The following is a 57,671-nucleotide window of genomic DNA, read 5'->3' on the forward strand; positions in this document are numbered from 1 at the left end:
CGGTGCCGTAGAGTTACCCTTTCTCAATACCGTTGGGGCAGGCGCCTAGGGATGGCGATTCCCTTACCCGGGCCGAGCTGATGTTTCCCTAGGGCAGTGAACGCTCAGGAGCATCTTTGGCGGGCTCCTGAGCCTCAAGCTCGGCCCGTGCCTCGCTTACCAGATCCGCGATCGTCTCGCCTGTTTCTCGATAGAGCACGATCCCGGATTCGAGCACCAGTCTTGCCACCGGCCGAATGACCCGACCCATCGCTGGCAGCAGAACAGGCGCGAGGAGCAGCGCCCCCACTCCGGTGACGAGACCCGCTCCGGATCCATTCATCCCTTTGAGCATGTCGTCGTATAAAGCCATCAGCCGTTCTCCTCAATGTGAGACTCGTTCAGCCTGAGATTTGTCGTCAAGTCTCGTGGCGATCCTCTCCCAAGCCTTTCGCGGCTCGCCCGAGGCCGCTACGTGTCGGCGCGATACTGCGCGGCGAAGGCAGGAAAGGTGGCGCTCATACCGCGCCTGACAGTCACGCTCGCCCCAGCCCAAGCGGTTTGAGCGTGCGCGCGCCTTCCCTTCATAGGCGGTGATGATCCCGGCGACTGCGTCGTCACGCTCCTTCGGTGTGCCATGAGCGACGGCATCGGCCAGCTGATCGATTGCCTTCTCGGCAATGTGACTGATGATGTCACCCTCAGCCCCACCCTCAGCGTCGAAAAAAAGTTTGGCGCCTGCTTTAACGGCGGTGGCCCATTGCGGCCGCAGTGATGGGAGCACGACGGGCACGGCGAGTGCGACCAAGCCGAGCCCAAGGATAGGGCCGGGATGCGTTTTCAGGATATTCTCAACGAATGCCATGGCGACCTCCCTGGGCTTCGCAACCCAAGACACACAAACCGCCCTTTGCGCGCTCTTCCGAGGCATTCCGGCATCGGGGCGCTGTGGGCATAAGTCCGAGATGAGGACTCATGACAGCCCCAATGCGGTGACACCGAACGATCACGCAGCTTGCCTTGCTCATCAAAAGAGCTCCTGCTGGCGGATCACGTTCCCGGCTCGATCTAACGACTATGCCTTTTCCATGATGCATTAACACCAGATTACAACGCACGGGGCATGCTCTTGGTCCCGGTCAGCCGGTTTATGAGTGCACGCGTTCGGCAGGGGCTGTGTGGGAGTGGGCCAGGCGTTAGACTGTCGCGAGCTTGTCACCGGTTAAGTCCCGTAAGCAGACCGATGCCATGGGCCGCTTCCCGCCACCAGGTTAGCAAGTCGTGATTGGAACCCTCAACCTGCCGGATCCACCACCTCGACCATTCACAAACCGGATTGGAGCATCGCGAAGCTAGAGCATCTTGCGAAGAAGTGGGAATCGGTTCTTCGCGAAGAGCGATGCGTCATCTAAAAAGAGAGAGCAAGCATTCTGATCCCGTCAGAATGCTTGCTCTAGCCTCGGGATGCAATTGACAGCTTAGCCATCAACCACTATCTGCGCGCCTTCTTCGTGTTCCGGCGTGGCGCAGCGGTAGCGCAGCGGACTGTTAATCCGTTGGTCGTAGGTTCGAATCCTACCGCCGGAGCCACGAAGACAAGTTGTGCTGCCGTAGCTCAGTGGTAGAGCACTCCCTTGGTAAGGGAGAGGTCGAGAGTTCGATCCTCTCTGGCAGCACCATCCGTTATGCACGCGGGCGTAGCTCAGTCGGTTAGAGTGCCGGCCTGTCACGCCGGAGGTCGCGGGTTCGAGCCCCGTCGCCCGCGCCAAGACACGAGCGATGGCGCCGATGGCGCCGCACATCTTTGACCGATCGGATTGGATCCGTCGCAAACCTTTTGTTCCAAAGTTCCGGCTACTGTTCCCTGGGCTCAATGGCGGAGCGTGGCGCGTTCAAGGGCAGACAATTTGATCGATCGGTGATCCTTCTGTGCATGCGGTGGTGCCTGGCCTACAACCTGAGCCTGAGAAACGTGGAGGAGATGATGGTCGAGCGACGCATCTTCGTCGATCACGCCACTATCGGGTGCTGGATGCATCTCTAACGGGCCATCGACAACAACGGCGGCGCCGTCGAATTCCGGTTCAGCGAGCGACGCAATCTGACTGCTGCTAAGCGCTTCCTGAGCAAGGCGCTCAGGCGGCATGGCCGACCCGAGCGGATCGTCATCGAGGGCGGCCAAACCAACCGCGAGGCAATCATGTTCTGTGACGCGACGAACCGGCGTCAGGACCGGTCATGACGGGAGGCGAAGCCGTTCCGCATCCGGCAAAGCCGCTACTTGAACGATCGCGTTGAGCACGGTCATCGCGCCGTCAAAAGACGGATTCGCCCAATGTTCGGGTTCAAGTCAGTGCATAGCGCTCGTGTGATCATTGGCGGCATCGAGATATTCCACATGATGCGGAACGGATAGGCGAAGTAAGCCTGCAATCCGAGTCTTTCGCTTGTCGAGCAATTCGAGAGGCTCACCGCATAAGCGCCTACCGTTCACTCCAGCATCTCTTGCGTCTTTGACAGGAGTTGCCACAGAGGCGTCCTAACGCGGAGCCATCCACCCCATCGTTCGGGAACGGTTCTTGCTTCCCACCCCTGATGCTTGTGATCCTCAGCACGATTTCAGAAAGCCGCGTCGCCGCAAAGATCCCGGTCAGGGAGCGCGGCAATGAGTCTGAACAAGCCAATGGGTCCTCAATGCTTGTTTCCACCCGCTAAAGCAGTCTGGGCCAAGTTTGCGACTACCTGCACATGGTCCATGCTCGCATCGTAAGCTGCGTCACCGTCCCCAGCCTCAATGGCTGCCAGAATGCGGCGCATCTCGGCGATTGCGGCTGCTCCACGTCCTGGTGTGGAGATGGTAATGGACCGAAGATGATTGATGCGGGCATTCAACGACTTGACCACGTCCCAGGCAACGTCCTTACCGGCGCAGGAGAAGAGAGCCTCGTAAAAGTCCGTCGTGCCTTTCAGAACGTCCCGGGCATTGCCAGAGGCGAACGCCTGCTCGTTGCGGTCAATTGCCTTACGGAGGCGTTCAATATCAGCAGGCATTGCCTTGTCTGCACAAGCTCGGGCAGCCTCTGCCTCAAGCAAAGCGCGGATTTCATAAATCTGCGACGCTTTGGTCGGATCCGGGCGGGCGACAGCCGGGCCCTGTTGCGAGGCGCTTTCGACAAGCCCTTCCGCCTCGAGATGCCGCAAGACCTCACGGACGACCGTCCGGCTGACCCCCAGCCGCTCGCAGAGGGTGCGCTCCACCAACCGCTCGCCTGGCCGGAAGTGAAAGTTCAGGATGCCATCCCGCATCTTTTCCAGCGCGAGTTCCCGGAGGGTCTTGGCGCTCCGGTCAATCCGCAAGCCGTGATCATCATTCATACTCTGTCCCTCACTGAAAGCAGCCGGTTGCTCCCCTACACGAAAATTCCATACGGCTGAATTTCTGTGTTGCTCTCCGTGGTATACCATATTATGGTCTTCCATATCCAGCGACAACAGACGCCGAGGCACGCAATGACAGCGGGAATCCGTAAGGTTGTTACCTATGTCGAAGAGACGTTCGTCGAGGGTGGCCGCACGGCTCCCCAGCCGCTCAAGCTCTTCGCCGCCGCTGCCGTGGTCACGAATCCCTGGACCGGGCGCGGCTTCGTTGAAGATCTCAAGCCGGAAATTCACGCAGTGGCTCCTGAACTTGGCGCGTTGCTGACCAAGACGATCCTGGACATTGCCGGCTCGGGCGAGGCGGTCGAGGGCTACGGAAAAGCAGCCGTCGTCGGAACTTCAGGGGAGATCGAGCATGCCTCGGCCCTGATCCATACCCTTCGGTTCGGCAACCACTTCAGAAAGGCCGTCGGAGCAAAGAGCTATCTCAGCTTCACGAACACCCGTGGAGGGCCGAACTGCCCTGTGGTGATCCCGCTCATGCACAAGAATGACGAGGGCATGCGATCGCACTATCTGACCATTCAGTTCTCGATCCTGGATGCGCCCGCTCCGGACGAAATCGTCGTGGCGCTCGGGGCGTCGATTGGCGGTCGACCGCATCACCGCATCGGCGACCGATACGAGGATCTCAAGGAACTGGGTGGCACCGATGTCTGACGCTGACACCCTGGTTCATCATCTCCGCGGGAAGGCAGCGGGGTCGACCCGCTACCTTCGGAGCGGACAGGGTGATCCGGTGATCCTTATTCACGGGGTCGGAATGGCGTCGTCGATCTGGGCGCCGCAGCTGGCGGCGCTGTCCACCGACTTCGACGTTATAGCCTATGACATGCTTGGCCATGGCGGCTCGAGCCTCCCTCCTGAGAATGCGCGACTGTCAGATTACTCCGATCAATTGCTCAGCCTGATCGAGGTTCTGGGTTTGCAGCGCCCGCAAATCGTTGGCCATTCAATGGGAGCCCTGGTGGCGCTTGAGTTCGCGCTCACCCACCCGACACGCCCCGCAGGCGTAACAGCGCTCAATGCTGTATACTGCCGGACGGCCGAGCAACGGAACGCAGTCTTGGGCCGGGCCGAGGCTCTCGAACGCGCGGGCGAGTTGGGCTCGCATGAGGGCACCATTGCCCGCTGGTTCGGGAACCCGGTCCCGACAGAGCTGACTAGGGAGGCCGACCTCGTGCACAGCCTCCTGACATCCGTCGATCCCTTGGGTTATTCCCGCACCTATCGCCTCTTTGCACAATCCGATGAGGTACATAAGGGACGGCTTGAGGGCCTTGCCGTGCCGGCATTGTTCATGACTGGGGAGTTCGATCCCAACTCAAGCCCGGCTATGTCGCAGGCGATGGCCGAGGCAGCGCCCCAGGGGCGGTGCGAGATCATTCCCCGTGTCCGCCATATGATGGCTCTTACCGATCCCGATGAAGTCAACATCCGGCTCAAGACGTTCGTGGCGAGTGTCTCGCGAGGGCAGGGGCATAACGTCGTCAGCAGACCAAGCGGAGTACAGCCATGACCTCCACCGTCGGCATCGATTCAAAGAGTTTCCGTCAGGCGCTTGGCGCGTTCCCCACGGGCGTCACCATCGTGTCGACGCTCCAGGAGGATGGCCAGCCTCGCGGGTTTACGGCGAACTCTTTTACGTCAGTTTCGCTCGATCCGCCGCTCGTGCTGGTCTGCATCGGCAAGACGGCGTCGAGCTATCCGGTCTTCTCGGAGGCTCCCCACTTCTCTGTCACCGTATTGGCGGAAAGCCAGAAGGATGTCTCGAGCCTGTTCGCTTCCAAGTCGCCGGACAAGTTCTCCAGCGCGAGCTGGCAACGCGGCCCAGCGGGAAGTCCCGTGATTGAGGGGGCGGCAGCCTGGTTCGACTGTCGGCGCCATCAGGTAGTCGATGCTGGCGATCACATTATCCTGATCGGCGAGGTTGTTGGCTTTAGCCATTCCAATGCCAGCCCGCTGGGATACTGCCGGGGCGCTTATCTCACCTTCAGTCTCTCGCAGGACGCGGTCGCTGCCGCAGGTCACAGGACCCTGGTCGGCGCCATCCTTGAGAAGGGTCGCTCCATTCTGTTCCTCGAAAGCGCAGATGGGTCCCTCCAGCTTCCCACCGGAAACGCGCTTGGACCGGTGTCAAATGACAAGAGCCTCCATGGCGTTCTCAGGCGCCTCGGCATCGAAGCCGAGCTGAATTTCCTGTTCGCTGTCTTCGAGGATCCACGAGCCGAAGCGGGATCGACATCAATCTATTACCGCGGTTCCATCGACGGCGTTCCGGCTGATGAAACGAGGCTTCGTCTCGTTGGGCTTGATGAGATCCCGTGGGACCGCATCAAGGATGAGGCCGTGCGCTCAATGCTCGGCCGCTTCGTGCGCGAGCAGAACGAAGACACGTTCGGAATTTACGTCGGCGACGCCGACCATGGAACGGTGAAGGCTCTCGCCAGCTAGAGCCCAGCCACATGACCGGGAGGAAACGACCATGAAATTCTCGCTGTTCGTTCACATGGAGCGCAACGACCTTGAGAAGTCGCATGCAGAGCTGTTCAATGACTTGACGGATCTTGTGCAAACCGCCGAGGCCGGTGGCTTCGAAGCGGCCTGGATCGGAGAACACCATGGGATGGAGTTCACGATCTCGCCTAATCCATTCATTAATATTGCGTATCTCGGTGCGAAGACGAACAGGATCCGGCTCGGCACCGGAACTGTCATTGCGCCGTTCTGGCATCCGCTCCGACTTGCTGGCGAGGCGGCCATGACCGACATCGCGACCGGAGGGCGACTTGATCTTGGCATCGCACGCGGCGCGTACTCCTTCGAATACGAGCGCCTGATGCCCGGACTCGACGCATGGACCGCGGGACAGCGCATGCGGGAACTTGTTCCCACGCTCCGCAAGCTCTGGCAGGGCGACTACGCGCATGAGGGCGAGTTCTGGCGCTTTCCGACATCCACTTCGGTTCCAAAACCCGTACAGGAATCATTCCCGCCAATTTGGGTTGCGGCGCGTGACCCGAACTCGCACGACTTTGCGGTGTCCAACCGCTGCAACGTTCAGGTCACGCCGCTTGCCTCGGGAGATACCGAGGCCGCGAGCCTCATGGATCGCTTTCAGACTGCGTGCGCCGCGCATCCTGACATCCCGCGCCCGCAGATCATGCTGCTTCAGCACACCTTCGTGGCTGACTCCGCGGACGAGGCTGACCGACTGTCGAAAGATCTCAGCTCGTTCTACTGCGCGTTCGGGGCATGGTTCCAGAACAAGCGGCCGATCCGCGAGGGCTTTATCGAGCCTCTCACCGCAGAGGAGGAGGCGGCGATGGCGAACTACGCCCCCGACGTGATCCGCAAGAACCTGGTAATCGGCGAGCCGGACGAGGTCATCAGGCGCCTGAAAGGTTATGAGGCGCTCGGCTATGACCAGTATTCGGTGTGGATCGACGGCGGAATCAGCCACGAGAGGAAGAAGAAGTCACTTGAGCTCTTCATCCGGCACGTCCTGCCCGCTTTTGCCTGAACCCTGTACGGAGAAAGCCGATGTCGCTTCCCGTTTTCCAGAATTACATTGACGGCTCCTTCGTCGACGGAGCGGAGACCTTTGAGAGCTTAGATCCGTCCACCGGCGCCCCTTGGGCTGTGATGCCTGCGGCGGGGGCGGAAGAGGTGGATAGGGCCGTGCGTGCGGCGCATCGGGCCCTGAGCGACCCCGCCTGGGCCGGGCTCACCGCGACACAGCGTGGGAAGCTCCTTTACCGGTTGGGAGATCTCATCGCGCAGCAGGCCGGCAGGCTCGCGGAGCTCGAGACACGCGACACCGGAAAGATCATCCGCGAGACGCGGGCCCAGATCGGCTACGTGGCCGATTACTATCGCTACTATGGTGGCCTCGCGGACAAGATAGAGGGTGCCTATCTCCCGGTCGACAAGGTTGACATGGAGGTCTTCCTGCGCCGCGAGCCTATCGGCGTCGTTGCCGCCATCGTGCCTTGGAACTCTCAACTGTTCCTCTCGGCCGTAAAGCTCGGACCTGCGCTCGCAGCCGGATGCTCCGTCGTCCTGAAAGCTTCCGAGGACGGCCCAGCCCCGCTGCTCGAATTTGCCCGGCTTGTTCACGAAGCGGGTTTCCCGCGCGGCGTCGTGAACGTGCTCACCGGTTTTGGCGATACCTGCGGCAGAACGCTGACCAGTCATCCGCTCGTTGCCCGCGTAGCCTTTACCGGCGGGCCCTCGACCGCCCGCCACGTAGTGCGCAACACGGCCGAGAACCTCGCCTACACGACACTGGAACTCGGCGGAAAGTCCCCGGTCGTCGTGTTTGAGGATGCCGATCTCGAGAGCGCGTCGAACGCAATCGTTGCCGGCATTTTCGCAGCGACGGGACAGAGCTGCGTTGCGGGCTCACGCCTGTTCGTCGAGCGGAGCGTCCACGACCGATTGCTTGATATTCTCGCCTCGAAAGCCAAGGCGATCCGCATCGGCGACCCGCAGGATACGGCGACAGAGATGGGGCCGCTCGCGACCGAGCGCCAGTTGCAGCATATCGAAGCCGTGATCGAGCGCAGCGTCGCCTCCGGCGCACGGGTGGTCACGGGCGGGCAAAGGCCCCCGGGCTTTCGCAGCGGTTTCTACTACGAGCCGACCATCCTGGCAGGGGTCGAGAACGAAACCCCATGCGCTGCGGAGGAGCTCTTTGGCCCGGTTCTCAGCGTTATCCCGTTTGAGGGCGAAGACGATGCAGTCGCAAAGGCGAACGATACGCCCTTTGGACTCGCGTCCGGCCTCTTCACCCGCAATCTGACCAGAGCTCATCGCATGATCCGGCGGATCCGGGCCGGCGTCGTGTGGGTGAACACCTACCGGGCGGTCTCGCCGATCGTTCCGTTCGGCGGCTATGGCCTGTCTGGCCTTGGGCGTGAGGGCGGATCCGAGGCTGTTCTCGACTATACCCGGGTCAAGTCGGTCTGGCTTCGCACGTCCGACGACCCGATCCCTGATCCGTTCGTCATGCGCTAGGGTAGGTGAGCCGTGATCTACGAAATTCGCACCTATCGGCTCAGGACAGGAACGGTGCCAACCTACCTTCAACTGGTGGAGGAGGAAGGCATCGCAATTCAGAAAGAGCATCTCGGTCAGCTCGTCGGTTATTTCTTCGGCGAGATCGGGCCGCTCAACGAGATCGTTCATGTCTGGGCCTATGCCAGCCTGGACGAGCGGGACTGCCGGCGCAGTGCGTTGGCAGCAGACCCGCGATGGCAGACGTTCCTGCCCAAGATCCAGGCCCTGATCGAGGTCATGGACAACAAAATCATGAAGCCGACCGCCTTCTCGCCCCTCGCTTGAGCGGACGAAAGGGATTGTTACGCCAAACAACAGCCCAATGGAGGAAGCGCAATGTCCAGACTGAATGTTCTCGCCGCAAGTGCAGCCATAGCGTTGCTGGGGCTGAGCTCTGGTGCCGCTCAGGCGCAGAGCATGGTGTTCACGAGTTGGGGCGGCACGACACAGGACGCCCAGAAGAAGTATTGGGCGGAGCCGTTTACGAAGGAAACCAAGATCCGTGTCCAGCAGGACGGTCCTACCGACTACGGCAAGCTCAAGGCGATGGTCGAGAGCGGCAATGTCTCGTGGGACGTGGTCGACGTCGAGTATGACTTCGCCGTGAAAGCCGCCAAGGATGGCCTGCTGGAGCCGATCGACTTCAATACGGTCAAGCGCGCTGACATCGATCCGCGTTTTGCCACAGACCACGCAGTTGGAAGCTTCTACTACTCGTTCGTCATTGGCTACAGCAAGGACAAGTTCGGCAGCAAGGAGCCGAAATCATGGGCCGACGTGTTCGACACACAGGCGTTTCCGGGCAAGCGCACGTTCTACAAGTGGTCGGCCCCCGGGGTGCTTGAGATTGCGCTCCTGGCAGACGGCGTTCCGGCTGACAAGCTCTATCCCCTCGACCTCGACCGTGCCTTCAAGAAGCTCGATACCATCAAGAACGATATTGTTTGGTGGTCGGGTGGAGCTCAGTCACAGCAATTGCTTGCCTCAGGCGAAGCCCCGATCGGCCAGTTCTGGAACGGTCGCCTCTATGCCTTGCAGAAGGGCGGTACAAAGGTCGGCATCTCGTGGGACCAGAACCTGACTGCGGCGGACATGCTGGTTGTGCCAAAAGGCGCGAAAAACAAGGACGCCGCCATGAAGTTCCTAGCCTATGCGACGAGCGCCAAGCCCCAGGCAGATTTCTCGAAAGAGACGGCCTATGCGCCAATCAACGTGAAGTCCAAGGACCTGATGGACAAAGAAGTCGTGGCAACGCTCCCTGACGAGCATACGACCACCCAGATCAACCTGAACATGCAGTACTGGGCCGACAATCGCGACGCCATCGCCAAGCGCTGGTACGCCTGGCAGACCCAGTGACGATCCCAGGCGGCTGGCCCTGCGGCTAGCCGCTTCTTCAGATCCGATGAGTGCGAGCCATGTCAGTGACCCGATCGACAATCCTTCCTATGCCGCCACAAGCGGAGGCCGCTAAGCCTCGTCGTACCGGCCTCTCGGCCGTCATCCCAGCGCTGGGGTTTCTGTCTCTGTTCTTCATTGTACCGGTTGCCATGCTGCTGATCCGCAGCCTTGTGGAACCCGAACTCGGATTGCAGAACTACGCGGAGCTGTTCGGTTCGACGACATACCTGAAGGTGTTCATGAACACCTTCATCGTTGCCGGTCTGGTGACCATCGTGACGCTCTTGATCGCCTTCCCGGTCGCTTGGTTCCTTGCCATTGCGCCGCGCGCCTGGTCGAGCCTGCTGTTTGCCGTCCTGATCCTGTCGATGTGGACGAACCTTCTTGCCCGTACCTATGCCTGGATGGTGCTGCTCCAGGGAACAGGGGTCATTAACCGCGCGCTCATGAGCATTGGGCTCATTGCCGAGCCGCTCCCGCTCATCAACAATCTCGTTGGCGTGACCATCGGCATGACCTACATCATGCTGCCGTTCATGATCATGCCTCTCAATGCGACAATCAAGACCATCGACGCATCCGTGTTCCAGGCGGCATCGTTGTGCGGTGCGAGCCGGTGGCAGTGTCTGACCCGTGTCTTCCTGCCTCTTATCGCCTCAGGTGTGGCAGCCGGCGGCCTGATGGTCTTCGTCATGTCGCTTGGCTATTTCGTCACACCGGCCCTCCTGGGAGGCACGTCGAACATGATGCTGGCCGAGCTGATCGCGCAGCTCGTGCAATCCCTGCTCAACTGGGGTCTCGCGGGTGCGGCCGCCTTCGTCCTGCTTGCGGTCACACTGGCGATCTACGCACTTCAGATCCGCTTCTTCGGCTTCGGCCGAGCCGCGGGATAGGAGAAAGCCATGTTGCTCGACTTCGATCGGCTTGGGGCACTGCGTTACGTACTCGGCGGCATCAGCCTTCTCGCGGGCATCTTCCTCCTCTTTCCCGTGGTGATGATCGTCGCGTTGTCGTTCGGATCCTCGCAATGGCTGCAGTTTCCACCACCGGGTTGGACGCTGCAATGGTATGAGGAGCTGTTCGCTGACCCTGCATGGCTCGATGCATTCCTCACGAGCCTCGAGATTGCGGCGATCGTCACGGTCCTATCCGTTGTCATCGGATTGATGGCGTCGTTTGGCTTGACCCGGGGAACGTTCCGGGGACGCGAGGTCCTGCGGGCTCTGTTCCTGACCCCCATGATCCTGCCGGTCGTGGTTTTGGCTGTCGCACTCTATGCTTTCTTCCTGCGGCTCCATCTGAACGGCACCCTGATCGGTTTTGTCATTGCTCACCTCATCGTCGCGCTGCCGTTCTCGATTATCTCGATCACCAACTCTCTTGAACGGTTTGACAAGTCGATCGAGGACGCGGCCGTCCTGTGCGGAGCGAGCCCACTGGAAGCAAAGCTGCGGGTTACACTGCCCGGGATTCGCCTCGGGATCATGGGAGCGGCGATTTTCTCCTTCTTGGCGTCATGGGACGAGGTGGTGATCGCCATCTTCATGGCCAGCCCCGACCTTCAGACACTCCCCGTCATGATCTGGAGCACGCTCCGACAGGATCTGTCCCCCGTGATTGCCGCCGTCTCGACACTCCTCGTCGGGTTCACGGCCATTCTCATGATGTTTGCAGCCTTTATCCGCAAGGAGCCCCAGCAATGAGCGCGCCATTCCTCAGCATCAGAGGCATTCGCAAGAGCTTCGGCAGCTTCGTCGCCGTTGAGAACGTCTCTCTCAACGTGCCGAAAGGTGAATTCCTCACCTTTCTGGGCCCCTCAGGATCCGGCAAGAGCACGACCCTCTATGTCATCGCAGGCTTCCAGGAGCCGAGTGAGGGTGACGTCATGCTGGAAGGGAGGTCCATCCTCAACGTCCCATCCAACAAGCGCAACATCGGCATGGTATTCCAGCGCTATACGCTGTTCCCGCACCTGTCCGTAGCCGAGAACGTGGCCTTTCCGCTGAGAGTCCGCCGCCGCTCGCGAGCTGACATCGATGCGAAGGTTGCCGCGATGCTGAAGCTGGTCCGGTTGGATCGCTTTGCTGACCGGAAGCCTGCGCAACTCTCTGGAGGTCAGCAACAGCGTGTCGCGCTTGCTCGTGCTCTGGCCTACGATCCGCCGCTCCTTCTCATGGATGAGCCCCTCTCGGCCTTAGACAAGAAGCTGCGTGAGGAGATCCAGTACGAAATCAAACGCATCCACACGGAAACCGGTGTCACGATCCTTTACGTGACCCATGACCAGGAAGAAGCGCTTCGGCTTTCAGATCGGATTGCCCTCTTCAACCATGGCCGGATCGAGCAGATCGGCAGCGGCCGGGACCTGTACGATGCACCACAAACCCGGTTTGTCGCCGGCTTCATCGGGAACTCCAACTTCATTCGCGCCTCCGTTCTTAAGCGCAATGGAGCAAGCGGACAGGTTTGCTGCCCCGATGGCTCGACCGTCGACGGCGTATCCCTGACCGATCTTCCGTCGGCGGAGAGTGATGCGCTGATCATGGTGCGCCCTGACCGAATCCGCTTGGTGAAGTCGCCTGATGGAGGCACAGGCCTGGCCGGGCGCGTGGCAAGCGCAACGTTCTTGGGCGAGTCTCTCCACGTATCCGTGGAGACGCCCTGGGGGGAGGTGATTGATGTGCGCTCATCCCTGGACGTACCGGAGACCCGCGATCTCATACCAGGCGATCGGGTCGATGTGCGCTTCAATCCCAGCGACGTGAGGGTATTCAGCCCGACGGCCTGAACCCAGCCCGTGTGGGGAGCATGGGACTCTCTTTCGAGGCGCAGATAGAGCCGCGGCACGCCTGAGAGGTAAGCGGTTGGCCCGCTTCGGCGCTCGAGTGCCGACGTTCGTTAAGCCATCGAAACGTGAAACTTTGACCACAACGACATGACAGAGGCTGCGGCTCATCGAAGTTGCGTTAAGTCACTCAGAAACCTTTCGGATGCGCGCGACGCGCCGCGGGAACTTGCCACGCACGTGTCGCATCCCGAAGCGGTTGAGCCGTATCACGCCGTCTCGACGGCAAGTGGCGTAGAACATGGCTAGGTTGCCCAGGTCTTGAAGGAGCAGAGATCGCCTGGATCATCTCTATGTCGGCACGATTGCGTGCTTTGCGCGGAAGTCCGGTAGATGGGATGCCACCTGTACTAATCGAGCCGCCGGCAATCCTCGGCGGCTTCCGCCTTGCGTGTCGATGTGCTCCGCCATTGGGCTGGTGCCCATGATACGCTACCCGTGTCTTGCTCCTGCAAGCCTGATCACCGCCCGCGTAGGACGACCTTGCCCTTGCGACCGGGTTCATTGCTGGCGCGCACGGCCTCGGCAATCCGGTCGAGCGGAAAGGTTGCGTCGACCGGGAGAGTGAGCTTGCCACTGGCGGCCTCGGCGATGACTTCCTCGAGCAGACTGCCGATCACGTCAGGCCCGAGGCCCGGCTTGGCACCCCAGAAGCCCCGAATGGTGATTTGTTGGAAGATCGCGACAGATGGCTCGATGCGGATCGGCTGGCCGCTCAGGGCGCCGAAGATGACGATCTCGCCGCCGTCTTCCACCAGGCGCGCAAGTTGCGCGGGGCCGTCCCCGCCCACAGAGTCCAGCCCGGCGCGGATCGATCCATCGCCGACAAGATCGCGCGCGCGCGCTTCCCAGCCGGGTTGCTCGGTCGACACGACGTTGGTGATGCCGTCGGCGGCAAGCTCGGCGACCGCCGCGTCACGCCGTGCGAGGCTGAGCACGTTGATGCCCTTCTCCGCGCCGAAGCGCGACAAAAGCCGTCCGACCGCACCGGTGGCACTGTTCTGCACGAGCCAGTCGCCGCGCTGAAGGTCAAGGTCGGCCAGCACCATCTTGGCGCTGAGTGGCATGGCGATGAGCTGGCAAGCGGTCTCATCATCAACGCCGTCTGGCACAGGGCGTGCGTGCCGGGCATCGACCAGGTAATGGTCGGCCCAGGTCTGCCGGCCACCGCCGATCACGCGCTGCCCGACCTGGAGGTTCTCGACCCCGGCGCCGAGCTCCTCCACAACGCCGAGCGCCTCCGTGCCGCCGATCGCCGGCAGCGGCGGCTTGATGCCATACCTGCCAGCCACGGTCATCAGGTCATGATTGTGGATGGGGGACAGGATCATCCGGACGAGCGCCTGCCCTGGCCCGGGCGCCGGCCGCTCACTCTCAGCAAGGGTTAACACCTGGGCCGGATCACCGAACCGTTCGAATACAATGCTGTGCATGAGCAATCCTTTTGTCTGAAGAAGTTCTTCAATTAGGTTGGATGGTCCTGAGGGCAATACTCGGAACGAGCCTGATGAAAGCCGGACTTCCGCAGGCATAGAGGAAGCTGACCTTCATAACCGGAATGCACGATGCGACTGTATCCGCCCCTGGTGTCACGGCATTTTAACTCATCGATGTACAGTCTCACGGCTGCCTCCCGGAAGGGCTGTCGGCCTTGCTCGTGCCGCGGCCGAACTTGCAAAACTCAGCGCTTCCAAGCACCCTCGTTCTTCCGCTCGTAGTCGCTGAAGGCCCTCTTGAGCTGCGGTTCGTCGACCTTGTCGATGTCCTTGCGCAGGTGGTCAATGGTTTCCTGCAATCGGGTCTGCATCTTCTGGGTGTGGTGCCGCGGATCGCGGTCGGCTTCACCGACCATGCCGAATCTGGTTGAGGAATGCGGACATCAGCGCAACGTTCGAAACAGCGCACGTACCTCTTGAGCCAGGGCATCGGGCTGTTCCATCGCGGCGAAGTGCCCACCATGCTCCATCACACTCCAACGCTGAAGGTTCGTGAATGTCCGCTCGGCAATCGAGCGCGGCGGCCGGACGATCTCGCGCGGGAACTCGCAATAGCCGGTGGGGACCGTCACGGTCTCGCCTGCCGGAATCGGCCAGGGTCCATGCATGCGGGCATAGTAGGGCCAGAAGGACGAGCCAATCGCGGCCGTGAACCAGTAGAGGCTGATGTTCGCCAGAAGATGATCCCGTGAGAACACGGCCTCAATGTCCCCGCCACAATCGGACCAGGTCCGGAACTTCTCCACGATCCAGGCGGCCAGCCCGGTGGGGGAATCCGTCAGGGCAAAGGCCAAGGTCTGCGGGCGGGTGCCTTGGATCCACTGGTAGCCGGTCTCCTCCTTGAGCCAGAGCTGTAGCTCGTCCAGAAAGCGACGCTCCTCGGCTGTGGGATTGGACACCATCGCCGGGTCGCGGCGGATCGGCATCATGTTGAGGTGAATGCCGGACAGACGCTCCGGGTAGGCGTAGCCGAGACGAGCCGTGATGAACGAGCCCCAGTCGCCACCCTGGGCTCCGAAGCGGTGATAGCCCAGCACCTCGCTCATCAGCGCGGCAAAGCAATCCGCGATCGCCTCGACCCCCAACCGCGGCTGACCGGGCGTGAACGACAGTCTATAGCCTGGCAGAGAGGGAGCAATAATCGTGAATGCATCGGCTGGATCGCCTCCGAACCGGCCGGGGCCGGTGAGGCGAGGGATCAGCTCGAGGAACTCGAAGATCGAGCCGGGCCAGCCGTGGGAGAGCAGGAGAGGGTGGGGATCAGGCCCCTTGCCCGGCACGTGCAGGAAGTGCAGATCGATATTGTGGAGCCGCACCTTGTACTGTGGGAAGGCATTGAGCCTCGCCTCCTGGGCACGCCAGTCGAAGCGATCGCGCCAGTGGTCGACGAGGGTGCTCATGTAGGCCACATCGGTGCCGTAAGCCCAAGGATCTCCGGGGGGCTGGTCGGGGAGGCGCGTACGGTACAGGCGCTCTCGCAGATCCGTGAGGGCCACCTCCGGGACATGCAGTCTGAATGGCTGTGGTTGGCTGCTCATGGGTGTCACACTCCAAGGTAGACATTCGCCCCTCTGCGGCTTCATTCATCCCTTGTCCGACCTTACTGGATCTCACCACAGGGGAGGATGGTTTCAACGTAACCTCCCTCGCTTACTGGGCAAATCGTGGATCAGCCGCAACGCGTCACCGTTTGAGTGCCGACCGCATACGACACGTGTCGACCTCTGGAAAAACACCGAGGCTTAGATGCCGGGGGTCGCTACCACCATGAACAGGCCGGTGAACGCGAACGTTGTCGTCGGCAAAGGCATTTACTTTATCGACAGTTTCGTTCGGGCGGTTTGGCTTGCGGCGTAGACTGACCTTGCTGCCTGGATAAAGTCCTGGTCGAAACATGACACGGTAAACAGACCGGCATGAGATCGAAGGGGCGGCAATGGCAAATCGGGTTCTCAAGCGCGCTCTTCGCATCGGCCTTGTGGCCGCCGGGTCGCTCCTGTGCGTGGGAATGCCCGCCCTGGCAGCCTCATCTGGCTTACCTGAATATCCGTGGGACCTGCGCAAGAAGATGCCCAGTCATTACCGGGCATATCTGAAGATCCTGCCGGCCGGGTTGAAGCGCACGCCCTGGTTCGGCCGGTTTGATGGAACCGGCATGCCGGTTGAGCGGGTGACGGTGGACAGCAAGGTGTACTTCTCGGGCGGAGTCTGCAAGCCGCATGCCTGTTCCGACAATTACCTTACCTTCCTGGTCGAAGCGGACGGATCACGTGCCGTCGCGATGGTAAAGGGAAGTGAGACAGGCGGCCGGATCGTGGAGCTCGGACATCCGACGATGGCGGAGCGGCTATTCATGGCGAAGGAGCTTCAGGATTAAGCGCCGAGCGAAGAACTGCCTGTCGGACACAACGGCATACTAGAGCATCGGGCGTGAAAAGTGGACTTGCACTTTCGGGATCGATCCGATGCTCCCTTCTTAGATCTGCGCATCGTTCATTGCGGACCCGAAGGGCCACGCTGGTGAAGACCGGGTCCACTTTTCGCTCGCGCGGCCCGCTGGGTCCGCACGATGCGATAGAAGCATACGGGAGTGTCAGATCCAGGATCATGGGCTAATGCCAAGCCATGTCAGATCACCAAAACGATCAGTCCAACACCTTGCCGACCTTAACCTGCGATGAGCCGTTGGGGGTGCGGGAGCCCCAGCGCCGGATCGTGCATGTGGATCTCGATGCATTCTATGCCTCTGTCGAGCAGCGGGACAATCCGGACCTGCGTGGTAAGCCGGTCGCCGTCGGCGGATCCCGTGAGCGGGGTGTCGTGGCAGCCGCCAGCTACGAGGCCCGGCGCTTTGGGGTGCATTCGGCCATGCCCTCGGTCACGGCTCGGCGGAAATGCCCAGAGCTTATCTTCGTCAAGCCGCGGTTCGACGTCTACCGCGAGGTCTCGGGCCAGGTCCGGGAGATTTTTTACGAGTACACTCCTCTGGTGGAGCCGCTGTCGTTGGACGAGGCCTATCTCGATGTGAGCGAGAACCTGATGGACATCCCATACGCCACCCAGGTGGCGCGGGAGATCCGGGCCAGGATCTGGCAGGAAACGCATCTAACAGCATCGGCCGGGATCAGCTTCAACAAGTTCCTGGCCAAAATGGCGTCGGATCAAAACAAGCCGAACGGTCAGTTCGTGATCACACAGGGAACGGCGCAGGCCTTCGTCGAGGGCCTCCCAATTGGCAAGTTCCACGGCATCGGCCCGGCCACAGCCAGGAAGATGAACGAGATCGGCATCTTCACCGGCCTGGACCTGAAGGCCCGGTCCCTGAGCTTCCTGCAGGAACGCTTCGGCAAGGCCGGAGCCCATTATTACTGGATTTCCCGCGCCGTCGATCATCGCCCGGTCCAGCCGGATCGCATCCGGAAGTCGGTGGGTGCCGAGAACACCTTCGAGAAGGATCGGGAGAGCTTCGAGGAAATGAAGGCTGCGCTCCAGCCGCTCATCGACAAGGTCTGGCGGCATTGCGAGCAGATGGGTGCGCGAGGCCGGACGGTGACGCTCAAGGTGAAATTCTCCGACTTCCAGCAGATCACCCGCAGCCATACGCTCCTCGGATATGTCGAGAGCCGGGCGGGACTCGAGCACACTGGTGTCGATCTCCTTCGACAACTGTTTCCTCTCGGCAAGAGCGTCCGCCTCTTAGGCGTGTCCCTGTCGGCTCTGAATACCGACGAAGAGCCTGAAAGTCCGCAGCTATCCCTGGAGTTGTAGGCGGCCTCCCGATAGCCCGCTTTCTCGGCCTGCGCGAAGACAAGGATCCGAGTGTGGTGATCATGGACCATCCGACACCGATGATCACCGGAACGCGTCAGCGCTCCTGATCGCTATCGCGCTTTGGGGAGGATCGAACGCAGAGATGCGCCGCAATCCCTCAGACAGGATGAACAATCTCTTCAGATCTCACGCTTAGAGCATCGGGCGTGAAAACTGGAATCCACTTTTGGGATCAATTCGATGCTCCCTTCTGAGATGAGCGCATCGTTCTCGCGAAAAACCGGGCCCACTTTTTCGCACGATGCGCTAGTCGATGAATTTCGCCCCGTAGAAATGACCGTCTGTCCAGACCAGGTGTACATTGGCTCTGGCACCCTGGCTCGGGATCGTCAGCTGGAACTGGACTGGTACATCGGTGAATTCGGGGAAGATCAGCCGGACACCTTTCTCCGATAGATCCCAGATCATACAGGGTATCGGCTGATGGGGAGGGTAACCGGTGACTATGCCCTCAAGATCTGTGCGAAACCGCTCACACGATCGGCGTTCTGGTAGTCCTCCATGGCGCATGCAGTATCCTTCATTGAGTTGCCACAGGCTAGGATACCTGGCTTGTGCGAGGGTTCCGTGCCTCGCCACTCCAAGCGACGCTCCCTTGAATGGTATCGCTCTCCGCCGAAGATCTCTGAGCCTCGAACAAGCTGGAAGACTCAGGGACCATCATGATCAACAAAGGCCTGATGCTGGGGAGTATATCATTCACCGCTATTCCCGGAATGCACGGGTATGGACTGCCTTGCCAAGGTGTCCTCTCCCTAATTTCTGCCTGTCGTCAGCCATGACTTCTGCAGGGTTTGTGGCCGTTGAAGACGCAAAATTATAGTAAACACAAGCGCAGCCTGAGACGGGGTGATGCAGCCTCCTGGTGAGGTGTTCCCGGCCATCGGCTGCATCGATCAGATCACGCCATCAGTTCCTCAAACCATCCAATCGAAGTTCTGGGCCAAGAAGAGTTCCGGCGAGGTATCCTCCAGCACGAGGATTGTCGAGAAACCCAATTCCGAGAGCCTGGCCTGGAGCAGCGTGTCCCCAGCGCTCCCCGCCAGGCGGAGGATGCCCGCCGCGAACGGGTCGCTGCCAACCTCATGGTCCGGCAGGAGGCGCATGATGGAGGTCAGGTCGATCACGTCGCCGTAGGCCCCGGTCTCGAAGTCGAGGATGTGGTCGGCCACCATGGTCCGTGACGTGCCGAAGAAGAGGGAGAACCGATCCTGCCCGGCTCCTCCCGTGATCAGGTCGACGCCGGGGCCTTCCGGATCATGGGAGCCATTGTAGGATACCATCGAGATCGTGTCGTTCCCGGCTCCGCCGTCGATCCGGTTGGAGCCGGAAGTGTCCGAAAGCCGGTCGTCGCCGGTCCCGCCATAGAGGACATCGTCGCCGGTGCCGCCGCTGATATAGTCGTTCCCGGCTCCCCCATAGATCGTGTCGTTGCCGGCATCCCCCATGAGCAAATCGTCGTTCGCGCCGACGGCATGGTGGCCCTCGACTTCCATGATGAGATCGTCGCCGGCCCCTCCCCAGAGCCAATCGTTGCCGTTGTCGCCTTGCAGGCGGTCGTTGCCCTCGCTGCCGTAGAGCGTGTCATCCCCGTCGCCGCCGCTGAGGCGGTCGTCACCATTGCCGCCGTCCAGCGTATCGGAACCGGTGCCGCCCACCAGGCGGTCGTCGCCGTCTCCGCCATGCATGAGATCGTCGCCGCCGAGGCCGCGGATGATGTCGTCGCCATCCAGTCCCTCGAGGAATTCGGGGTGCCTGGTCCCATCGAGGATGTCCGCTCCCGCTGTTCCCATGACGTGCCCGGACACTCCGCTCGGGTCATAGGGCGGAACGAAGTTATCCGGCCTCAGGTCTTCGGCGCGGGTGTTCTCCAATGTCAGGATAGTCCGCAGCCCGTCGGGGTCGAATTGCCCCGGAACCTTGAGGATGGCGCTCGTGCCGTCCTGTTCCAGGACGAGGTGTCCGGTCACGAACGGGTTGGTGCCCCGGACGTAGCCCGGAAGGCCGCCGAGCAGGCCTGAGACGTCGAGGAGGTCACCTCCCGGCCCCGTCTCGAAGTCGGTGATCACGTCGGCGGGCGCATGGTCCGCATAGCCGATCATGTAGGTGTCGCGGCCCTCGCCACCCGTCAGGCGGTCGACACCCTCTACCGGCCAAAACTCGAGGTAGTCCAGCTCCGGCCGGCTCGACACATAGTGGAAGACGTCGTCTCCGGCCCCGCCGATGATCGTGTTCGAGCCGCCTTGCCACTCGTAGAAGGTATCGTTGCCGTCACCGCCGTCGATATAGTCCGGACCGCCGTAGTCGCGGGGCGGCGACCAGCGATCGTTCCCATGGAAGGGAGGATCTCCGACGATCTCGTCGTCGCCTGCGCTGCCGTAGATCGTGTCGGCACCGTAGCCGCCGTCGAGGCGGTCATTGCCGTCGCCGCCGTCGATCCGGTCGTTTCCATCATTAGCCTGGAGGACGTCGTCCCCGCCAAGCCCTAAGATCTCGTCATCCCCGAGCGATCCGTCCAGGCTGTCGTTCCCGTCCGTGCCGACCGCGCTCGAGACCTGCCCGAGCGGATGGTAGGCGGGATTGAAGTTGAAGGCGGCCAGTGCCTCTGGCGCGACGTTCGCCAACCGCACGATCGTCCCGTATCCCACACCCTTTCCGATCCATTCCAGGTCGACCTGTATCAGAGTGTCGTTCCCGGAGGCTGCTACGCGGATGAGCCCGCTGGTGAAGGGATGAACCGGGTCCTGGAACCAGGGGTATGGCATCTCGTTGCGTGGGTCGACGGCCTCGACGGCCCAGGCGATGTCGAGGATGTCCCCACCGTAGCCGACCTCGAAGTCCATGATCGTGTCGGGGGCATCCACAGCCGCAGCGAAATCGGACAGGCGGTAGCGATCCGCGCCACTGCCGCCCAGAATGAGGTTCCATCCCTCCAGGTCGATCAGGTCGTCCCCGGCGCCGCCCCGGATCGTGTTGGATCCTGCGCCGGGCGAGATGATGTCGTTGCCGTCTCCTCCGACGAGCACGTCGTCCCCGTCTCCGCCTTCCAGCGTGTCGTTGCCTGCGCCGCCGTCGAGGCCGTCGTCACCCGCTCCGGCCGAGAGCCAGTCATGCCCGTCGCCGCCTATGAGCCAGTCGTCGCCGTCGCCGCTAGTCAGCCAGTCGTCGCCCGTGCCGCCCAGCAACGTGTCCGATCCGATGTCCCCGAGGAGGTGATCGTTGCCCGCCCCACCGACGAGCAAATCGTCTCCTGCGGTGCCCAGGATCGTATCGTCGCCGCCGAGGCCGTCGATGAAGTCGTCACCCGGCGTGCCGTTCAGGACATCGTCGCCCTCGGTCGGCACCGTCGCGATGGGGACCGGCGCGTAAGGCGGATCGAAATTGTCGGCCGTGAGGGATGCTAGATCGGTGCCCCGGAGGACCAGAATTGTCCGCAGGTCCTCCGGAGCGATGCCGCCGGTCACGCTCCCCTTGAGAACGGTGTCGCCCCCCTCGCGCTCCAGCCTGAGATGCCCTGTGGCGAACGGGTTGGGGGAGCCGATCGCGCCGCCGCCCAACACGGACTGAAGGAAGGTGAAATCGATCCTGTCGCCGCCCGCTCCGGCTTCGAAATCCGTGATGACGTCGGCCGAGGCGTCGGGGGCCAGCGCATCGGGAGACAGCTGGAAAGAGTCGCTCCCGGTCCCGCCGGACAGCGTGCTCTCGCCGGGCGAACCGGACACGTACCAGAACGCATCGTTGCCGGCGCCGCCGATGAGCCTGTTCACGCCCGACTGGTCCGCCAACCAGTCGTCGCCGTCGCCTCCGTCCAGGGTGTCGTTTCCTTCGCCTCCGTAGAGACCGTCATTCTCCGCGCCACCCGACAGGATGTCATTCCCCTGGTCGCCGTACAGGAGATCGGCTCCTGCTCCGCCCACGAGCGTGTCATTGCCGTCGTTCCCTTGCAGGGTGTCGGAATCCGCGCCTCCGTCCAAGAAATCGTCGCCGCTGCCGCCGTAGAGATAGTCGGAGCCTGTGCCCCCGCTCAGAGAATCGTTACCTTCGCCGCCATGGAGGTCATCATTGCCCGCGTCGCCCGACAGGCTGTCATTGCCGCCTTCACCGTACAGGCGATCCCTGTCCGTTCCTCCTGACAGGGTATCGTCGCCGCCTCGGCCGTAAAGAGTGTCGGATCCGCCCAGCCCCAGAATCACATCGGGACCTTCCCCTCCGACGAGGCGGTCGCTGAACGGGGTACCCGTGAGGGCCATGCCCGGCGGCTGGTCGATTGAGATAGCCTGAGCGGCGAGAGATAAAGTCAGCGGCTGCCCTGAAGTCATGGTATTCCCATTGCCAAGTCATCAAAGCAATAACACCGCCGTCAAAACGATGGAATCGAATTTTCATTGAAGAAGATACATCGATTTTGGAAATATTTTTTGACCACGACGGTGCTATGGAGGGCATCATTTGCAATTTGCTCGGTAGATATACTTGCAGATTAGGGTAGCCGCTCCGAGTCCGATTGCGGTCGATTGGTCCATACTAGTCAGGTCGAATGAGGCTTCGCAAGCTGACCGCGAAGTTCTCCTAATGGCACGCCTGAGACCTGAGCTCGAAGGCGCCAATCCTGCCTGAGCGGCGAGGAGGGCGGGTCCTTCAGACACTCGGCAGCAAAGACCGCCAAGCAGAATTAAGTACCTGGACAAGTGGGCAATTTTCCCGTTCACGATCAAAGAAACCTTTGAGGTGTCGGTTTGGGAGCGGTTTCAGTATGACATGAAAGCGGGCCTTCCATTGTTCGGTGCCGCTCCCCGGTTTGATCCGAAGCCGCCATAAGGGGGCTTGGAGGAAGGTCCTGGCAGGATGGATTGCAGCCCCTTCTCCTTCTATGCTTGCACTACACGAATCCCGACGCGTCCGTCACGCACCGAACGACCATTCGACGTGCCCGGAGGAAACCAGCGAATGGCGTTTGATGATCGGACCAAGATAATTCACAGGAGAACGCCGGAATCAGCGGCTATGGTAGCGAACACCAAACGAGCGATGGCAATCACCGCCACACTCAACCGCTTGACGTTCACCGATGCAGACGAAATTCGGACACTCTTCAGTGAACTCATCGGCAAAAAGGTGGATGAGAGCTTTCTACTGTTGCCGCCATTCTATACGGCAGGCGGGGACGAAATCCGCGTCGGGCGGAACGTCTTCGTCAATCAAAACTGCACTTTCTATGATCTTGGCGGGATCGACATCGCAGACGATGTCATGATCGGTCCGAACGTGAGCATCATCACGACGGGCCATCCTCTCGAACCTTCGCAACGACGGGCCATCACGATCGGGAAGCCCATTGTAATTGAGAAAAACGTCTGGATCGCAGCGGGCGCAACGGTCATTGGCGGGGTGACGGTAGGCGAAAACTCAGTCGTGGCTGCCGGTTCGGTCGTCACCAAGGACGTTCCCCCGAATACCCTTGTCGGAGGAAATCCCGCGCGCATCATTCGTTCTATCGGCGACTGAGGAAATGTTGTCACGAGGTAGGAGGCTCTATGGCCTCGATCCTGTGTGCCAGTCGATCTGCCTCACCGAGCAAGTCGGCGCGCCTGCGTTTCAGTTCCTCTTCAACTCTCGCGTTGCCGCACTCCGGGAATGAAGCGGAAACGACCCGATGGGCTGAAGCAGGTCTGGTGGCTTTTGCGACCGAGTGCCGGGTCCTTCCGACCTTCCGCACCGAGCAATAGACCGGGCGTCAGACTTGGCTTCGGTCGTGTTTGTGGCCCCATAACGGCAGGGTCACGTTGCCGGGGACAGACTCCAGAGCGGCAGCCATGGCATCCTGGTTTTCGATGCAGCCACTTGGGCCGGGAGATACTGAATGATCTGGGTGCGAATGATCATCGAGCCGACCGAATGGGACGCGGTTCAAGAACAGTTTGAAGGCCTGTTCATGAAGCTCGGATGCCCGGGCCAGATGATGCTGGTAGCCTCCGCCGGCTCGGGTCCACCCACACTCTTCGCCAGCCTCCCTAACCCAGGCCTTCTGAACGCCTTGACCGGTTGTGAGCGGATTGATGACAGCAAATTGCCGCCCGAAGCCTCCCTGCTCATCGGCCATCCCCACGTCTTCGAGAAGCGCTTCATATATCCGAAATGGAAGCCGGCGAGCTAGAACATCGTGCGGACCCAGCGGGCCGCGCTACAGCGTCAGACGTGAAATCGAACTCACGTCCGACGCAGTCAGTCTATGCTCTTGAGCATCTTCACGCAAAACCGGTTCCCACTTTTGGGTCCGATGCTTTAGCGCATCGGGCGGACCTGGCGGGCCGCGCGAGCGCATCGTGCGAAAAGTGGCCTCGGTTATTTCGCAAGAACGATGCGCTCTTTCCAAGAAGAGAGCGTCGGATCCGGTCCCAAAAGTGCAAGTCTGCTTTTCACATCCGATGCCCTAAGCATCCCGCCGCCCACACAAGAGCCTACCGCAGGCAAAGACCTTGTGGGCGGGACTACCGCCTGTCTTGCAGCTCCCAGAAGTGTTCCGCTTTGCAATTGGACGCGAGAGGTGCCGAACGAAGGCCGGTCGAGTCGGCCTCATGTCGAAGGCAACTGCCGCATTTGAAAATTGAATGTATATATATTTAGCATTCCAAATCTGGATAGAGCCCCTCCCACTGGAGGCTCTTCAACGCCGCTCATGGTAGGGGGAATGATGCTTGATCCGCGCCTTCTTCGTTCTTTTGTCACGATCGCCGACGCGGGAAGCTTCACTCGGGCTGCCCAGCATCTGAACATGACGCAATCCACGATCAGCCAGCAGCTTGGCCGGCTCGAGGACGCGGTCGGCCACCCGCTCGTGGATCGCATTGCGCGGCCGGTCCGGCCGACGGACGCAGGCGAGCGCCTGCTGGGCTATGCGCGCCGGATTCTCGCCCTCCAGCAAGAGGCGGAAACCGTCCTCAGCGATCCTGCCGGCACGACATCCATCCGCATCGGGCTTCCGGAAGATATCGTCAGCATGGCGATGGCGGAAGCCTTCGGGGAATTCGCCAAACGCCATCGCGAGATAAGGCTGGATGTCACCGCCGGGCTGAGCCGCGATCTGACGAGGCGCTACCGCGGCGGCGAGTTTGACATCGTCATCGTCAAGGAGCCTGCCGCCAGTCCCGACTACCGGGCGACCTTCCCGCAAGCAATGGCGTGGTTCGAGAGCGTCAAAGCCCCTGAATGGCCGGATCCTGTGCCGCTGGTCGCCTTCCCGCCGGGCGGTCTTTACCGTGAAGCCATGTTCGAGCGCGTCGAACGCGAGCGTCGCCGCTGGTACATCGCCTTCTCGGGCAGCAGCCTTCACAATGTTCTTGTCGGAGTGGAGGCCGGGCTCGGCCTGTCGCTTTTGCCGGTCGGCACGACGGCCGGACGCCAAGTCCGACCGTATGCCCCGTTCGGCACGGAGCCCTCGATGGTTGTCTCAATCTATGCCTGGGAGAAGACGGGGCCGACCTCGGAGCTGGTTCAGCACATGATCGCCACCCTTCATCCGTAACACCATTCATATTCGGATTAGTAATAGTAGCGATCCAGATATTTAATTTCCAAATACGATGTTTCGAACTTATTTCAACGACGTACCCGATGCTGGTGGGAGCCGTTCATGCCGCAGCCTGGAAATGCTCGGCAGGCCAAAGCCCATTAGGCTAATGCGCAACAGAGCAAGTCAATGCTTCGCTATACGATCATTTTTTGTGCCGCCGTATCGGCCCTGGCATCCATTCCTTTTACTGCGTCAGGAAAAACTATGAGTGAGATCCCAATGCATGCCGCGGCGGAAAAGGACGATGTCGCGGCGATTGAGAAGCTTCTGGCGGAAGGCGTAAAAATCGATGCGCGCGATCGCACGGGCGCCACTGCCTTGCTGGTGGCGACGCATGGAAACAGGCTGGCCGCCGCAAAAACGCTGATCGAGGCCGGCGCCGATGTCAACGCCAAGGACAAGATCGAGGACAGCCCTTATCTCTATGCCGGCGCGCGCGGCCATCTCGAAATCCTCAAGATGACGCTCTCGCATGGCGCCGACTTGAGGAGCACCAACCGCTACGGCGGCACCGCTCTCATTCCGGCATCGGAGCGCGGCCATGTTGAGACCGTGCGCACGCTGATCGCGGCAGGGGTCAACGTCGACCATGTCAACAAACTCGGGTGGACTGCCCTTCTGGAAGCAATCATCCTCAGCGACGGCGGCGAACGTCACCAGGAGATCGTCGAACTGCTCATCGGAGCGAAGGCAAACATCAATCTGCCGGATCGCGACGGCGTCACGCCGCTCCAGCATGCGCGCAGCCGCAGCTTCAGGGAAATCGAAAAGCTTCTCGTTGCCGCGGGCGCGCGATGAAGGATCCGGAGGTGATCATGAAGGAAGACAGCCATTTCCTGTGCGAGGCCATTGAACTCGCGCATGCCAACGTCAGAAACGGCGGTCGCCCCTTCGGGGCCGTTGTCGTCAAGGACCGCAAGGTCATTGCGACCGGGGTCAACGAAATCCACAGCACCAACGATCCCACCGCACATGCGGAACTAACGGCCCTCCGCGCCGCCAGCCGCAAGCTCGGCTCGCCTGATCTCGAAGGCTGCGCGGTCTATGCCAGCGGCCATCCCTGCCCGATGTGCATGGCCGCGATGCGACTGGCCGGCGTCCGCGAGGTCGCCTACGCCTATTCCAATGACGACGGCGCGCCTTACGGCCTTTCGACGGCGGAGATCTATGCGGAACTCGCCAAACCGTTTGCCGAGCAATCGATGAAGATCCGCTACGTGCCGGTGCGGCTGGAGCATTATCCAGGCCCTTATGCCGAGTGGGAGCAGATTCGGGACAAGCGGGCGTAGAATATGGAGCGCAAGAATTCTCTGCCGGCGGCCAACGCCCTGCTCCTCGCCGTCGTCGCTCTGGTCGGCCTCAATCTCAGGCCGTTCATTACCGGCGTCGGCCCGCTTGCCGCAAGCGTGAGCGCCGAAACCGGCCTTGGCCTGCAGGGCATGGCGCTGCTGACCCTCGTGCCGATGCTGCTGATGGGGGTGTTCGCCTTCGCCGGTCCTTCGCTGCAGGCCAGATTCGGCGCGCGGCGGTCAGTCGTCGCCGCGCTCGCCGTTCTGTCCCTCGGCTCGTTCCTGCGCCTGTTCGTCGCGACAGGCTGGCAGATGCTGGGAACGGCGGCGCTGCTCGGGCTTGGCGCTGCAATCGTGCAGGCTGTGTTTCCGGGAATCGTCAAGCTGCGGTTTCCCCGGCATGTCGGCCTCGTCACGGGGCTATATTCGGCGATGCTGATGGGCGGCGGAGCTCTCGGCGCATTGATGGCGCCGCTGATTGCCGCCCCAGCGCGGAACTGGCATGCCGGGCTTGCGTGGATGGCGATCCCGGCGCTGCTCGCCGCGGTTCTGGCCGCCCGATGCCTGCCGCGCGACGGCACGCCGCAAGCGGGCGGCCGTGCAGCGGCGGTTCTTCTCAAGCGGCCGCGGACATGGTTGCTCATGGCGTGCTTCGGTCTCGTCAACGGCGGCTACTCCACAGTGGTGGCATGGCTTGCGCCGTTCTATCGCGAGCATGGGTGGACCAGCGCGAGCAGCGGCGGCCTGCTGGCGATCATGGCGGTTGCTCAGGCGCTTGCCGCTCTGCTGCTTCCGGTCCTCGCCGGAAAGCGGGAGGATCGCCGTCCGTGGCTCTGGCTGACGCTCGCGATGCAAGCGGCGGGCTTTGCCGCGCTGGCAGCGAGGCCCGAGGCCGCGCCGGTCTTGTGGGCGGCCCTGCTGGGAGCAGGGCTAGGCGGCTGCTTTTCGCTTTCCATGATCGTGGCGCTCGATCATCTGCCTGACCCAGCCGAGGCTGGCGCGCTGTCGGCACTCATGCAGGGGGGTGGCTTCCTCATCGCGGCGATGCCGCCGTGGATCGCGGCCCTCCTTCACGATCTGACGGGCAGCTTCCTTGCGGGCTGGCTGCTGCAACTCGCCTGCATTGCCACCGTGACGTGGCTGTACTGGCATGTTGACCCACGAAGCTACGAGAGTGCAATCCGTCCACCAACTTTACGGAAGGAACTGCCAATCGAGACGGCACCGTCAGCTTAACCAGTGGGGACCGGGCGGAGGCATATGTGAGGGATGAAGAAGGCCCGTCACCCTCGCTGCACCGGCCACTGCTTTCCGGCTGAGGTGATCCGTCATGCTGTCTGGCTTTACTTTCGGTTCCCGATCAGCCTGCGCATGGTCAAGGAGATGGATCGCGGCTTGAGGTATCCTGGTCAGCTATGAGACGGTCCCGCAACGGGCGCTGACGTTCGGTCGTAGGAGACCTGCAGCGGTTCACCTCGGTCTTTTCAGCCGTCAGAAACCAGGTCGTCCCCTTCATTCCCGCCGCTCTGCCCTGGAGCATCCACTTTCATCGCCTTCAGGCTATCGCGGCTTGGATAGCCGCGGCGGGCGTGCTCGCGTGAAACCGGCAAAGCAGGGTTCGTTGCGCACGCCTCAGGTTACCGTGACATTATCGTTTCTCATGCTCTCCGACATTGCGGCCACTTCCTCGCCCCGGTGACAGCGGACCACATGTCCGGCAATCAGCCGGGCCGGCGGAGCGGCGCTCCGGCAGGTCTCGACCGCCATCGGGCAACGAGTGGAAAAGCTGCAGCCCGGCGGCGGCGACAACGGGTCGGGAAGGTCGCCCTCAATGCTCGCCGCCTCGCGCCGATGTTCAGGATTGGCCTCCGGAATCGCCGACAGGAGACCCCGCGTGTAGGGGTGACCGGGGGACTCGAATATGGAGTCGGCATCGGCGAGCTCGACGATTTGGCCAAGATACATCACTCCGATGCGCTGGCTGACATAGCGCACGACATCGAGGTCATGAGCGATGAAGATGTAAGCGAGGCCGAGGCGCTCGCGCAACTCGACAAAGAGGTTGATGATCTGCGCCTGCACCGAGGCGTCGAGAGCGGAGACCGGCTCATCCGCAACGAGGATACGTGGCTCGACCGCCAGAGCACGCGCAATGGAGAACCGCTGGCGCTGGCCGCCGCTAAGAGCGTGTGGCAGGCGGTGCTTCAAAGCAGGCGACAGGCCGACCGTATCCATGAGTTCGTCAACCCGGCTGCTGCGCTCGCCGGCGCCCTTGCGCAGGCCGTGGACAAGTAATACCTCGTCGAGCGCCTGTGCCAGCGTCATGCGCGGATTGAGCGAGGAATAGGGATCCTGGAAAATCATCTGAATGGCGCGGCTGCGCTCCAGCCGAGTTCCTGTTTCGAGGAACGGCCGACCGGCGTACAGAACCTCGCCTTCATCGGGCTTGTAGAAACCCGTGATGCAGCGCCCGAGCGTGGATTTGCCGCAGCCGCTCTCGCCGACGATGCCGAGCGTCTCACCGGCACGGAGCGTCAGCGAAACGTCGCGTACCGCGCGTAGCACCCGCGTACCGCGCCCGGTCAGAAGGCCGGCGATAGATGTCTTCGACTTGAAGGACTTGCTGATTCCCTTCAGCTCCAGGATAGGCGCGCCGGACCAGGTCATGGGACAGCTCCCCTGAGGTCGGCAACGCGCAGGCAGGCGCTGGTGTGATCGGCGCCGAGATCGACAGGCGGCGGCACCTGGCTGCGGCAGGCCTCAATCGCCATGGGACAGCGCGGATGGAAACGGCAGCCTGCCGGCGGATTCGCGAGGTCGGGCGGTGAGCCCCCGATCGGCAGCAGCGGCTTGCGGCTGGCGCCGGCGGGCAGCGCCCCCAGGAGGGCGCGGGTATAGGGATGGCTTGGCCGGGTGAAGATTTCGCGCACTGACCCGGACTCGACGATCCGTCCTGCATACATCACGCCGACCTTGTCGCAGGTTTGAGCCACCACGCCAAGGTCGTGGGTGACGAGCAGTACGCCGGTGCCGGTCTCGCGGCGCATCCTGAGGATCAGCTTGAGGATCTGATCCTGCACGGTGACGTCGAGTGCCGTCGTCGGCTCATCGGCGATGAGGAGCCGGGGATGGCAGGCGAGCGCCATGGCGATGAGGACGCGCTGGCGCATGCCGCCGCTGAACTGGTGCGGGTAGGAATCGACACGCGCGGCTGGGTTGGGCACGCCGACCTGGCCAAGCAGTTCCAGAACGCGGGCGCGCACGGCTGCGCCGCGCAGAGACTGGTGGCGGCGCAGCACCTCGCCGATCTGCGTCCCAATGGACATGGTCGGATTGAGCGCGGTCATCGGGTCTTGGAAGATCATCGAGATGGCCGCGCCGCGGATCTCAGAGAGCTTGGCTTCCGGCAGTCTCGCGAGGTCGACGCCCTCGAACAGGATCTCGCCATTGTCGATTCCCGCCGAGGCCCCGGCGAACAGGCGGATGATCGAGCGGCAAGTCACGCTCTTGCCGCTGCCGGATTCCCCTACGAGGCCAAAGACCTCCCCTTGGCCGACGTCGAAGGAGACGTTGTCGACGACGTTGACGCGCTTGCCGATTTTGCCGAAGCCGACGCGCAGGTGGCGGACGCTGAGCAGAGGCGTGGTGGTCATGACTTCGGCCTGAGGAAATCGTCAAGACCGTCGCTGATCAATGCGAAGGTGATGCCAACATAGATGATGGCCAGGCCCGGAAAGATCGTGATCCAGGGAGCGTCGAAGATAAAGTTGCGACCCTCGGCGACCATCACACCCCATTCGGCCTGAGGCGGCTGGATACCGAGACCGAGGAAACCGAGCGAGGTCACGGCCAGAATGGTGAGGATCACGTCGGACATGGCGAAGACGATCGCCGGCGTGATGACGTTGGGGATGAGGTGCCGGAACACGATACGGGCATGGCTGAAGCCCAGCATCCTGGCTGCCTGGACATATTCGAGCTCGCGCGCCAGCAGCACCTCGCCGCGCACGATCCGGGCGAACGAGATCCACACCACCAGAGTGAAGGCCAGGTACATGTTCCCGACGCTCGGGCCCAGCGATCCGACGATGGCGATCACCAGGACATAGAAGGGGAAGGCCCAGACGATGTCGATGATGCGCATCACCACCGCGTCGAAGATGCCGCCGATATAGGCGGACACCGCCCCGATAATCGAGCCGATCAGGAAGGGCAGGGCAACGCAAACCGCGGCGATTTCAAGGTCGGTGCGCGAGGCTTCCAGCACCCGGACGAGGATGTCGCGACCGAGATTGTCGGTGCCGAACCAGTGGGCCGCGCTCGGCGGCATCATCGCGTCGTCGAGGGACACCTCGTTGGGATCAAAGCCGCTCAGCATCGGGCCGATCACGGTAGCGATCAGCAGCAGGGTCAGCATGATCGACCCGGCCAGGAACGAAGGCGAGCGGCGCACGCGTTCCCAGACGCCGCTTCGCCAGGATCGCGGGCGAAACGGCACCGGCAGGGGACTGGAATGAGGCACCGTCGTCATAGCCGGACCCTCGGGTCTGCGAGCGCATAGGCGATGTCGGTCAAGGCGTTGATCACCACGACCAGGACGGCGAAGGTGACGGTGAGGCCCTGCACCATGGGGTAGTCGCGCGCCGCGATGGATGAGACCAGAAGGTAGCCGAGCCCTGGAATGCCAAAAATGGATTCGATCACGACCGTGCCGCCGATGATCCAGCTCGTGTGCACGCCGAGGACGGAGATTGTCGAAATCAGGGAGTTACGCAGGACATGTTTCAGCATCACCGCCTTGACGGTCAACCCCTTGGCCCGGGCCGTGTCGATATAATCGGCTCGCATGACGGCAATGATGCTGCTGCGCAGCGCCCGAATTGTCAGGGCCGCCGTCGAGAGGGCGATGACGAAGGCGGGCAGGGCGAGATGGTGCAGCCGGTCAAGGAAGCCGTTGCCGTATCCGGAGACTGGGAAGAGACGCCATTCGAGGCTCAGGAGCAGCACCAGGAGCGTGCCGAGCCAGAAAGAGGGCATCGACATCGCGACGACGAACAGGCCCTTGATGGTGACATCGAAGGGACCGTCCTTGTCGACCGCAGCCAGCATGGCGAGCGGGACCGTTAGGATGATGGCGATGATCGTGCTGAGGCCGACAAGAGCCAGCGTGGCCCAGATCCGCTCCAGGATCAGTCCGCCGACCGGCTGGCGATATGCGATGGACTGCCCAAAGCTGCCGCGGAGAAGATCGAACAGGAAGGAGAGGTATTGGTGCCACAGCGGCGCGTCGAGGCCGAGCTGTGCGTTGAGCTTGGCGATATCCTCGGCGGTGCCACGGCTGCCCAGGATCAATGTTGCAGGATCACCGGGAAGCACGCGCAGGAGCAGGAAGGCTGCCAGCGTGATGCCGAGCAGGACCGGTACGAGCTGCATCAGCCGCACGGCGGTGAAGCGCAGGATATCCATGAGGTAGCCGCGTCTTGAGTCACGGAGAAGCTCGGATCGGAGCTTACACGATGTTCAGGAGGTCTGAAACCGTCGCGCCGTCCACGAACCGGAAAGCCCGACGGCCATTTCAGGATGACCGGCATGCGTCGCAGTGCCCGCAATTCCGGGTGCCAAGGCACCCGCCTATTTCACCACCACGTCCTCGAGCCGGAAGTTCGACGTCGGCAGCACTCGGAAGTCTTCGACATTGGCGCGCGATGCATAGGTCGCCTGGGCATGGTAGAGGAAGATGAAGGGCGCCGCATCGTGCACGCGCTGCTCGATCTCCTTGAACTGCTTGCTGCGCTCGGGCCCATCAAGGGTCTGGCGCTCCAGCGCGTAAAGCTCGTTGACGCGATCGTCGTGCCATTGCGTGTGGAAGGCATTGGCGCGCTCAGGGTTGACCGAGGTGAAGCCGGTGAGCTGGTCGGGATCGATCGTATCCGATGTCGCGTAGCTCAGCGACATCTCGTAATTGCCCGCCTTCGTGGTCGAGAATTGCGAGGAGCCTTCGATGGTCTGGAGTTCTACCGTCACGCCGATCTTCTTCAGGGCCGCCTGCAGCACGGTTGCGACCTGGCGATAGGTCACGTTGCCGGCCGGAACCAGCAGCGTGGTGCTGAAGCCATTGGGATAGCCGGCCTCTGCCAAGAGGCTCTTGGCCTTGGCTTCGTCGACTGGATAGGGCTTCAGCTCCTCATTGTGGTAGGCCATGATCGGAATGGCAGCCACGGCCGGCTTGCCGTTGCCGAACAGCACGCTGCGAATGATCGCGTCTTTGTTCACCGCATAGTTCAGCGCCTGACGCACGCGCACGTCGCCGAACGGCTTCTTGGTGGTATTGAGTTGCACGAGATCGATACGGAAGACGTCCGCCGTGCCGACCTTGAGGCTGGAATCGGATGCGAGCTTCGACATTTGATTGTACGGTACGTCAATTGTGGCGTCGATCTCGCCTGCCTGCAGTTTGAGGACACGGGCATTGTCCTCGTTGATGATGTCGAGTTCAGCCGAGTCGACGGAAGGCTTGCCGGCCTGCCAATAGTTTGGGTTCTTGGCGAGTTCGATTTTCTCGCCCTTGCTCCAGCGAGTCAGGCTGAAGGGGCCGCTTCCGATCGGATGCAGAAAGAAGTCCTTGTCCGCCTCGACCAGCTTCTTGGGAACGATCGAGGCCGAGAACAGCGCCAGATTGTTCAGCATCGGCGTGAACGGTTTGTCGAGCTTCATACGGATCGTCTTGGCGTCAACCGCCTCGAAATGGGTGATGGGCTTGAAGAAGCGAGCCCAGTCGGACTTGTCGCCGGCGGCGCGCTGCAGCGAATAGATCACGTCATCGGTTGTGACCGGATCTCCATTGGAGAACTTCGCGTCCCGTAGCGTGAAGACGTATTCGAGACCGTCTGGCGAGATCGTCCACTTCTCCGCCAAGCCCGGCGACAGATTCTTGCCGTCGGGCGTCGGACGGATGAGCTGGTCGAAGATCAGCAGTTCCGTCCAGATCGAAGGATTGTCGCTGGAAGCGATCGGGTCGAGGGTCAGCGCGTCCTCGGGGATTGCGACGCGGAATTTTGTCGTCGCTTCTGCGGCGCCGCCGAAGACGACAGCCAGAATGAGCGGTGTGAGAACCGCACTGCGGCGGATCGTTTGCATGAATGAGCTCAGCATGATCGTCTTCCTCCCTCGGCCCGGCGCTCCGCGCACGGTTTAATCTTCAATGCGGTCGCCCGCTCGCGCTCAATTCATTGGCAGCCCTTGGACAAGGGCACAGGTTGCGGCGGCCAGCGTCGGCAGGACCTCGAGATTGACGCTGATCTCGCGACCGTAGGTGAATACAGCAAGCGTGAACTGCCGCCCTCCAGCCAGCTCGACATAGGCGGCATCGTGCCGCCGGTAGCTCGCTGTCGGATCGCCGGTCCAACCGGTCCAGCCCGCCTTCGACCAGAGCTTGGCACTAGGCGGCAATCCGGCGCCGAAGTATCCGACGATCTGACCATTTGGTTCGTCACGGACGAAATCGGCATCGTGAGGTCGCCAGAGATAGTCCCGTACGATCTTGGAGCGCGCCGATGTTACGGCCCTTCCAGTCATGACGGCATGAAAGAGGCGCACCGTCGCATCCGTGGTCAGGCGGTTGTGATTGGCGCCGTTTAGGCCGACAAAAACCTGCTCGCGGCCATAGCGCTGATCATCCATCAGTTTCTGGCAAAGATTGATGGGCTCGAGTTCGGGCCACCCGAAGTCGGCGAAGAATCGGTTTACCCAGTTGCGATGGTACACCCACTCCGCCATCGCTTCCGGCGCCAGCAGGGTGTCGCCTGTCGTCTCGGTCACCAAGTCGATGACATAATTGGTTGCAGTGTTGCTGGAAACGTGGATCATATCCCGCATCGCACGCGAGAGTTCCTCGTGCGGCTGGATCAATCCCTCCTCTAACCGTTGCTGGGCGGCAACGAGATAAAAGAGCTTGACGACGCTGCAGGGATAGAAGGTCTGCGAGCCGTGTATCGCGAAGCGGGCCGGTGGGTCGCCCTCCGGCTGCCCGTCGAGGGGCTTTTCGTGCACCAGCAGGGTGAGGGCGAACCCCTCGCGCGTCAGGCCGTACGAGCCGAAGCGCGCCAGCATCGCCTCGACTAGCGACCTTCCAGCATCGTCGAGAGCCCGATCTTTCCGAAACCACATCAACGCCTCTCCGAGCCGCGCCAGGACAGCATGACTGCCTTCGCCCAGTGCTGAAGGCGTCCGTTCGGCGCCAAGAGCCATGATCGTCAGGGCGGCAGCACTCATCACGCGGCTTGGGTGCTTTAGTGGGCGCCCGTCACCGCTCTCAACGTGAGGACCGTAGAAACGGCGTAACCAATCAGTCAATTGGATCTTTCGGGACCTATCACCATTCGCCGAATTTACGCCTTGGTAATCTATGCAGCGACGAAAGATACGGCGCTATTCAGATGGCAGACCTTCGCCCTTGCGTTACACCGCAATCCGGTATGGTCCGCCCGAACAGTAGCGCGCTCGGCTTGGGCGATCATGGCCTGGGCGACCATCACTTCCTCAACCTCGATACCCATGTCGTCTGGACTGCCGAGCAGCGCCTGACGCTCCCCAGGGACTCAGAAGCTCTCGACGTGCCATCACTCATCCCCTACACTTGGTGCCAGTCCCTTCGGCGGTCCGGACGAACTGCCTGATCTTGGTTCGTCGAACGGGAAGGGGGCGAGCAGCCCCGACAGACGAGAGTTTCTGTTTCGTTCCAGCTTGGAGAGGGTTCGGGAGCAGTTCTTGTGTCGGCACCGTCAATGTAACCAAGTAGAATCCGTCTCCCGGCGATTTCAACTATTCCCCGGTATGTCAAAGCCACTGAAAATGCATGACCGTATCGAGCTTGAATACAGGAAATAACAAGTAAAAGCGTTGGTCGAGCGGTGCCGCTGGGAGTTTGCCGCCTATCCTAGTCTCGTACCCCGCGAGGCCCAAACGTCATCAACAATCCCATCTTCCAACGGGCACCATCCAGACATGACAACACCTTCGGCGGTTATCTCACTCGGTTGGAACCACCATTGACGAGAGGTTGTTGTCGCCTGGAGACCATTTCGGCCGTGACTGTGGCGCGCGGCCAGTTTCGGGCTGTGGCGGAGCGGAGCCGGCCTTCGCAGTCAACAGAGCAAGGAGGCCATATGTCGGATCATGGCGAGCCGAATGTGAATCGGCGCGAGGTGATGGTCGGTGCTGGGGCCTGTGCGGCGCTCGCGGCGGCGCCGTCGGTGAGGGCGCAACCCGCCCCGGGTGGGACGCCGGTGATGACACAGGTTTCGTTCAACGTGAACGGGCAGGTTCGCACGCTCGAGCTCGACACCCGTACGACGCTCCTCGACGCTCTCCGGGAGCACCTTCATCTCACGGGCACCAAGAAGGGCTGCGATCACGGCCAATGTGGAGCTTGCACGGTCGTGGTCGATGGGCGGCGGATCAATTCCTGTCTGACTCTCGCCGTGATGCACCAGGGCAGCGCGGTCACGTCGATCGAGGGGCTCGGCACGCCGGATGACCTGCATCCGATGCAGGCGGCGTTCGTCAAGCACGACGGCTATCAGTGCGGCTACTGCACGCCCGGACAGATATGCTCGGCCGTGGCGGTGCTGGACGAAATCAAAGCCGGGATTCCGAGCCATGTCACGGCCGATCTCACCGCCCCGGTGCAGCTCAGCGAGGCCGAGCTCCGCGAACGAATGAGCGGCAATCTCTGCCGGTGCGGCGCTTACTCCAACATCGTCGAGGCCATCGTCGAGGTCGCCGGGAGGCAGGGATGAGAGCTTTCACATATGAGCGCGCCAATGCGCCCATCGAGGCAGCTGCCGCCGTCGCACGCATGCCCGGCGCGAAGTTCATCGCGGGCGGCACGAATCTGCTCGACCTGATGAAACTGCAGATCGAGACCCCCACCCACCTCGTCGATGTGAACGGTCTGAAGCTCGACGCCATCGAGCCAACCCCGGATGGCGGGCTTCGCATCGGCGCGCTCGTCCGTAACACCGACCTTGCCGCCGATGAGCGCGTCCGACGCGACTACGGTGTCCTGTCACGGGCGCTGCTCGCTGGCGCGTCCGGCCAGTTGCGCAACCGGGCCACGACGGCAGGGAACCTTCTCCAGCGCACCCGCTGCCCCTACTTCTATGACACCGATCAGCCTTGCAACAAACGACAGCCCGGCAGCGGCTGCTCGGCCATTGGCGGGTTCAGCCGACAGCTCGGCATCATTGGGGTGAGCGATGCCTGCATCGCCACCAACCCGAGCGACATGGCGGTAGCCATGCGGGCGCTCGACGCGACGGTCGAGACCGTGCGGCCCGACGGCGCTATCCGGACGATCCCGATTGCTGAGTTTCACCGCCTGCCCGACGACACCCCCCACGTGGAGACGGCGCTGGAGCCGGGTGAGCTCATCACGGCACTGACCTTGCCACCGCCCATCGGCGGCCGGCAGATCTACCGCAAGGTGCGAGACCGCGCATCTTACGCCTTTGCTCTCGTCGCGGTGGCGGCGATCATTCAGCAGGACGGCACAGGACGCGTTGCTGTGGGCGGCGTGGCGCATAAACCTTGGCGGATCGAAGAGGCCGAATCCGATCTGCCGCGCGGACCCAAGATTGTGACTGAACAGCTGCTCGCCGATGCCAAGCCGACCCATGACAACGCATTCAAGGTATCCCTGGTCGAGCGCACGCTCGGCGCGGTACTCTCAGAAGCGAGGAGCTGAGACATGCGGTTCGACACTCCCGCCGACACCAACCCGATCGACCAGCTCAAGGTCGTCGGACGGCCCACCGACAGGATCGATGGGCGATACAAGACGACCGGCAAGGCGCCCTACGCCTACGAGCGGCACGATGTCGTGCCAGGCCAAGCCTATGGCTTCGTGCTGGGTTCTGCGATCGCCAAAGGCCGCATTGTTGCCATGCATCTGGGGGAGGCCAAGATCGCGCCAGGCGTTCTGGCGATCGTGACGACGCTCGACATGCCCCGATTGGAGCGCGGCAAGATGAATGCCGCCTACCTGTTCGGCGGACCGGTCGTTCAGCATTACCACCAAGCAATCGCCGTGGTGGTCGCGGAGACCTTCGAGCAGGCCCGCGCCGCAGCCTACCTGATCCGCGTCGACTACCAGCCCGAGATGGGCAAGTTCGACCTTGCCGCGGAGGCGCCACACGCCCCGCTCATTGGGGACGACAGTGGTGAGGGAAGCAGCGGACCTCCTGAAGCCCGTGTTGGCAACTTCGAGGATGCTTTCGCGGCAGCGGCAGTGAAGCTCGACGAGACTTACACGACGCCCGACGAGAGCCACGCCATGATGGAACCACACGCCACCATCGCAGCATGGGACGGCGATCGGCTGACCCTCTGGACATCGAGCCAGATGATCGCCTGGGGCAAAGGCAGCATTGCGAAAATCCTCGGCATCAGCGCAGAGAACGTTCGGCTCGACTCGCCCTATATCGGCGGTGGCTTCGGAGCGAAGCTATTCATTCGGGCCGATGCCGTGCTGGCAGCGCTTGGTGCCAGAGCGGCGCGAAGACCCGTCAAGCTGGCACTCACCCGCCCGCTCGTCGCCAACAACACCACCCATCGGCCTGCCACGATCCAGCGCATCCGCATCGGCGCGAATCGTGACGGCACGATTACGGCAATCGCGCATGAGAGCACCTCCGGCAATCTGGCTGAGGGCAAGCCCGAGACGGCAGTATCCCAAACAAGGCTCCTCTACGCGGGCGCAAACCGCCTGACGGCGATGCGGCTCGCTGCGCTCGATCTTCCAGAAGGCAATGCGATGCGCGCACCGGGCGAGGCGCCCGGCATGATGGCGCTTGAGGTCGCCATGGACGAGATGGCGGAAAGGCTCGGCCTGGATCCGATCGACTTTCGGATCCTGAACGACACTCAGGTCGATCCAGAGAAACTCGACCGTCGCTTCTCGCATCGCGATCTCGTGGGCTGCCTTCGCCTTGGCGCCGAGCGCTTTGGTTGGGATATGCGCAATCCCCGACCTGCTCAGGTGCGGGACGGACGCTGGCTCGTCGGATTGGGCGTAGCGGCAGGCTTCCGCAACAATCTCCTGACAAAGTCCGCAGCGCGGGTCCGGCTCGACAGCCAGGGAGGGGTCACGGTCGAGACCGACATGACCGACATCGGGACCGGTTCCTACACCATCATTGCCCAGACGGCGGCCGAAATGATGGGCATAGCCTTGGACAAGGTGACCGTCCGGCTCGGTGACTCGGCTTTCCCGGCTTCCGCCGGCTCCGGGGGCCAGTGGGGCGCGAACAACTCGACCGCCGGTGTCTACGCGGCCTGTGTCAAACTGCGCGAAGCCGTCGCGCAGCAGCTCGGCTTCAATGCCGCCGATGCCGTATTCTCGGACGGAGACGTGCGATCGGGCAACCGCAGCGTGCCGCTTGCCGAGGCTGCACGCGCGGGCGAGCTTGTCGCGGAAGACGCCATCGAGTACGGCGATCTCGCTAAAACACACCAGCAGTCGACTTTCGCGGCTCATTTTGTTGAGGTCGGGGTTGACGCAGCGACGGGAGAGGTTCGGATCCGGCGTATGCTCGCGGTGTGCGCGGCTGGGCGCATTCTCAACCCGAAATCCGCGAGGAGCCAAGTGATCGGCGCGATGACCATGGGAGCCGGGGCGGCTTTGATGGAGGAACTGGCCGTCGATAAGCGGCGAGGTTTCTTTGTCAACCACGACCTTGCGAGCTACGAGGTCCCGGTTCATGCCGACATCCCGCGCCAGGAAGTCGTCTTTCTCGATGAGGTTGACCCGATGTCCTCACCGATGAAGGCCAAGGGCGTCGCTGAGCTTGGCATCTGCGGCGTCGGAGCGGCGGTCGCGAACGCGGTTTACAATGCCACCGGCATCCGCGTGCGTGACTATCCGCTCACGCTCGACAAGCTCATCGATCGCCTGCCCGAGGCTGTCTGAGACGCGCTTCACGCCTTGGCGCCAATCTTGTAGACTCCGCGCCATTGCAGACGGATCTTTCGATACTCTCTTCTTGGAAAGAGTGCATCGTGCAAAAGACCGGATCCACTTTTTCGCACGATGCGCTAGCAAACGGGTTAGGGGCGGGCTCATCAGGAAACTCGTCGTGACCCTTGCGTTTCTTGCTCTGGACCGGCCCTTGCGCCGCGACCTTGACGACGCCCTATAGGAGCAGCGACTTCCATTTCTGTCGGTTTCGGCAGGCACATTCAATTCAAACCTGGACTTCGAGCGCTGTCACTGACGCTTTTGGGAAACGCCAGGCAATCGTTCCATTCTCGACCGGCACCGAACATGTCTCCACGTCAAACACATTCAGAGCAGTGGTATCGATTGCAGTCGATAGATCATCAGGCGCAATTTGATGAGCTACGGCAGATCTGGGCTGATCCCCAATCACAGTAAGCTCGGCCTTTGTTGCACTTTGCAGGTCGGTGTTGACTACATGCAGATAAAGAGTCTGGCCGCTTCGGCTCGCTGTCACATCCAGTGTTGATCCCTCGCTTGTCACATTGAGGGCGGCGTCGCCACCGTACTTTCTGAAAAGCCGCATCACGTGTCCGACTGGGAGCAGATAGGGAGACTCTCGGGGGGAGCCAAGCATCACCGTATTGACCAACCAAGATACCCCCACGAAATCAGCCAACGTCGCAATATCAACGAAGTCCGCGTTGCGTTCATAAAGGTTCAGGACCCTAGCGTGGTAGAGAGCTGAAATCCATTCGCGAAGGATTTCACATTTGTTGCATGGCTGGAGGGAGAGATGCCCCTCCGTGATCGCCACGCGTTGTGAAGCGTCTATTGCCTGGATGACGTTTCGAGCTTCGGTGAGTTTGCGATCAACCTTATCATACATCGAACAAAGCTCGGTCCAGCTTGCTTGATAATCGTTCCGATACTCACGCCCTCTCAAAACCGTATTTGGACTGTCTGGCTTCTGGTGCATCATGTGAAGTGCCACCAAGTCGACAAGATCTCCAGATTCGCGCAGGAGATCCTCCGCCCACCACTTGTCGGTATCGCTCTCCTGATCTCCCCAACCGATAAGCCGGATTGAGCTATCAGCAGACCGCATGGCTTCGGCAAAACTTCTGTATTCACGAGCATTTTCTGCGCTGCTGAAGCGATGGCCTGCCTTTGGATAGGACGTCTCGTTGCCAATCTGCCAGAACTTGACCCGCCACGGCTCAGTCCGGCCGTTTGTCCGGCGCTCGCTGTGATCTGGATTATTGCAGTAGTGGACAAGATCCGCCGCGTCTCGGGCAGTTCCCATCCTCCTCTCCCCACGGATCGTGTTGACGTATTCGGGCCGACCGTCACTCGCAAAATTGACAGCAATGATAGGCTCGGCTCCCAACTCCTCACACAAACCAAGAATTTCGTGAATCCCAACTCGGTTCGGCTGCACGCCTCCCCAGCGGTAATTGAACATGGGTTTCCGGCACGCGCTGGGACCGACGCCCTCTTGCCATCTCCAATAACTGGTCAGGATCCCACCCCACCGTATGGCACCAGGAGCCATGTCGCGGACTGTTGCAACGAAGTCTCTGCGCCACTCGTCAGTGTTATAGTCCCAGGCAGCCTCGACCGAGGCATCGGTGGTACCGAGAGGCTCCATGAATTGCATGTAAAGGCGCGGCGAGACAGAGAATGTCGGAGTAGGGTCAACTGTAATCCGAGGCATGGCATACTCCTGGAATTATCTGACCCCAGCTTTCGGGCGCATGGCCCTGATGATCCAGCATTGCGCCACGAGAAACAGAAGGATCGCTTGCAAACCCCTTAGTAACTCAATTCGGTCTGCGCCTCCGGCAAGTTTCGAAGGCGAACGATGTTAACGGGCCGTTCTTTCGATTGTTCGGTGATCCTGATCTGAGTTCGGCGGTACCTGGCTTATGACTTGATCCGAGTGGGATTGAGACGGTTCACTTGATGCGCAAAGGACAGGCGAAATACGCCCGTGGGTCACAATCATCCCTCGCCGGGCAGTTCAAGCTCGTGGCTGCGCGAGGCCTGCAGGGAGAATGACCCTCCTTCTGTCCGCATCCAAAATTAGCGACGGAGTCCGCTCCTCGGATTATTTCGTCTGGGGCGTGGCACCAGTTCTAGGTCGCTTGGGATCGGCTAGGCGCCGGGAAACCTCTAAGGCAACTTGGTCGAGTTCCTGAATGCAATCCTGCAGGATTTGGGAAGGCCGTGGCGTAAGCGGGAAAAGCAAAAGGGTCCTAAAGTGCACAGCTGGCGCGAATGGCTTCAGAATGAGACCATTGTTCACATAAACCTCTGCTGTCAAAGGATTAACGAGTCCGCATCCGAGCCTGGCGTGGACCATCGAGCAGACAGTCGAGGAAAAAGGCGTTTCGAGGACGACCCGCGTTTGGACGCTGGCTGCAGCAAGAATGGCGTCAGCTTCTCGTCGTGTCGTATCCTCTGGCGCCAGTGCGATGAACTCCTCGCCGTGCAGATGATCCGGCGTCACAATGTCGACATTCTCCAGGCGGTGCCCTGGGTATATCGCGAGACATGCTCTACACGTCATAAATGGTCGGGCGATTACACCGGTTACATCCACCTCGTCTGCTGCGATCCCAAGGTCGAACTGCCCTGAAGCGATCAGGTCGCGGATGGTCGCCGAAAGATGCGCCTGGAGCGTGATAGCGACCTGTGGATGCCTGTTCCGGAACTGGCGAAGGGCCTGCGGGACAATGTTGGTGCTCAACGCCGACAGGCTTGCAATTCGGATTTCGCCGGAGCCGAAGTCACGTATTCTGGCAGCTGCCGTGCGCAAGTGTGCCATCCCGAGGAAGGACGCCTCGACCTCCCGCTGAAAGAGCTTGCCCTCCGGGGTCGGGATCATTCGGCCCTTGAGCCTTTCGAAGAGCGGAAACCCGATAGACCGCTCCAGTTCCTGAATTGCCTTGCTGACGGCCGGCTGCGAGATCCGGAGAACCTCTGCGGCCCGCGATGCTGTACCGGCCGTCATAACGGCGTGAAACACGTCGATCTGTCGTTGGTTCATGGTTATTCCATTTCAAAGCTGAGCCCTATAACCGGGGAGAATAGACTGCCGCAATTATCATATTGGACGGAATAAGGCAGCTATGGTCTAGTTTTGGCTCAGCAAGGATAACGTGTATGAGCGATTGGACCGATTGTGTGATTTCGTCAGAAGCAAGCCGCGATGGCTTCGCGAGTTTGGGAATCCCGGTTTATCGAGCCTCCACCATCCCTTTTCCTGACGCCAAGAGCTACCAGGCCCGCCACGAGCGTGGGGAGGATGGGTATAGCTATGGCTTGTCGGGCACGCCGACGTCTCGCTCGCTCGCACAGAAGATTACGGCTCTTCAACAAGGGCTTCGGACATTTCTCGTCCCATCCGGACAGGCAGCTATTACGGTTTCCATTCTGTCATTCGTTCAGGCTGGAGATCGTATTCTCATCGCCGATACGGTCTATCCGCCCCTGCGCGACTTTGCGGAGCGTGACCTGCGTCGCCTTGGAATCGATATCACATTCTACGACCCCATGGCTCCTGACGGCCTGGAGCGGATCATATGCGATAAGACCCGGCTGATCTGGGCCGAGTCACCGGGCTCCACGACGATGGAGGTTCAGGATATGGCTCGCCTTGCAGACATCGCCCACCGGCATGGAGCCTTACTTGCGTGTGACAACACTTGGGCAACCCCGTTGTACTTCAAGCCGCTCGCCCATGGTGCCGACATTGTCGTCGAAGCACTGACAAAATATTTTTCTGGTCACTCCGATGTCCTGATGGGTTCAATCACGGTTCGCGACCAGGCCGCAGCCGCAGCCATCAAGGGAAAACTCAGCCGTCTTGGCATTGGAGTATCGCCTGACGATTGCTCGTTGGTTCTGCGTGGAATGGAGACGATGCCTATCCGGCTCCAATACTCGTCCGACATCACGAAGCGCTTGCTCTCATCGATCGTCGAACAACCTTCTGTCGATCGAATTCTCTACCCTGCTTTGAGCACATGCCCGGGTCACGAAATCTGGAAACGCGACTTCAAAGGTGCAAGCAGTGTTTTCGGGATCGTCTTTACATCCGATGCAACACCACGCGTCTTCGCGGCGCTCGATGAACTCAAAGTATTTGTAATCGGCGCGTCGTGGGGCGGGACGCGGAGCCTGGTCGCTCCGATGCCTGTCAAGGCAAACCGCACGGCGAAGCCCTGGAACGGGGAGGACCTCGTCCTGCGCGTCAGTATCGGCGTGGAATCGTTCGCCGATCTTCGGGATGATCTCGACCGGTTCTTCAACTATCTGAACCGGCGCTCTATAGCGGCCATTCAGGCTACTCAGTCCACTTGAGAAACCACGTTCAGATAGTCACGCAACAAACAGAGGGAAATGTGATGCTGAAGATGACGAGAAGAGTATCGATCAAGGCGAGCCTCGCAGCAGCCGCGCTCATGGCGCTTGGGATCGGGCCCGCAGCGCATGCGGAGTCGGGAGCGAAGGATCGCCTAGCGTCAGGAAAGGTGACCATCGGGATCCATAACCGGGCACCTTGGGGTTTTCGCAGCAGCACTGGCGAAGTAGCTGGGTATCATCCGGATCTCGTTAAGGCGGCTCTCGAACCGCTCGGCATCAAGGAAATTAACTTCGTCATTACCGAGTTCGGCGCCCTTATTCCGGGCCTGAACGCCAACCGGTTTGACATGATTGCATCCGGCATTGCCATTACTCCGAAGCGTTGCCAGGAAGTGATCTTCAGTGAACCGGATCTAGCGGTCGGCGACGGCCTCATCGTGAAGCAGGGTAACCCGCAGAACATCCACAGCTATGCCGATTTCGCAAAGAACTCGAAGCTCCGGCTTGCTGGCGGAAGAGGCACGGAGAACACCAAGAACGCCATTGCCGCAGGTGTTCCTGAGGACCAGATTCTGCAACTGCATGAAACGACGGACTTGGTCTCGGCGGTGATCGGCGGCCGCGCCGATGCTGCGACACTTTCCGCCCCGAGCGTGGTTTCGTTTCTTCAGGACAAGAACGTCAAGGGTCTTGAAAGGGCAACGCCGTTCACCGGCCTGATGAAAGAGGACGGCCGGCCTGCGGCAATGTACACGGCAATCGCGTTCCGCAGCGACGATGCCGCCCTTCGGGATCTTTTCAACGAGAGGCTCGCAAAGCTGAAGGCCGATGGCACGGTACGAAAGATTATGGAGACCTATGGCTTCACCGACGCCGAGCTGGCTCCTGACATCAAGACCGCAGACGTCTGTAAGGGATAATATGCTCTGGTAACCAATGAGGATGCCTTAGAATGAGCTTTGCCGACATCCTGGTTGGTATCTTTGAAGGGTTCGGCGTCACGGCCTCCGTCACTATGTGGGGAATGGCCTACGCCGTACCTTTTGCCCTCGTGTTTGGAATCCTGCAGCATTTCACGAGGGGACCGACACGCTTGGCTGTGACTTCGGTCATCGAGTTCTGGCGCAGCTCGCCGGTCATCGTCCTGCTGTTCGTCTTCTATTATACACTTCCAACTATTGGAATCACGCTGTCCGGGATCACCGTGGCTGCCATGGCTCTCGGCCTCAATATCGGCGGTTATGGCAGTCAGGCGGTTCGAGCTGCGCTTCAATCTCTCGACCCCGGGCAGGTTGAGGCCGGAAAGGCACTTGGTCTGCGCCGTCTTCACATTCTGATCCTGATAGAGCTGCCGCAGGCGTTCAAGGCGATGACGCCGACCTTCATCAATCAGTTCATTCAGCTCATTAAGGGAACCGCTTTGGTTTCGCTTATTACACTGACCGACATGACCTTTCGCGCAAAGGAGATCTCACAGCTGCAATATGACCCGGTTGGGACATATACGGCGCTCCTCGTGGCATACTTCATTGTTTGCTACCCGGCCACGATCTTCGGTCGCTGGGTCGAGAAGCGCGTAGCGATTAGCGAAAGGAACCAAGGTGAAATTTAACCTCGCCTTCGCGATCGAAAGTCTGCCGCTCATTCTCTCCGCCTTATGGACGACGGTCTGGGTCACAGTGGCAAGCTGCGCTGGCGCAGCACTGTTGGGGTTCCTTTGGGAGATCGCACGTCGTTCCAGTCGGCCGCTGTCCTACGTCATGCGGTTTGTGATCGATTTCATCCGCTCCACGCCCCTTCTGGTGCAACTCTATTTCCTCTATTTTGTGTTGCCCTTCTACGGTGTCACCCTTCCGTCGTTCGTCGTGGGGATCGTGGGCTTGAGCGTCTATTACAGTGGTTACCTGGCCGAAGTCTTCAAGGCCGGTATTGACGGCATTCCCGTTGGCCAGTTCGAGGCAGCTCAGTCACTTGGTCTCAAGCGCCTGGACATCGTTGCCTTTGTCATAGCGCCGCAGATGCTGCGCAACATCGCGGCTCCCATGGGAAACTACTTTGTATCGGTTCTGAAGGCGACACCGTACCTAGCGATCATTGCTGTGCCCGAGATGCTCGGGGAAGCCATGGAGATTGCGTCGGACACGTTCCGGTATGCCGAGCCCATGCTGACCGTCGGTGTTGTCTTCCTTGTCCTCGCCGTAGCGGTGGCCCAACTGGTCCGGCTCATGGAGATGCGTCTCCTGAAGTCCGCAAGACGTTGAAGGAACTCCTAGTATGCAGATCGATGCCGCGGTCAGTCCTCGCTCTGACGTTCATGGGTCGGAGGCCGCCATAGAAATCATTGCCCTGAACAAGTGGTATGGGTCGTTCCATGTCCTCAAGGACGTTGATCTTCAGGTTGAGAGCGGCCGGCAAATCGTTATTTGCGGGCCCTCGGGCTCTGGGAAATCCACACTGATCCGCTGCATCAACCAGCTAGAGCGGCACCAGCGGGGACAGATCTTCATTCACGGTTCCGAGGTAGACCCGAACACATGGGCGCTACACGACCTGCGCCGCGACGTGGGTATGGTCTTTCAACACTTCAATCTCTTTCCTCACCTGACTGTGCTTCAGAACTGCACATTGGCAATGCGCCGGGCCCGGGGCATGACTCGCCACGAAGCAGAAGAGATTGCACGTCACTATCTGGAGCGGGTCCGGATCCCAGAGCAGATAGGAAAGTATCCGAGCCAGCTTTCAGGGGGGCAGCAGCAACGTGTCGCTATCGCGCGGGCTCTGTGCATGCGCCCGAAAGTCATGCTCTTTGACGAGCCGACCTCAGCCCTTGATCCTGAAATGATCAATGAAGTGCTCGATGTCATGACCGAACTCGCCAGTGACGGCATGACCATGCTGTGCGTGACCCATGAGATGGCGTTCGCCCGGAAGGTAGCCGATGCCATTGTCTTCATGGATGGGGGACGCATCGTCGAGCAGGCGTCACCATCGGATTTCTTCACTAATCCAAAGAACGAGCGGACGAGGACATTCCTTCGGCAGATCCTCTGAAGCGCCGATCACGAAGACCTTTCATAGCTCCGGCCCGAGGAGATCACACCGTGCCTACCACTAGTAGAATCTGGACCACCGTTGATTTCGAACAGGATGGGAGGCAGTCCGACTATCTGCGGTTACCCTTCTCCTCGGACATATCCGCCTATGGTTGGCTTCCCATCCCCCTGCTGTGTATCCGGAACGGGTCTGGTCCGACGATCCTCCTTACCGCAGGTAACCATGGAGACGAGTACGAAGGCCAGATCGCGTTGATCAGGCTCGCTCAGGAGATTGCCCCGTCCGACGTCAACGGGCGGATCATTATTCTGCCGGCGTTGAACTACCCCGCCGTGGCAGCAGGCCGCCGCGTCTCACCGATCGACGAGGGGAACCTCAATCGTCTCTTTCCGGGACGGTCTGATGGCTCGCCGACGGAAATGCTTGCGCACTATATCGATGACGTCCTCTTCCCAATGGCGGACGTGGTTATCGACCTGCATTCCGGTGGCCGCTCTCTCGATTACCTGCCGCTTGCGCTCGCGCGGCCCGGCCTAACAGCCCCGAACCAGAGGGCGGTAAGGGAGTTGCTGGCTGCATTTGGCGCACCGGTCAGCGTACTGACGGACGGCGATGGAGGCGGTGGATCTACCACACTCTACGCAGCAGCTGAGAAGCGTGGAATACCCGCCCTAACAACGGAACTCGGCGGAGGAGCAACTCTCTCCCCCCGCGGCCTAAAGGTTGCTGAGGATGGTGTCAGACGAGTCCTCAAACACTACGGTGTGGTCACCAAACTCGAGGTGAACGCATCAACCGGGTCTCGCCTAATGAGGTCCCTTGGACGGACATCCGCAATCTATTCACCCGAGAACGGGTTGTTCGAACCGCTCGTCAACGTCGGCGATAAGGTAGAGGAAGGTCAAGCGGCAGGGAACATCTACTTCTATGACAACCCGCTGCGTGAGCCCCTGAGGCTTCGCTTTCCCGCAAGTGGGGTGGTCAGTTGCCGACGCTTTCCCACTCTCACCGCGCGAGGTGACTGCCTGTACAACCTGATGTCCGATCTGAATGACTCTTGACGTCGGACATTGACCTCCCGCGCATCGGCAATTCAGCAAGTCGACGTGAAGGCACAGCCGAGCCGGTTGATGATAGCCGGTCGTGGGATAGTTGGAGTGGGACTAGGGCAGGAATTCATACCCTCAATGGGTATTTTTCGAATACCAGATCTGCATCTTCCACGGGCAGCATGGCTCTTTCCAGATTTCCCATTTTTCGGCACGCTGATGACGAACAGGGAGACAGAGCCATGCCACATCCTCTTCGGACACTTGCATTTGCAACTTCGATGATCGTCCTTGCCGGGGTATCGACTTCCCCTTCCAGGGCCCAATCCCTTGTTCCCGATCTCGAGCAACAGATCCGCTCCAGGGCGGCACAGATTGAGGACAAACTGATCGCCTGGCGACGTGACATTCATCAGAACCCGGAACTCGGGGAGCAGGAGACCCGGACGGCAGGTCTTGTGGCCGAGCATCTCTCAAAGCTCGGACTCGACGTAAGAACCGGCGTCGCACAGACAGGTGTAGTTGCCGTGCTCAAGGGAGCGAAGCCCGGCCCGGTTGTGGCGTTGCGAGCCGACATGGATGCCCTGCCTGTCAAAGAACCACAAGGCCTGCCCTTCGCCTCCATGGCAAAAGGCAAGTATCTCGGTCGTGATGTCGATGTCATGCATGCCTGTGGCCATGACGCGCACACGGCTATCCTGATGGCGGTGGCCGAAGTGCTTGCCGGCATGAAGGATCAGCTGCCTGGCACAGTAAAATTCATATTCCAGCCTGCCGAGGAGGGGCCGAGCCTCTATGCGGCCTTCACGGGCAAGGTCTGGGGTGCCAAGGCGATGATCAAGGAAGGCGTGCTGCAGAATCCAAAGCCGGATGCGGTCTTTGGGCTGCATGTCACGTCAGGGCTGCCAAGCGGCCGGATCGGCTACCGAGCGGGAGCGGCGAATGCGAGCGCGGATGAGCTGCGCATCAAGGTCACAGGAAAGCAAGGCCATGCAGGCTATCCATGGCGGGCGGTTGATCCGATCACGACAGCCTCTCAGATTGTGCTCGGTCTCCAGACGGTGGTCAGCCGCCGGACCGACCTGATGAAATCACCGACGGTCGTGAGCGTCTCGACCATCAATGGCGGCTCACGATTCAACATTGTTCCGGAAACGGTGGAGATGAGCGGCACGATCCGCACCTATGATGCCGGCGTACGGGCACAGGTTCATAACGATATCCGGCAAATTTCCGAGAACATCGCAGAGAGTGCAAACGCCAAGGCAGAGGTTGAGGTCATTGAGCTCTATGATCCGCTCGTGAATCACGACAAAGTCACAGCCCGCATGGCACCGGTACTCGAAAGGGCAGCGGATGGGGATGTCGTGGTGACCGAGCGCTCCGGAGCCTCCGAGGATTTCTCGTTTTTCCTAAACGAGGTCCCCGGCATGTTCTTTAATCTCGGTATCGTGCCAAAAGATCAGGATCCGAGCAAAGCGGCTCCGAACCACAGTCCGAACTTCTACGTCGACGACAAGGCCTTGGTCGTCGGTGTAAGGGCATTGGCTGCCGTGACAGTGAACTATCTAGCCTCTGCTAAAACAGACTGACCGACCAGAACGTCAACCAAGAGCCGGTGTATCGGCTCCGCAGGACCCCAGGTGCTCCCAAGATCCGGGGCGCCAGGGTCCCGCCATTCAGGCCGCGGCCTTCAGGCAATCCCGTTCTTCGCCCGCAGGCAGGGAAGGGGCATTTGAGAAGCTGGATGACTTCTGCCAAGTCGTGGAGGAGATGGTCGCTAACAGCAACAGGAAACCCGATCGCCTGATCCTCGACCGCGAGCTGATGCAGCTGGTGACGAAGGCGTGTCGCTCCAACTTCAAGCGGCCGGATCGCGCGAGTATCTTCTTATATCATCCACGAGTGACGGTGTTGATCGGGCCAAGCTCTTGGAAGTCACGCCCATGCTTGCCTCCGTGGCCGGTTCAACAGTAGGGCGATGTCGTCATGGGAGTTCGAACGTGACGGTGAAGCGATACAAATTGAACCGAGAGGGCCACTTCTGGTGAGTCTGGGCTCAGCCACGGATCTCGCCGTTGAGGCGGCACTTGCCGGTGTCGGCATCATCTATCTCCATCATCTATCTCTTTGAAGACTGGTTGCGCCCGCACCTTGAGAGTGGTGCCCTTCAACCTGTTCTTGAACCCTGGTGGCTCAGCTTTCCGGGGCCGTATCTATATTACCCTGGGAGGCGTCTTGTGCCCGGGCCGCTGAGGGCGATGCTCGACTTCATCAAGGTTTCGGCATAACCGGAGTGATGGACACTAAGTCAAGGCCGTAGATCCCGCTCTCAGCATGAAGAGAGAGGCTGCTGGCCGAAGCTTGACGCCTCGGCGGCCCCTCTGCTGAGACAAAGTGCGAATGGCGGCTCCTGGCCGATTTCGTTCTCTAATGGGTTGAAAAAGTCCTCATAAACGGCGGCTCGTGATTGCCGAACGAGACATTGTCGACGAGCATGCCGGGGAGGTCGCCCGTGCACTGGCCGGCACGCCAGCCTGTGAGCGGTCGCGCCAGGGCCGCAAGCGCATCGAGATGCGGGTTGCCCGTCTCAAGCGGGTTCTCACGATGGGACGTCTGCGGGTGCGGGGTCCGTGCGGCGCTCGGGACGAGTTCCTGCTGGCAGCAACGGCTTAGAACCTGAGAAAGCCCGCCAGGCTGGTCACTTCACCAGGGCGTCCCATGATCCAACGAGCCTGAAAAGGCCCGAAGGATACCCCTCACCACAGTCCTAGCCTCAACTAAGCGAACCTATACGTAGCCATGCCGTGCGGCCATCGCGCGCTCCGCTTGATTGCTAGAGCTCCCAACACCGGAACGAACGTTCCCTGAAACAGAAGCGTCAGCTTGGGTGTTAGCTCCACAGTTGTCGCAGGAGCCTCGCCCATGGAGGGAGCCTACACGTTCGACCTGCATCGGATCCTGCTGCGTACCTCCATCGTCTACTTCTTTGCCCTGGTCATGGTCCGCACGATCGGCAAGTGCGGCATGGGCCAGCTCGCCCCCTTCGATCTGGAGCCAAGCGGGAAGATCAGCGTCTTCCGGCAACCGCAGGAGAGCGTCCGCGCTGGCCTGCCGGTGCTGCCGGAGGGGAGATCGAAGGATCGCTGCGGAGCCACCGCCGCAGAGAGACGGGGCTTGCCGGCGGCCTCTATGCCTGCTGGGAGTGTGGTCACATAGCCGATCTGACTTCAGGCAACCCATTTCCGGAATGTACGATCTGCCAGGAGGATCGATGAACGAGAGCCGTCAGAAGCGTGCATGGGGCATTGGGACTGGTCTCTCGCGCAGAGTAGGGCGCCTCGCGCATCGTGCGGACCCGGCGGGCCGCGCTCGCGAAAAGTGGACCCGGTTTTCCGCACGATGAGATGCGCCAATAATCCGGAGATGGCCCGGGTACAGGAAGATCCCTTCCGCCAAGGCTTTCGTCCACCCACCGCCCTCTGCGCAGCTAACGAGCCTCCACCCGACTCATGAACCCTGCGGGATCATCGGTAATGGGCGGCTCTCCCGCGAGGTCCCGGCCGCACCGCAGCCACGCCGGACCGCTCCGTGAACGGCCCGTCAAGCTTAAGTCCCCGTCCTCTGAGCGGACCGGGAATGGCACGCCTCTGCCGCTTGCCTGTTCAGACCATCAGGGCATGAGCCAGTAATAACTGACCTGATAGTAGTCGTGCAGTCCCTGCTCGCTCTCCCGATCCGGCCAGTCCCGACTGCGGCTACCGGAGAGGCTCGGCGCACGCCGAAGCTGCTCTGCCGTGATCTGGATGCGATACCCTTCCAAGCGCGGATCGTAATCGAGCATGCGCCAGGGAACGGCGTATTCGTCCGCGCCCATGCCGAAATAGCCGCCGAACGACATCACTGCATAGGCCACACGTCCACCGATCTTGTCGATCATGATCCGCTCGACGGTGCCGATGCGTTTGCCGCTCTGATCATAGACAGCGGTTCCTTCTACCCGGTCGCTCTCGATCAAAGGCTTGCCGGAGCGCTGACCAGGGTAGCCCCTGCGGGGCCTGCCACGAACTGGCGTACGCTCCTGCCTTCTTGTCAGACCGCCAATGATCCAGGCCATGCCAAGCCCGACCGCGCCGACCGCCAGCAGCGATACGAGGGGGGCTTCTGTGAACTGGTGCTCGATGGACTGTGTGGCTCGCTCATAGTAGCGCTGGGCCTGAGGATGCCGCTCGCCGGCCCGGCGGACGTACCGTTGACCCTGATCGTAAGCCTCACGGGCGACATCGGAGGCACGGCCGGCAAGATCAGCGGCGGTGTTTCTCGCCTGATCGACCAGGCCTTCAGGTGAGCCCCCGCTTCCTTGAGCGCTCCCTTGGGCCGTGTCTCTACCGCCGCCTGCTTGGTTTGCAGCGTTGGACTGCACGCTTCCCGCCTGCCCAGGTCCTGTTCTCTGTTTCTCGTCCATGGTCACTCTCCTGTTGAGATGAAGATCTGACTTTTTGGGGCGACGTGCTTCCAACTCCTGTGACCAGCCTAGCGTTCAACGTACCCTGAGGCTTGGGTGTGGTGCATAAGGTGTACGGCTCCAGACACGCGGTTGGACAAGCGCGCTGGCATGGCTGCCTTTGAACCCTTAAGGTGTTGCAGCCTCGAATTGAGCACGCATGATCAAGGTACAGGGACCAAGTTTACTTGAACTTGGCGGCAATCGTCGAAAGCGTGAGGTTCTGTGGGGCAGCGATGGATCGTTTGAGGGCAGTCCTCATCGACGGGTTGGTAAACGTGTTGAGATGGCCGCCTCTAAATTGATCTGTCATCAGACGTCCCACACATCCTTATGGTCCCTTCTCTTGTCTGTGTCGACGTAACGCTGCCCTTTGACACAGCGGGGCCGTGGGGGAACAACCCTATCAGATCTTGCGCCGGCCCCAGTCGGAGACTTGGCGCTGTTTTGCGCGTTACGTCTATGTGCACTCGACGCAGGACGGCACGCATGAAAGACGAGCAACCGGCAGTCTCCACCTACCCCTCCCCAGAGCCGACAGACATCTCGGCCGGCGAACGCGCCTACCGCCTACGTCAGCAGGAGCTGCTGACCCGGTTCGGACGCCTTGCACTCGAAACCCGCGACTTCATGGTCCTGCTCCAGGAGGCGACGCGGCTCTGCGCCGAGGGACTGAACACCCGCTTCTGCAAGGCCATGGAGTACCTGCCCGACGAAGACCAGTTTGTCGTTCGGGCCAGCGTCGGCTTCAGGCCTGACGTGGTCGGATCGCGGACCGGTGCCGATCTGGACAGCCCCACCGGCTATGCCTTCCGGAGGAGCGAGCCGGTCATCTCGAGCCATCTGGATGACAAGGATCGCTTCCGCACGCCGCAGATCCTCGCGGAGCATGGGATCAAGCGGGCCATCAACGTGCCGATCGTCACCACGGGCGAGCACTACGGCGTCCTGGAGGTGGACAGCACGATCGGGAGCCGATTCACCGAGGCCGACATCACCTTCGTCCAAGGCTTCGCCAATCTGCTCGGCGTCGCCTTGGAACGTGTCCGGGACGAGGCGGCGCTACACGAGACGAAGGAGCGCTACCGGATGGCCGCCAGGGCCACCAACGACGTGATCTGGGATTGGGATTTCGCGTCCAATCGGATTTTCTGGAGCGAGGCCCTCGCCACGCTCTTCGGGTACGCCGAGGTCGCGACAGCTCCCTCCTGGTGGAAGGACCACATCCATCCAGATGACCGCGAGCGCGTGGTCGCGAGCATCGAGGATGTCATCGCGTCGGATCATGAGAACTGGAGTGCGGAGTATCGCTTCCTGCGGGCTGATGGATCTGAAGCCAATGTTTTCGACCGGGGCTTCGTCAGACGCGACGCCCAGCGGCGCGCGGTCCGGATGATCGGCTCGATGCTCGACCAGACCGAGCGGCGGCGCACCGAGGAGGCGCGCCGCCGCAGCGAGGAGCGTCTCAGGACCGCCTTCGCGATCAGCACGGTGGGCGTGATGTTCTGGGACAAGGATTTCGCGTTGACCGAGGTCAACGACGCGTTCCTGTGCATGACCGGCTTCAGCCGCGCGGAGGCGCTCGGCAAGACTTGGCAGGAGCTCACGCCGGAGGAGTTCCATCCCGCCTCCTGGCGGGCTGTCGAGGAGGTGACCACGCTCGGCGAGGCCACGCCGTACGAGAAGCAGTACTTCCGCAAGGACGGATCACGTTGGTGGGGTCTGTTCGCGCCACGCGAGGTCGGCGACGAAGTGGTCGAGTTCGCGCTCGACATCACGGATCGCAAGGAGGCCGAGGAGGCCCTTCGCCGCCTCAACGAGGAGTTGGAGAGGCGCATCGCCACTGCCGTTGCCGAGCGGGAACGGACCGAAGCCGTTCTGCGCCAGTCGCAGAAGCTCGAGGCTGTGGGCCAGCTCACGGGCGGGGTGGCGCATGACTTCAACAACCTGCTCACGATCATCCGCTCCTCCATCGACTTTCTGCGACGACCCAACCTGCCCGAGGAGCGGCGCAGCCGCTATATCGAAGCCATCTCGGACACGGTCGACCGCGCCTCCAAGCTCACAGGCCAGTTGCTGGCCTTCGCCCGCAGGCAGGCGCTCAAGCCTGAGGTGTTCGATGTGCCCGAGCGCATTCGAGCGATTGCGGACATGCTGCGCACCATCGTGGGCGCACGTATCCAGATCATCACCGAGTTGGCCTGCGAGCGCTGCCGCGTGGAAGCGGACGTCACCCAATTCGAGACGGCTCTCGTGAACATGGCCGTGAACGCGCGTGATGCCATGAATGGCGAGGGGACGCTGAAGGTGCACGTCAGGGCCTTGTCTCGGATGCCTTCGATCCGGGGCCATGCGGGCGGGCCCGGCCGGTACGTGGCAGTGTCGGTCGGTGACACCGGATGCGGTATCCCGCCCGAGCGGCTGGGACAGATCTTCGAGCCCTTTTTCACCACCAAGGAAGTAGGCAAGGGTACGGGCTTGGGCCTGAGTCAGGTCTACGGCTTCGCGAAGCAGTCTGGGGGCGACATCGCCGTGGAAAGCGATGTCGGCGTGGGGACCACGTTCACACTCTACCTGCCGCGGACCGAGGGAGATGTGGCGTTGGAATCCGGGGACGATGACCGTGCATCAGCCTCTGACGAGGAAGGCCGCGGGTGCCGGGTGCTGGTGGTCGAGGACAACATCGCGGTCGGTCGCTTCTCAACGCAGCTCCTCCAGGATCTCGGCTACGAGACCACTTGGGCGGCGAATGCGGGTGAGGCGCTTGGGCTGCTGGACGAGGATGCCGGGCGGTTCGACGTGGTGTTCTCGGACGTGGTGATGCCGGGGATGAGCGGGGTTGATCTGGGCCGGGAGATCCGCCGGCGCTATCCCGGGGTACCGGTGGTGCTGACCTCCGGCTACAGTCACGTGCTGGCCGAGGAGGGACGGCACGGCTTCGAGCTGCTGCACAAGCCTTATGCGGTCGACGATGTCTCGCGGGTGCTCCGGCGCGTGACGCGCGGGCTCGGTGCCGCCCAAGCTCATGCGGCCGGATCCGGGCGCTCGCCGGAGCTGAGCTGAAGGAACCGCCGGGAACGGGCGGGGTTGCATCCCGAACCGCGCCAAAGGTCTGACGACCGTATTCGTGCCTGGCTCGCCGAAGTTCTCCGCCAGTCCTCCAATTGCCCGGCCACAACACCTTTGCGAGAGCATGAGGAAATGTGGGGCAACAATGTCGCTCTTGGCCCTGCCTGTCGTTGCACTGTTATGGAATGGCCTTGGTTGTCACCTGTCCGAAGAGACCACTCACAGCTTGCCCCATAGATTCTCACGCTTTCGTGGGTCGGCTCGACCGGAATGCCGTCATCCGCGGTGACGGTGCAGGAATTCCATCATGGGCCGGCCGCGAGAGCCATCATGAGGGCAACACATTTTGCAAATCCCATGTCTCCCTCCTGATTGCCTAAGCTCCTATAAGGTCACGGACCCCAATGAACATTGCGACATAGACGAGCAGAGCAACGGCAGCGCTGCTGCGTCTCGTGCCCGAGACACGCCAGATCGCATCGAAGCCGCCCCACGCCGCAGTCACGCCTCCTGTAATGCCCAAGGATTCGATTGCGCCATGCTGTTCGATAGGAGAGCCACCGGGTCCGTTCGTCGGGATGCCGCCGGTGATCCGGCCATCGCTGTAGATCGCCTCAGTCTCCGGCGGCGTACGGCCAGCCGGCCGCCCTTGTCGCCGGCGCCGCTCACGAAGATACCAGAACCTAGGACCGGTGCGCCGTTGCGGCTGGCCGAGAGACGGACGGGATCCGCGCTGACGATCACGTCGGTCTCCAGGATGTCAACGCCACTCACGTCGACATGCCCGCTCCGCACATTGTCGCGCGCAGGGATCTGACCACGGCCGAGCGTGGTCACGCCACGCAGTTCGATCCGCCACAGGCCGTCCACGCTGGTGTCGTTGAAGATTGCGCGCCTGTCCGCGGAAACATTGAGACAAGCCTGGTGAACTCGCTTGTCTAAGGAAAGTTGAAGGCCATCATTGCCATCGGCGAAACTGATGAAGGATTGTTCGTCCGCACCACGCAGGGACTGTCCTGGCGAAAGCCTGACGGTTGGTGCATTGGCCATCGCGCCGCTGATGACAATGCGTCGGATGCTCCCGCCTCGGGTGGCCATAATCAAGGCGTCGAGCATTGTGACCGCATCGTCTGGAGATTTCATGCAATAATCTCCGATGCTGCTCATCTGGCTCGACAGGTAAAAGGTACAACGGCCTGATATCCGAGTTGGTTCAAGGCTGGGACTATGCTCGGTCTTTTTCTGGGGCGCTGCTGGGCGGCGGCGATCTTTCGGATGGCTCCGAGGTACCCATGCTGCCAGCTACATCCGCGCTGGACCACTCCACCACTTCCACGGCATCACTAAGCCCGACACTATCGGCGAGCCGGGGGCGAGCGGCTGCATTCGTATATTCAACCCCGACATTCTCGACCTGTACAGCCAGTTCTATCGCAACTCTTTCCTTCCTCCCATGGGGCTATGGCCCCAGTTGACGGGAGGGATGAAGCAGAGGCACCGTCAACTTAACCACGTAGAGGCCGTTTCCCTGCGATTTCAGCTATTCCCCGGCATCTCAAAGCTATTGAAAATGCGTGACCAACACCGAACCTAAACACCGAAAATTGCAGGTAAAAGCGTTAAGCTGACAGTGCCTGTCGCTTCCCCACTGCAGTTCTTGGCGCTTCGGGGTATTCCACGACCAAGGAGGGCGCGACCCGGATCACAACGTGTCTAGCTC

At 61.2% G+C, this 57,671-nt stretch carries 49 protein-coding genes, 3 tRNA genes and 2 pseudogenes; 36 read left to right on the forward strand and 18 right to left on the reverse strand.

The features are described 5' to 3' along the window. Positions 1-88: 88 nt before the first annotated feature. The gene (locus AB8841_RS03840) at positions 89-352 is read right to left on the reverse strand and encodes a DUF5132 domain-containing protein (RefSeq protein ID WP_370434538.1); all 264 of its coding nucleotides are present in this window, start codon (positions 350-352) and stop codon (positions 89-91) included. A gap of 12 nt (positions 353-364) precedes the next feature. Next, complete coding sequence (locus AB8841_RS03845) at positions 365-844, reverse strand: hypothetical protein (RefSeq protein ID WP_370434539.1); 480 nt, start codon at positions 842-844, stop codon at positions 365-367. Positions 845-1,494: 650 nt separating this feature from the next. On the opposite strand from AB8841_RS03845, the gene AB8841_RS03850 reads away from it, so the two are divergent. The 4 genes and pseudogenes from AB8841_RS03850 (at position 1,495) to AB8841_RS03865 (ending at position 2,404) form a co-directional block, all read left to right on the forward strand. Beyond that, positions 1,495-1,569: transfer RNA gene (locus AB8841_RS03850), tRNA-Asn, on the forward strand. A gap of 14 nt (positions 1,570-1,583) precedes the next feature. Next, positions 1,584-1,658 (forward strand) — tRNA-Thr (locus AB8841_RS03855). 12 nt (positions 1,659-1,670) lie between these two features. Further along, positions 1,671-1,747 (forward strand) — tRNA-Asp (locus AB8841_RS03860). A 105-nt stretch (positions 1,748-1,852) separates the two neighbouring features. Next, positions 1,853-2,404: pseudogene (locus AB8841_RS03865) on the forward strand (transposase). Positions 2,405-2,670: 266 nt separating this feature from the next. Here AB8841_RS03865 and AB8841_RS03870 read toward each other — a convergent pair. Beyond that, complete coding sequence (locus AB8841_RS03870) at positions 2,671-3,354, reverse strand: GntR family transcriptional regulator (protein WP_370434540.1); 684 nt, start codon at positions 3,352-3,354, stop codon at positions 2,671-2,673. A 135-nt stretch (positions 3,355-3,489) separates the two neighbouring features. Between AB8841_RS03870 and AB8841_RS03875 the strand changes: the two genes are divergently transcribed. The 10 genes from AB8841_RS03875 to AB8841_RS03920 all read left to right on the forward strand — a co-directional run bounded on the left by AB8841_RS03875 (position 3,490) and on the right by AB8841_RS03920 (position 12,667). After that, positions 3,490-4,077 carry an amino acid synthesis family protein gene (locus AB8841_RS03875; protein ID WP_370434541.1) on the forward strand — a complete coding sequence of 196 codons (588 nt, stop codon included), beginning with the start codon at positions 3,490-3,492 and terminating at the stop codon, positions 4,075-4,077. Beyond that, on the forward strand, positions 4,070-4,936 hold the full coding sequence (locus AB8841_RS03880; RefSeq protein ID WP_370434542.1) for an alpha/beta fold hydrolase: 867 nt from the start codon (positions 4,070-4,072) through the stop codon (positions 4,934-4,936). The genes AB8841_RS03875 and AB8841_RS03880 overlap by 8 nt, the downstream gene beginning before the upstream one ends. After that, complete coding sequence (locus AB8841_RS03885; RefSeq protein ID WP_370434543.1) at positions 4,933-5,871, forward strand: flavin reductase; 939 nt, start codon at positions 4,933-4,935, stop codon at positions 5,869-5,871. Before AB8841_RS03880 ends, AB8841_RS03885 begins: the two co-directional genes overlap by 4 nt. 31 nt (positions 5,872-5,902) lie before the next feature. Then, positions 5,903-6,940: an LLM class flavin-dependent oxidoreductase gene (locus tag AB8841_RS03890; RefSeq protein WP_370434544.1), complete on the forward strand. Its 1,038-nt coding sequence runs from the start codon at positions 5,903-5,905 to the stop codon at positions 6,938-6,940. A 20-nt stretch (positions 6,941-6,960) separates the two neighbouring features. Further along, entirely contained in the window at positions 6,961-8,436 is a 1,476-nt protein-coding gene (locus tag AB8841_RS03895; protein ID WP_370434545.1) for an aldehyde dehydrogenase, read from the forward strand. A 12-nt stretch (positions 8,437-8,448) separates the two neighbouring features. Next, a complete protein-coding gene (locus tag AB8841_RS03900) occupies positions 8,449-8,763 on the forward strand; it encodes an NIPSNAP family protein (protein WP_370434546.1) in 315 nt (104 codons plus the stop codon). A 60-nt stretch (positions 8,764-8,823) separates the two neighbouring features. Then, positions 8,824-9,837: an ABC transporter substrate-binding protein gene (locus tag AB8841_RS03905; RefSeq protein ID WP_370435524.1), complete on the forward strand. Its 1,014-nt coding sequence runs from the start codon at positions 8,824-8,826 to the stop codon at positions 9,835-9,837. Positions 9,838-9,926: 89 nt separating this feature from the next. After that, positions 9,927-10,772 carry an ABC transporter permease gene (locus AB8841_RS03910; protein ID WP_370435525.1) on the forward strand — a complete coding sequence of 282 codons (846 nt, stop codon included), beginning with the start codon at positions 9,927-9,929 and terminating at the stop codon, positions 10,770-10,772. Positions 10,773-10,781: 9 nt separating this feature from the next. Further along, positions 10,782-11,582, forward strand: coding sequence for an ABC transporter permease (locus AB8841_RS03915; protein ID WP_370434547.1), 801 nt, complete (start codon positions 10,782-10,784; stop codon positions 11,580-11,582). Then, positions 11,579-12,667, forward strand: a complete 1,089-nt coding sequence (locus AB8841_RS03920) for an ABC transporter ATP-binding protein (RefSeq protein WP_370434548.1) — start codon at positions 11,579-11,581, stop codon at positions 12,665-12,667. The genes AB8841_RS03915 and AB8841_RS03920 overlap by 4 nt, the downstream gene beginning before the upstream one ends. Before the next feature lie 518 nt (positions 12,668-13,185). Here AB8841_RS03920 and AB8841_RS03925 read toward each other — a convergent pair. The 3 genes from AB8841_RS03925 to AB8841_RS03935 all read right to left on the reverse strand — a co-directional run bounded on the left by AB8841_RS03925 (position 13,186) and on the right by AB8841_RS03935 (position 15,758). After that, on the reverse strand, positions 13,186-14,157 hold the full coding sequence (locus AB8841_RS03925) for a zinc-binding dehydrogenase (protein ID WP_370434549.1): 972 nt from the start codon (positions 14,155-14,157) through the stop codon (positions 13,186-13,188). A 248-nt stretch (positions 14,158-14,405) separates the two neighbouring features. Then, complete coding sequence (locus tag AB8841_RS03930; protein ID WP_370434550.1) at positions 14,406-14,576, reverse strand: hypothetical protein; 171 nt, start codon at positions 14,574-14,576, stop codon at positions 14,406-14,408. Positions 14,577-14,603: 27 nt separating this feature from the next. Beyond that, positions 14,604-15,758: an epoxide hydrolase family protein gene (locus AB8841_RS03935; RefSeq protein WP_370434551.1), complete on the reverse strand. Its 1,155-nt coding sequence runs from the start codon at positions 15,756-15,758 to the stop codon at positions 14,604-14,606. A gap of 398 nt (positions 15,759-16,156) precedes the next feature. On the opposite strand from AB8841_RS03935, the gene AB8841_RS03940 reads away from it, so the two are divergent. Further along, positions 16,157-16,597: an Ivy family c-type lysozyme inhibitor gene (locus tag AB8841_RS03940; protein WP_370434552.1), complete on the forward strand. Its 441-nt coding sequence runs from the start codon at positions 16,157-16,159 to the stop codon at positions 16,595-16,597. Between the two features lie 248 nt (positions 16,598-16,845). After that, positions 16,846-17,988, forward strand: a complete 1,143-nt coding sequence (dinB, locus tag AB8841_RS03945; RefSeq protein WP_370434553.1) for a DNA polymerase IV — start codon at positions 16,846-16,848, stop codon at positions 17,986-17,988. Between the two features lie 309 nt (positions 17,989-18,297). Here dinB and AB8841_RS03950 read toward each other — a convergent pair whose 3' ends face one another. Together AB8841_RS03950 and AB8841_RS03955 are read right to left on the reverse strand one after the other, a co-directional pair. After that, a complete protein-coding gene (locus tag AB8841_RS03950) occupies positions 18,298-18,561 on the reverse strand; it encodes a PilZ domain-containing protein (protein ID WP_370434554.1) in 264 nt (87 codons plus the stop codon). 407 nt (positions 18,562-18,968) lie between these two features. Next, a complete protein-coding gene (locus AB8841_RS03955; protein WP_370434555.1) occupies positions 18,969-22,370 on the reverse strand; it encodes a calcium-binding protein in 3,402 nt (1,133 codons plus the stop codon). Positions 22,371-22,998: 628 nt separating this feature from the next. Here AB8841_RS03955 and AB8841_RS03960 point away from each other — a divergent pair. From AB8841_RS03960 to AB8841_RS03985, 6 genes are all read left to right on the forward strand, one after another. Further along, on the forward strand, positions 22,999-23,556 hold the full coding sequence (locus AB8841_RS03960) for a sugar O-acetyltransferase (RefSeq protein ID WP_370434556.1): 558 nt from the start codon (positions 22,999-23,001) through the stop codon (positions 23,554-23,556). Positions 23,557-23,926: 370 nt separating this feature from the next. Then, complete coding sequence (locus AB8841_RS03965) at positions 23,927-24,205, forward strand: hypothetical protein (protein WP_370434557.1); 279 nt, start codon at positions 23,927-23,929, stop codon at positions 24,203-24,205. 537 nt (positions 24,206-24,742) lie between these two features. Further along, on the forward strand, positions 24,743-25,573 hold the full coding sequence (locus AB8841_RS03970) for a LysR family transcriptional regulator (protein ID WP_370435526.1): 831 nt from the start codon (positions 24,743-24,745) through the stop codon (positions 25,571-25,573). A gap of 174 nt (positions 25,574-25,747) precedes the next feature. Beyond that, the gene (locus tag AB8841_RS03975; RefSeq protein WP_370434558.1) at positions 25,748-26,419 is read left to right on the forward strand and encodes an ankyrin repeat domain-containing protein; all 672 of its coding nucleotides are present in this window, start codon (positions 25,748-25,750) and stop codon (positions 26,417-26,419) included. 17 nt (positions 26,420-26,436) lie between these two features. Further along, on the forward strand, positions 26,437-26,910 hold the full coding sequence (locus tag AB8841_RS03980) for a nucleoside deaminase (RefSeq protein ID WP_370435527.1): 474 nt from the start codon (positions 26,437-26,439) through the stop codon (positions 26,908-26,910). Between the two features lie 3 nt (positions 26,911-26,913). Beyond that, positions 26,914-28,146 (forward strand): cyanate transporter, encoded by a 1,233-nt coding sequence (locus AB8841_RS03985; protein ID WP_370434559.1) that lies wholly within the window; start codon positions 26,914-26,916, stop codon positions 28,144-28,146. Between the two features lie 396 nt (positions 28,147-28,542). Here AB8841_RS03985 and AB8841_RS03990 read toward each other — a convergent pair whose 3' ends face one another. The 6 genes from AB8841_RS03990 to AB8841_RS04015 all read right to left on the reverse strand — a co-directional run bounded on the left by AB8841_RS03990 (position 28,543) and on the right by AB8841_RS04015 (position 35,157). Further along, positions 28,543-29,577 carry an ABC transporter ATP-binding protein gene (locus AB8841_RS03990; RefSeq protein ID WP_370434560.1) on the reverse strand — a complete coding sequence of 345 codons (1,035 nt, stop codon included), beginning with the start codon at positions 29,575-29,577 and terminating at the stop codon, positions 28,543-28,545. After that, positions 29,574-30,563, reverse strand: a complete 990-nt coding sequence (locus tag AB8841_RS03995) for an ABC transporter ATP-binding protein (RefSeq protein WP_370434561.1) — start codon at positions 30,561-30,563, stop codon at positions 29,574-29,576. Before AB8841_RS03995 ends, AB8841_RS03990 begins: the two co-directional genes overlap by 4 nt. Further along, positions 30,560-31,441 carry an ABC transporter permease gene (locus AB8841_RS04000; protein WP_370434562.1) on the reverse strand — a complete coding sequence of 294 codons (882 nt, stop codon included), beginning with the start codon at positions 31,439-31,441 and terminating at the stop codon, positions 30,560-30,562. Before AB8841_RS04000 ends, AB8841_RS03995 begins: the two co-directional genes overlap by 4 nt. Then, entirely contained in the window at positions 31,438-32,376 is a 939-nt protein-coding gene (locus AB8841_RS04005) for an ABC transporter permease (RefSeq protein ID WP_370434563.1), read from the reverse strand. Before AB8841_RS04005 ends, AB8841_RS04000 begins: the two co-directional genes overlap by 4 nt. 165 nt (positions 32,377-32,541) lie before the next feature. Next, the gene (locus tag AB8841_RS04010; RefSeq protein WP_370434564.1) at positions 32,542-34,062 is read right to left on the reverse strand and encodes an ABC transporter substrate-binding protein; all 1,521 of its coding nucleotides are present in this window, start codon (positions 34,060-34,062) and stop codon (positions 32,542-32,544) included. 69 nt (positions 34,063-34,131) lie between these two features. Continuing rightward, on the reverse strand, positions 34,132-35,157 hold the full coding sequence (locus tag AB8841_RS04015) for a serine hydrolase (protein ID WP_370434565.1): 1,026 nt from the start codon (positions 35,155-35,157) through the stop codon (positions 34,132-34,134). A 959-nt stretch (positions 35,158-36,116) separates the two neighbouring features. Here AB8841_RS04015 and paoA point away from each other — a divergent pair. The 3 genes from paoA to paoC are packed head-to-tail and all read left to right on the forward strand — an operon-like array spanning position 36,117 to position 39,877. Beyond that, positions 36,117-36,707 (forward strand): aldehyde dehydrogenase iron-sulfur subunit PaoA, encoded by a 591-nt coding sequence (gene paoA / locus AB8841_RS04020; protein ID WP_370435528.1) that lies wholly within the window; start codon positions 36,117-36,119, stop codon positions 36,705-36,707. After that, on the forward strand, positions 36,704-37,654 hold the full coding sequence (locus tag AB8841_RS04025) for a xanthine dehydrogenase family protein subunit M (RefSeq protein WP_370434566.1): 951 nt from the start codon (positions 36,704-36,706) through the stop codon (positions 37,652-37,654). The genes paoA and AB8841_RS04025 overlap by 4 nt, the downstream gene beginning before the upstream one ends. Positions 37,655-37,657: 3 nt before the next feature. Continuing rightward, positions 37,658-39,877, forward strand: coding sequence for an aldehyde oxidoreductase molybdenum-binding subunit PaoC (gene paoC, locus AB8841_RS04030; protein WP_370434567.1), 2,220 nt, complete (start codon positions 37,658-37,660; stop codon positions 39,875-39,877). A gap of 274 nt (positions 39,878-40,151) precedes the next feature. On the opposite strand, the gene AB8841_RS04035 is transcribed toward paoC, so the two are convergent. Both AB8841_RS04035 and AB8841_RS04040 read right to left on the reverse strand, forming a co-directional pair. After that, on the reverse strand, positions 40,152-41,369 hold the full coding sequence (locus AB8841_RS04035) for an alpha-L-arabinofuranosidase C-terminal domain-containing protein (RefSeq protein ID WP_370434568.1): 1,218 nt from the start codon (positions 41,367-41,369) through the stop codon (positions 40,152-40,154). Positions 41,370-42,014: 645 nt separating this feature from the next. Continuing rightward, positions 42,015-42,956: a LysR substrate-binding domain-containing protein gene (locus AB8841_RS04040; protein ID WP_370434569.1), complete on the reverse strand. Its 942-nt coding sequence runs from the start codon at positions 42,954-42,956 to the stop codon at positions 42,015-42,017. Between the two features lie 116 nt (positions 42,957-43,072). On the opposite strand from AB8841_RS04040, the gene AB8841_RS04045 reads away from it, so the two are divergent. The 10 genes and pseudogenes from AB8841_RS04045 (at position 43,073) to AB8841_RS04090 (ending at position 51,597) form a co-directional block, all read left to right on the forward strand. Next, positions 43,073-44,272 carry a PLP-dependent aspartate aminotransferase family protein gene (locus AB8841_RS04045; protein WP_370434570.1) on the forward strand — a complete coding sequence of 400 codons (1,200 nt, stop codon included), beginning with the start codon at positions 43,073-43,075 and terminating at the stop codon, positions 44,270-44,272. A 44-nt stretch (positions 44,273-44,316) separates the two neighbouring features. Beyond that, entirely contained in the window at positions 44,317-45,195 is an 879-nt protein-coding gene (gene ehuB / locus AB8841_RS04050) for an ectoine/hydroxyectoine ABC transporter substrate-binding protein EhuB (protein ID WP_370434571.1), read from the forward strand. 32 nt (positions 45,196-45,227) lie between these two features. Further along, positions 45,228-45,887 carry an amino acid ABC transporter permease gene (locus AB8841_RS04055; protein ID WP_370434572.1) on the forward strand — a complete coding sequence of 220 codons (660 nt, stop codon included), beginning with the start codon at positions 45,228-45,230 and terminating at the stop codon, positions 45,885-45,887. Next, positions 45,877-46,536 carry an amino acid ABC transporter permease gene (locus tag AB8841_RS04060; protein ID WP_370434573.1) on the forward strand — a complete coding sequence of 220 codons (660 nt, stop codon included), beginning with the start codon at positions 45,877-45,879 and terminating at the stop codon, positions 46,534-46,536. Before AB8841_RS04055 ends, AB8841_RS04060 begins: the two co-directional genes overlap by 11 nt. 19 nt (positions 46,537-46,555) lie before the next feature. Further along, positions 46,556-47,326, forward strand: a complete 771-nt coding sequence (locus tag AB8841_RS04065; RefSeq protein ID WP_370435529.1) for an amino acid ABC transporter ATP-binding protein — start codon at positions 46,556-46,558, stop codon at positions 47,324-47,326. Between the two features lie 50 nt (positions 47,327-47,376). Further along, positions 47,377-48,390 carry a succinylglutamate desuccinylase/aspartoacylase family protein gene (locus AB8841_RS04070; protein WP_370434574.1) on the forward strand — a complete coding sequence of 338 codons (1,014 nt, stop codon included), beginning with the start codon at positions 47,377-47,379 and terminating at the stop codon, positions 48,388-48,390. Between the two features lie 269 nt (positions 48,391-48,659). Then, positions 48,660-49,970: an amidohydrolase gene (locus tag AB8841_RS04075; RefSeq protein ID WP_370434575.1), complete on the forward strand. Its 1,311-nt coding sequence runs from the start codon at positions 48,660-48,662 to the stop codon at positions 49,968-49,970. Positions 49,971-50,323: 353 nt separating this feature from the next. Continuing rightward, positions 50,324-50,669 (forward strand): annotated as a pseudogene (locus tag AB8841_RS04080) (LysR family transcriptional regulator); the annotation flags it as partial. Positions 50,670-50,844: 175 nt separating this feature from the next. Then, entirely contained in the window at positions 50,845-51,054 is a 210-nt protein-coding gene (locus AB8841_RS04085) for a hypothetical protein (RefSeq protein WP_370434576.1), read from the forward strand. Positions 51,055-51,303: 249 nt separating this feature from the next. Next, positions 51,304-51,597, forward strand: a complete 294-nt coding sequence (locus AB8841_RS04090) for a hypothetical protein (protein WP_370434577.1) — start codon at positions 51,304-51,306, stop codon at positions 51,595-51,597. A gap of 454 nt (positions 51,598-52,051) precedes the next feature. Here the strand turns inward: AB8841_RS04090 and AB8841_RS04095 are convergent, their stop codons facing one another. Beyond that, on the reverse strand, positions 52,052-52,843 hold the full coding sequence (locus AB8841_RS04095) for a PRC-barrel domain-containing protein (RefSeq protein ID WP_370434578.1): 792 nt from the start codon (positions 52,841-52,843) through the stop codon (positions 52,052-52,054). Between the two features lie 528 nt (positions 52,844-53,371). On the opposite strand from AB8841_RS04095, the gene AB8841_RS04100 reads away from it, so the two are divergent. Continuing rightward, positions 53,372-55,945 (forward strand): PAS domain S-box protein, encoded by a 2,574-nt coding sequence (locus tag AB8841_RS04100; RefSeq protein ID WP_370434579.1) that lies wholly within the window; start codon positions 53,372-53,374, stop codon positions 55,943-55,945. Positions 55,946-56,452: 507 nt separating this feature from the next. Here AB8841_RS04100 and AB8841_RS04105 read toward each other — a convergent pair. After that, complete coding sequence (locus AB8841_RS04105) at positions 56,453-57,094, reverse strand: hypothetical protein (RefSeq protein ID WP_370434580.1); 642 nt, start codon at positions 57,092-57,094, stop codon at positions 56,453-56,455. Between the last annotated feature and the right edge of the window lie 577 nt (positions 57,095-57,671).

It is taken from the genome of Microvirga sp. TS319, assembly GCF_041276405.1.
GTDB lineage: Bacteria > Pseudomonadota > Alphaproteobacteria > Rhizobiales > Beijerinckiaceae > Microvirga.

Bases quoted from the DNA above. Each gene is read 5' to 3' on its own strand.
- AB8841_RS03840 (WP_370434538.1), bottom strand. From the start codon at position 352: ATGGCTTTATACGACGACATGCTCAAAGGGATGAATGGATCCGGAGCG.
- AB8841_RS03845 (WP_370434539.1), bottom strand. From the start codon at position 844: ATGGCATTCGTTGAGAATATCCTGAAAACGCATCCCGGCCCTATCCTT.
- AB8841_RS03870 (WP_370434540.1), bottom strand. From the start codon at position 3,354: ATGAATGATGATCACGGCTTGCGGATTGACCGGAGCGCCAAGACCCTC.
- AB8841_RS03875 (WP_370434541.1), top strand. From the start codon at position 3,490: ATGACAGCGGGAATCCGTAAGGTTGTTACCTATGTCGAAGAGACGTTC.
- AB8841_RS03880 (WP_370434542.1), top strand. From the start codon at position 4,070: ATGTCTGACGCTGACACCCTGGTTCATCATCTCCGCGGGAAGGCAGCG.
- AB8841_RS03885 (WP_370434543.1), top strand. From the start codon at position 4,933: ATGACCTCCACCGTCGGCATCGATTCAAAGAGTTTCCGTCAGGCGCTT.
- AB8841_RS03890 (WP_370434544.1), top strand. From the start codon at position 5,903: ATGAAATTCTCGCTGTTCGTTCACATGGAGCGCAACGACCTTGAGAAG.
- AB8841_RS03895 (WP_370434545.1), top strand. From the start codon at position 6,961: ATGTCGCTTCCCGTTTTCCAGAATTACATTGACGGCTCCTTCGTCGAC.
- AB8841_RS03910 (WP_370435525.1), top strand. From the start codon at position 9,927: ATGCCGCCACAAGCGGAGGCCGCTAAGCCTCGTCGTACCGGCCTCTCG.
- AB8841_RS03915 (WP_370434547.1), top strand. From the start codon at position 10,782: ATGTTGCTCGACTTCGATCGGCTTGGGGCACTGCGTTACGTACTCGGC.
- AB8841_RS03920 (WP_370434548.1), top strand. From the start codon at position 11,579: ATGAGCGCGCCATTCCTCAGCATCAGAGGCATTCGCAAGAGCTTCGGC.
- AB8841_RS03925 (WP_370434549.1), bottom strand. From the start codon at position 14,157: ATGCACAGCATTGTATTCGAACGGTTCGGTGATCCGGCCCAGGTGTTA.
- AB8841_RS03930 (WP_370434550.1), bottom strand. From the start codon at position 14,576: ATGGTCGGTGAAGCCGACCGCGATCCGCGGCACCACACCCAGAAGATG.
- AB8841_RS03935 (WP_370434551.1), bottom strand. From the start codon at position 15,758: ATGAGCAGCCAACCACAGCCATTCAGACTGCATGTCCCGGAGGTGGCC.
- AB8841_RS03940 (WP_370434552.1), top strand. From the start codon at position 16,157: ATGGCAAATCGGGTTCTCAAGCGCGCTCTTCGCATCGGCCTTGTGGCC.
- dinB (WP_370434553.1), top strand. From the start codon at position 16,846: ATGTCAGATCACCAAAACGATCAGTCCAACACCTTGCCGACCTTAACC.
- AB8841_RS03950 (WP_370434554.1), bottom strand. From the start codon at position 18,561: ATGCGCCATGGAGGACTACCAGAACGCCGATCGTGTGAGCGGTTTCGC.
- AB8841_RS03955 (WP_370434555.1), bottom strand. From the start codon at position 22,370: ATGACTTCAGGGCAGCCGCTGACTTTATCTCTCGCCGCTCAGGCTATC.
- AB8841_RS03960 (WP_370434556.1), top strand. From the start codon at position 22,999: ATGGCGTTTGATGATCGGACCAAGATAATTCACAGGAGAACGCCGGAA.
- AB8841_RS03965 (WP_370434557.1), top strand. From the start codon at position 23,927: ATGATCATCGAGCCGACCGAATGGGACGCGGTTCAAGAACAGTTTGAA.
- AB8841_RS03970 (WP_370435526.1), top strand. From the start codon at position 24,743: ATGCTTGATCCGCGCCTTCTTCGTTCTTTTGTCACGATCGCCGACGCG.
- AB8841_RS03975 (WP_370434558.1), top strand. From the start codon at position 25,748: ATGCTTCGCTATACGATCATTTTTTGTGCCGCCGTATCGGCCCTGGCA.
- AB8841_RS03980 (WP_370435527.1), top strand. From the start codon at position 26,437: ATGAAGGAAGACAGCCATTTCCTGTGCGAGGCCATTGAACTCGCGCAT.
- AB8841_RS03985 (WP_370434559.1), top strand. From the start codon at position 26,914: ATGGAGCGCAAGAATTCTCTGCCGGCGGCCAACGCCCTGCTCCTCGCC.
- AB8841_RS03990 (WP_370434560.1), bottom strand. From the start codon at position 29,577: ATGACCTGGTCCGGCGCGCCTATCCTGGAGCTGAAGGGAATCAGCAAG.
- AB8841_RS03995 (WP_370434561.1), bottom strand. From the start codon at position 30,563: ATGACCACCACGCCTCTGCTCAGCGTCCGCCACCTGCGCGTCGGCTTC.
- AB8841_RS04000 (WP_370434562.1), bottom strand. From the start codon at position 31,441: ATGACGACGGTGCCTCATTCCAGTCCCCTGCCGGTGCCGTTTCGCCCG.
- AB8841_RS04005 (WP_370434563.1), bottom strand. From the start codon at position 32,376: ATGGATATCCTGCGCTTCACCGCCGTGCGGCTGATGCAGCTCGTACCG.
- AB8841_RS04010 (WP_370434564.1), bottom strand. From the start codon at position 34,062: ATGCTGAGCTCATTCATGCAAACGATCCGCCGCAGTGCGGTTCTCACA.
- AB8841_RS04015 (WP_370434565.1), bottom strand. From the start codon at position 35,157: ATGGCTCTTGGCGCCGAACGGACGCCTTCAGCACTGGGCGAAGGCAGT.
- paoA (WP_370435528.1), top strand. From the start codon at position 36,117: ATGGTCGGTGCTGGGGCCTGTGCGGCGCTCGCGGCGGCGCCGTCGGTG.
- AB8841_RS04025 (WP_370434566.1), top strand. From the start codon at position 36,704: ATGAGAGCTTTCACATATGAGCGCGCCAATGCGCCCATCGAGGCAGCT.
- paoC (WP_370434567.1), top strand. From the start codon at position 37,658: ATGCGGTTCGACACTCCCGCCGACACCAACCCGATCGACCAGCTCAAG.
- AB8841_RS04035 (WP_370434568.1), bottom strand. From the start codon at position 41,369: ATGTTCAATTACCGCTGGGGAGGCGTGCAGCCGAACCGAGTTGGGATT.
- AB8841_RS04040 (WP_370434569.1), bottom strand. From the start codon at position 42,956: ATGAACCAACGACAGATCGACGTGTTTCACGCCGTTATGACGGCCGGT.
- AB8841_RS04045 (WP_370434570.1), top strand. From the start codon at position 43,073: ATGAGCGATTGGACCGATTGTGTGATTTCGTCAGAAGCAAGCCGCGAT.
- ehuB (WP_370434571.1), top strand. From the start codon at position 44,317: ATGCTGAAGATGACGAGAAGAGTATCGATCAAGGCGAGCCTCGCAGCA.
- AB8841_RS04055 (WP_370434572.1), top strand. From the start codon at position 45,228: ATGAGCTTTGCCGACATCCTGGTTGGTATCTTTGAAGGGTTCGGCGTC.
- AB8841_RS04075 (WP_370434575.1), top strand. From the start codon at position 48,660: ATGATCGTCCTTGCCGGGGTATCGACTTCCCCTTCCAGGGCCCAATCC.
- AB8841_RS04090 (WP_370434577.1), top strand. From the start codon at position 51,304: ATGGAGGGAGCCTACACGTTCGACCTGCATCGGATCCTGCTGCGTACC.
- AB8841_RS04095 (WP_370434578.1), bottom strand. From the start codon at position 52,843: ATGGACGAGAAACAGAGAACAGGACCTGGGCAGGCGGGAAGCGTGCAG.
- AB8841_RS04100 (WP_370434579.1), top strand. From the start codon at position 53,372: ATGAAAGACGAGCAACCGGCAGTCTCCACCTACCCCTCCCCAGAGCCG.
- AB8841_RS04105 (WP_370434580.1), bottom strand. From the start codon at position 57,094: ATGAAATCTCCAGACGATGCGGTCACAATGCTCGACGCCTTGATTATG.